This is a genomic window from Pseudomonas sp. P4_C1 (assembly GCF_056402155.1).
Map to the genome: position 1 here is coordinate 1 of NZ_JBFUHY010000001.1, position 56811 is coordinate 56811.

Here is a 56811-nt window from a genome sequence, read left to right on the forward strand (position 1 = left end):
GTGATGACCTTGCCGCTGTCCAGCGTCACGGTCACTGGACCGTTCTGTGCGGTCACCGGGGCGCCGTTCTTGTCGGTCAGCGTGGCGGTGTAGGTGATGGTGCCGTTCTCGTCCACGCTCGGCGTCGCGGTCAAGGTCACCGTGGTGGTGTCGTTGACGTCATTGACCGTGGTGCTGACCGGGGTTTTCACTGGGTTGATGGCTTCCAGGTTGCCACCCACCGCATCCTTGATGGATTCGGTGACCGTGGTCGGCCCTTGGTAGGCGTCGTTGCCCACGGTGACCGGCAAACTACCGGAACTCTGGCCTTCGGCGATGGTGATGACCTTGCCGCTGTCCAGCGTCACGGTCACTGGACCGTTCTGCGCGGTGACCGGTTGGCCTTGGGCATCGGTCAGGGTCGCGGTATAGGTGATGGTGCCGTTTTCGTCCACGCTCGGCGTCGCGCTCAGGGTCACGGTGGTGCTGTCATTGACGTCATTGACCGTGGTGGTCACTGGCGTGGTGTTTGGCGACACCTGTTCCAGGTTGCCGCCCACCGCGTCCTTGATGGATTCGGTGACCGTGGTCGGCCCTTGGTAGACGTCGTTGCCGACGCTCACCGGCAAGCTACCGGCGCTCTGGCCTTCGGCGATGGTGATGACCTTGCCGCTGTCCAGCGTGACGGTGACCGGACCGTTCTGCGCGGTCACCGGGGCGCCGTTCTTGTCGGTCAGCGTCGCGGTGTAGGTGATGGTGCCGTTCTCGTCCACGCTCGGTGTGGCGCTCAGCGTCACGGTGGTGGTGTCGATCGAGTCAGTGATGGACGTTACTGCCGGCTCTTTACTCGGCACCAGGTTCTCGAAGTTGCCGCCCGTGGTACCGGTGATGGTGGTGCTGACGGTGCTGCCGTTGGCATAAACATCATTGGCCGGGGTCGGCACGTTGACGCTGCCGGAGGTCTGGCCGGCTTCGATGGTAATGACCGAGCCGTTGCTCAAGGTCACAGTCATCGGCGTGCCGGCTGGATTGCTCAGGGTGGCGGTGTAGGTGATCTGCCCGCCTTCGGTGATGTTGCCGGTGGCCGTCAGGCTCAGCCCGGTGGTGTCCACGGAATCGGTGATGGTGGTCACGGCCGGCGTGGTGTTGGGCACCAGGTTCTCGAAGTTGCCGCCCGTGGTGCCGGTGATGGTGGTGCTGACGGTGCTGCCGTTGACATAGACGTCATTGGCCGGGGTCTCGACCACGACGCTACCGCTGGTCTTGCCCGCTTCGATGGTGATGACCGAGCCGTTGCTCAAGGTCACGGTCACCGGTGTTTGCGTCGGGTTGGTCAGGGTAGCGGTGTAGGTGATCTGGCCTCCTTCGGTGATGTTGCCGGTGGCCGTCAGGGTCAGCCCGGTGTTGTCCACGGAATCGGTGATGGTGGTCACGGCTGGCGCGGTGTTCGGCACCAGATTTTCGAAGTTGCCGCCCGTGGTACCGGTGATGGTGGTGCTGACGGTGTTGCCGTTCACATAAACGTCATTGGCCGGGGTTTCGACCACGATGCTGCCGGTGGTCTGGCCAGCTTCGATGGTGATGACCGAGCCGTTGCTCAAGGTCACGGTCACCGGTGTTTGCGTCGGGTTGGTCAGGGTAGCGGTATAGGTGATCTGCCCGCCTTCGGTGATGTTGCCGGTGGCCGTCAGGCTCAGTCCGGTGCTGTCCACGGAATCGGTGATGGTGGTCACGGCCGGCGGGGTGTTCGGCACCAGGTTTTCGAAGTTGCCGCCGGTGGTGCCGGTGATGGTGGTGCTGACGGTGCTGCCATTGACATAAACGTCATTGGCCGGGGTCTCGACCACGACGCTACCGCTGGTCTTGCCCGCTTCGATGGTGATGACCGAGCCGTTGCTCAAGGTCACGGTCATCGGCGTGCCGGCCGGGTTGCTCAGGGTGGCGGTGTAGGTGATCTGCCCGCCTTCGGTGACGGTATTGCCGGCCGTCAGGGTGACCGTGGTGGAGTCGACGGTATCGGTGACCTGGGTCACGGCCGGGGTAGTCGGCGGCGTCACGGTGATACCGCTGCCGCCGCTGGTGCCGGTGACCGTTACTTCGATCTGGGTCGCGTCGTTATAAACAGTGTCGTTCGCAGCCAATGGCACGTTGACGTTGCCGGTGGTCGCGCCCGCGGGAATCACGATCACGGCGCCGTTGGACAACGTGACAGTCAGGTCGGTCAGCGGTGCCTGGGTCAGGGTTGCGGTGTACACCAGCACGCCCCCGGCCTCGGTGATGCTCGGCGTGGCACTGAGGCTGAGGACTGATTCACTCGGGGTATTGGCGTTGGCGTTGGCGTTGGCATTGGTGGTCTGGCCACTCGGGATTTCCAGGGCCGTTTGCCCGGCAGAGTTGATACCTGCGGTCGGGAAGCCAACGGTCGGATCGACGCGTCCAGCGGTGGCGTCGAGAACCACGAAGCTGTGACCGCCACCGACGGCACCAGCAGAACCTGCCGCCGTCGGCCCCGCAGCGGTGGCTTCAAGGTCTTTGGTCGGGTCGGCACCGGCGACAATGGCTTGTTGCAGCTCTTCTACCGATGGCGCGGCTTGCGCAGTGGCGGCTGCCAGATCAGTGCCGGAGTCCGGGGCGTCAGCGCTCCACTGGGTGTCACGGCCCAGATCGAGGGTGCGGCCATCGGCGAGTTCCAGGGACACGGCACCGGAAAGGCCAGTGTCGATCTGGTCGCCGGCAAACAGTTTGTCGCCTTCAACGAGAACACGGCGGACGCCCTCTGGGGACACCACGAAAACCTGACCGACAATGCTTTTGACTATGGCAACAACACTGCTCATTGAAGACTCTCCGGGGTGTCACGTTCAGTTGACTTCCATAGACCTGATGGCGCCTGCGCCGACCAGTCTGGACGTACATTGCAAAATGGATGCACGAGTTTGACGCAAAAATACGTCAATAATTTGGCTGGAATTTTTAGCTATTAACTTTATGCCAAACTATTGACCTTCTGCAGATCATCCTAAACAATCGCCCCAGTAATGTCACATTGATATTTCAGTGGTGACCCGTCCTCGGTATGTGATCCAGTTCCGCTTTTTGAACTTTCCGACATACGGTCATTCGGCTTGCGATCTTCCGACGCAGCACGTTCTTTTGCTGTGATTCAAGACAAGAAGTTCTGGGAAATTCCTACATGCGTTTGCCTTTGTTCATGGCTATACCTTTCGCCCTCGCCGCATCTTTTGTTCAGGCGCAATCCTTGCCAGAGGCCATGCAGCAAGCGTTGGATGTCCATCCTGAGGTCCAGGCAGGCGTCAACAGCCGATTGGCTGCGGACTATCAGCTGAAGGCTGCGAAAGGTGGATACCTGCCACGGGTTGACCTGCTGGGTGGTTACGGTCGTGAAGGCACCGATAGCGTGACGACCCGCGCGGACAGTAGCGGCAACAAGCACTGGGAAACCCTGAATCGCAGTGAGTCCAGTTTGCGTCTGACCCAAATGGTTTTTGACGGTTTCGCGACGTCCAGCGAAGTGGGGCGTCAACAAGCCGCCGTCAACTCCCGCGCCTACTCGCTGCTGAGTACTTCCGAGCGTACCGGGCTGACCGTGGCCCAGGTTTATCTCGACGTGCTGACCCGTCGCGAATTCGTACGTCTGGCCGAGGACAACCTCAAGAGTCACCAACGCATTTACGACCAGATCCAGCTGCGCACCCAGCGAGGTGTCGGCAGCGGCGCCGACCTCGATCAGGCGGAGGCGCGGATGGCCCAGGCGCGCAACAACCTGATCACCGAGCAGACCAACCTGGCTGACGCCGAAACCAACTACCTCTCCGCTGTCGGCCAGATGCCCGATCAACTGGAGCGCCCGGCGAGCTTCATGGCGCTGATGCCGGCCAATCTGAATGAAGCCCGCGCGCAGATGCTGGAAAACAGCCCGATCCTGCGCTCGGCCGAATCCGATATCGCCGCCGCCGAGAAGCAGTACGACACGGCCAAGTCGACGTTCTACCCACGCTTCGATGCTGAATTGGGTCGCACCGCGGACAACGATATTGATGGTCAGAACGGCCACGACAACGAATGGCAGGCCATGCTGCGCATGCGCTTCAACCTGTATTCCGGCGGCAGCAACAAGGCCGATCTGGAATCCAAGTCCTACCTGTCGAACCAGGCGCTGGACATCCGCAACAACGCCCTGCGCCAATTGAATGAAGAGTTGGGCCTGGCCTGGAACGCCCTGAACAACGCCAACGCGCAGGTGCCGATCGCCCAGCAATACGTCGATCACAGTACCGCCGTGCGGACCGCTTACCAGCGTCAGTTCAGCCTCGGCGAGCGCACCCTGCTCGATTTGCTCGACAGTGAGAACGAACTGTTTACCTCCTCTCATCGTCTGGCGGAGATCAAGAACACTCAGTTATTTACTCAGTACCGTATCAAGGCGACCATGGGCGAATTGCTCAAAAGCCAGGGAGTGGTCGCACCATTGGCATCCGTTGTGCAGAACGACGTGAAGCCCAAGGTTCAATTGCCCGGTATGAATTGAGCGGGACCTTCGTTGTTCAATTGTTAGCCAAGAGTGCCGAGCGTGGAATCAGAAGTCAGTCGGGTTCAACTCATTCATGATCCGCGCGCGTTGCATGACGATCCGTTGCTGGATGGTCTGCTCGCTCTTTGCATGCTGCACCAAAAGCCTGCCAGCGCGGCAATGCTGACCACGGGTCTGCCGCTGCCCGAGCAACGCCTGAGTGTCGACTTGCTGCCTCGCGCGGCCGCTCGCGCGGGGCTGCAAGGTCGGGTGCTGCAACGCAAGCTGGAGGATATTCCGGCGATTGCCATGCCGGCCTTGTTGTTGCTCAAGGACGGTCGCAGTGCCGTCCTGCTTGGCTGGCAAGGCGAAGATCAGGTGCGGGTGCTGCTCAGCGAAAGCGATGGCGGCGAGTCCCTGGTCACTCGTGAGCTGCTGGTCGACGACTACACCGGCAAGGTCTTTTTCGCCCAGCCGCAGCACAAATTCGACGTCAATCACGGCACGCTGATTCCGCGTGCGCGCTCGTGGTTTCGCGACACCCTCAAGCGTTCGCGCTGGTTGTATGCCGACGCCATTGCCGCCAGTTTTCTGATCAACATCATCGCCATGGCCGCGCCGTTGTTCGTGATGAACGTCTACGATCGTGTCGTGCCGAACCAGGCCGAAGCAACGTTATGGGTGCTGGCACTCGGCATAACGGGCGCCTATCTCTTCGACCTTATCCTGAAAAGCCTGCGCAGCCTGTGCCTGGATCTGGCCGGCAAGAAAACCGACCTGATCATCTCGGCCACGCTGTTCGAGCGCATCGTCGGCATGTCCATGAAATACCGGCCGGCGCGGGTCGGCAGCTTTGCCCAGAACATCCATGAATTCCAGAGCCTGCGGGACTTCCTCGCCTCGCTGACCCTCACCAGCCTGATCGACCTGCCGTTCACCCTCCTGATTTTCATCGTCATCGCGATCCTCGGCGGGCATCTGGTGTGGATACCGGTGCTGGCATTCCCGATTGCCCTGGCCATCGGCTATGCCTTGCAGAAACCCCTGGTAGCAACCATGGAGCGGACCATGGCGCTGGGGGCCGAGCGTCAGTCGAGCCTGATCGAAACCCTGGCCGGCCTGGATGCGGTGAAGGTCAACAACGCCGAAAGCGAACGCCAGTACCAGTGGGAACAGACCATCGGCACCCTCAGTCGCCTTGAGTTGCGGGTGAAAATGCTCTCCGGCCTGGCAATGAACATCACCTTGCTGATCCAGCAACTGGCCGGGGTGATCATGATCGTCTTCGGCGTGTACCAGATCATCGACGGCCACCTGAGCATGGGCGGCCTGATTGCCTGCTACATGCTCAGTGGCCGAGCGCTCAGCCCGCTGGCGTCACTGTCCGGGTTGTTGACCCGTTATCAGCAGGCGCGGGTGACCATGACCTCGGTCGACCAGATGATGGAGCTGCCCCAGGAGCGCAATTTCGAAGAGCGTCCGCTCAGCCGCAAGGTGCTGCAAGGCGGCATTGAGTGCCGTCAGCTCAACTTCACCTACCCGCAACAGCAGAACCTGGCGCTGAAGAACATCAACCTGTCGATTCGTCCCGGCGAGAAGGTCGGCATCATTGGCCGAAGCGGTTCGGGCAAGAGCTCGCTGGCGAAATTGCTGGTGGGGCTGTATCAGCCGGATGATGGCTCGTTGTTGGTCGATGGTGTGGATATTCGCCAGATCGACGTCAGCGAGCTGCGCTACAACATCGGCTACGTGCCCCAGGACATTCAGTTGCTCGCCGGCACCTTGCGCGACAACCTGGTTTCCGGTGCGCGGTATGTCGAGGATGAACTGGTGCTGCAAGCCGCAGAACTGGCCGGCGTCCATGAGTACGCGCGCTTGCATCCGCAGGGCTATGAGCTGCAAGTGGGCGAGCGCGGGCAGAACCTTTCCGGTGGTCAACGGCAGAACGTCGCCCTGGCCCGTGCGCTGTTGCTCAATCCGCCGATCCTGCTACTCGACGAGCCGACCAGCGCCATGGACAACACCGGCGAAGAACGCCTCAAGCAGCGCCTGGCGGCGGTGATCGAAAACAAGACCATGGTGCTGGTGACGCACCGGGCATCGCTGTTGTCGCTGGTCGATCGACTGATCGTGATCGACCGCGGGCAGATACTCGCCGACGGCTCGAAAGCCGCGGTGATGGAAGCGTTGAAGAAGGGGCAGATCAGTGTTGCTTAAGTCGGGTAAGGATTCGATCCGTCGCTACTTCAAAGGCACTGCTTCGCTGCAGGGCCAGCCGCTGCCGGAGGTCAATAAGGCACTGATCGAGGATGCGCCGCGAGTGGTGCGGCTGACGATCTGGGCGATCATCGCTTTCTTTGTATTCCTGATGCTCTGGGCCAACTTCGCGGTCATCGACGAAGTGATCAAGGGCGACGGCAAGGCGATTCCATCGTCGAAAATCCAGAAAATCCAGAACCTTGAAGGCGGTATCGTTGCCGAGCTGTTCGTCAAGGAAGGCCAGATCGTCGAGGCCGGCGCACCGCTGATTCGCCTGGACGACACGCGATTTGCTTCGAACGTCGGCGAAACCGAGGCCGATCGGTTGTCGATGCTGCTGCGGGTCGAACGTCTGAGCGCCGAGGTCGAAGATCGCCCGCTGAACTTCCCCGAAGATGTACTCAAGGCCGTGCCGGGTCAGGCCAAGAACGAAGAATCGCTCTATATAAGCCGCCGCCAACAGTTGCACGACGAGATTGGCGGCTTGCAGGAGCAGTTGATCCAGCGCCAGCAGGAGCTGCGCGAATTCACGTCCAAGCAGGCACAGTATCGCCAGCAATTGGGCTTCCAGCGTCAGGAAATCAGCATGTCCGAGCCGTTGGTGGCCCAGGGCGCGGTATCGCCGGTGGAAGTCCTGCGCCTCAGGCGTGCCGAAGCGGAGACCCGTGGTCAGCTCGACGCTACCACCCTGGCCATTCCGCGTGCTGAATCGGCAATCAAGGAAGTGCAGCGCAAGGTCGATGAAACCCGTGGCAAATTCCGTAGCGAAGCCCTGACCCAACTCAACGAAGCACGCACCGATCTGAACAAGGCCCAGGCCACCGGCAAGGCCCTGGAAGACCGGGTCAGCCGGACGCTGGTCACTTCGCCGGTGCGGGGTATCGTCAACAAGTTGCTGGTCAATACCATCGGCGGGGTTATCCAGCCAGGCAGCGACATGGTGGAAATCGTGCCGCTGGACGACACCTTGCTGGTCGAGGCGAAGATCCGCCCGCAGGACATCGCGTTCCTGCATCCGGGGCAGGAAGCGACGGTGAAATTCACCGCCTATGACTACACCATCTACGGCGGGTTGAAGGCCAGGCTGGAGCAGATCGGCGCCGACACCATTACCGACGAAGACAAAAAAACCACCTACTACATCATCAAGCTGCGCACCGACCGCAGCCACTTGGGCACCGATGAAAAACCGTTGCTGATCATTCCGGGGATGGTGGCTTCCGTGGACATCATCACCGGCAAGAAGACCGTGCTGAGCTACCTGCTCAAGCCGATCATCCGCGCGCGAGCCGAGGCGCTGCACGAGCGCTAGATCTTCAGTGGCCTTTCTGGCCTCATCGCTGGCAAGCCAGCTCCCACAGGGTTCTCTGCTGGAACACAAATATGTGCCCGACACAAAAACCTGTGGGAGCGGGCTTGCCCGCGATGGCGTCAGTCAAAACACCTCAACCCTGTGAGTAAGTGACAAATTACGTCACTCAGCCATCCACTCGCCGCCTTCTCAATCGCCATAACGTTATTCGTTAACGGTATTTAAATTTAAATTCTTATATCTATAAAGTCAGTCTCCTGCGTACCTGCCGACCAATCGGCGCGCCGCACGACACGAACCAACACGGGACCTCCGTGAGTTTCTGATCGACGCGCGCGCCTCTGAGCGTGCCGTGCGTGGGAGTGATTTATGTCTGCAGCTTCAGCTTCGCCAAGCATCGCGCCACAATTCTTTGAGGTCCGCCCGTTCAGCGGAGCGGTGGGCGCCGAGATCATCGGTCTCGACCTGTCCCGTCCGATCAATGATCAGGACTTCGCGCGTATTCACCGCGCGCACCTGGATCATCACGTGGTGGTGTTCCGCGACCAGCGCATAACCCCTGAGCAACAGATCGATTTCAGTCGTCGTTTTGGCGTGTTGCAGATCCACGTGCTCAAGCAGTTCCTGCTGGCAGGGCATCCGGAAATCCTCATCGTTTCCAACATCGTCGAAAACGGCCAGAACATTGGCCTGGGCGACGCCGGCAAGTTCTGGCACTCCGATCTTTCTTATAAGGCGCTGCCGAGCCTGGGCTCGATGCTGCATGCCCGGGAGCTGCCGTCAGAAGGCGGCGACACATTGTTCGCCGACATGCACAAAGCCTGGGACAACCTGCCGCTCGCGCTGCGCAAAGCGGTGGAAGGTCGCTCGGCGGCGCACTCCTACACGGCGCGTTACAGCGAGACCAAATTCGAAGGCAGCTGGCGCCCGACCCTGACCCCGGAACAGCTCGCCCAGGTCGCCGAAGTGGTGCACCCGGTCGTGCGTACCCACCCGGAAAACGGTCGCAAGGCACTGTTCGTCAGCGAAGGGTTCACCACCCGTATCGTTGGCCTGCCGGACGACGAGAGCCAACAACTGCTGACCGAACTCTACGCTCACAGCGTGCTACCGCAAAACATCTATCGCCATCAATGGCAGCCCCAAGACCTGGTGTTCTGGGACAACCGTTCGCTGATCCACCTCGCCGCCGGATGCCCCAGCCATCTGCGCCGCAAGCTGTATCGCACCACCATCCAGGGCGACGCGCCTTTCTGATTTGTCGGAGATTTGATCATGTCCAAACGTCTTCCATTCGCTCCGCTGGCCGCGGCCATCGGCCTGGGTTTCAGCCTGATCGCCAGCAGCCTGGTGGCGCCGACCGTGGCCCACGCCGAAGGTGAAATCCGCATTGCCGAACAGTTCGGCATCGTTTACTTGCTGCTCAATGTGGTGCGCGATCAGAACCTGATCGAGAAATACGGCAAGCAGGAAGGTATCGACATCAAGGTCGACTGGACCCAGCTCTCCGGCGGCGCGGCGGTCAACGATGCGTTGCTGTCGGGTTCGATCGACATTGCCGGCGCCGGTGTCGGCCCGCTGCTGACTATCTGGGATCGCACCCACGGTAAGCAGAACGTAAAAGCCGTGGCTTCCCTGGGCAACTTCCCGTACTACCTGGTGAGCAATAATCCCAAGGTCAGAACCATCGCCGACTTCACCGAAAAGGACCGTATCGCGGTACCGGCGGTGGGCGTGTCGGTGCAGTCGCGCTTCCTGCAATACGCGGCGGCCAAACAGTGGGGTGACAAGGACTTCAATCGCCTCGACAAGTACACCATCGCCGTTCCGCACCCCGACGCGACAGCGGCGCTGGTGGCCGGCGGCACCGAGCTGAGCGGGCACTTTTCCAATCCGCCGTTCCAGGATCAGGAACTGGCCAATCCCAATGTGCACGTGGTGCTGAACACCTATGACCTGCTCGGCCCGAACTCGCCGACGGTGCTGTTCGCCACCGAGAAATTCCGCAATGAGAACCCGAAAACCTACAAGGCATTCATTGATGCGCTGATCGAAGCGGCGCAATTCGCGCAGAACGACAAGGGCGCGGCAGCCGACACTTATATCCGCGTTACCAAGGCCAAAATCGATCGCGCCGCGTTGCTGAAAATCATCGACAACCCGCAGTTCGAATTCAGCGTCACGCCGAAAAACACCTACCCGCTGGCGGAGTTCCTCTACCGCGTTGGCGCGATCAAAAACAAACCGGATTCGTGGAAGGACTACTTCTTCCAGGACGCCAAGCCGCTGCAAGGGAGCTGACCGAAATGAACGCCCCTTTGCAAGGCCACACGGTCAGCAAACCGATCGCGGCAGCCCAGGCGCTGCTGTCGGTCGATAACGTCAGCCTCGAATACCGCACGACGCAGCGGGTGGTGCGGGCGACCCATCAAGTCAGTTTCCAGATCGATCCGGCGGACCGTTTTGTTCTGCTCGGGCCATCCGGTTGTGGCAAGTCGACGTTGCTCAAGGCTGCCGCCGGCTTCATCCAGCCCGTGGAAGGCGAGATCCGTCTGCAAGGCCAGCGCGTCGATGCGCCGGGGCCGGACCGGATCGTGGTGTTCCAGGAGTTCGATCAACTGCCGCCGTGGAAAACCGTCAAGCAGAACGTGATGTTCCCGCTGCTGGCCTCGAAAACCCTCAAGCGCAAAGAGGCCGAAGAGCGGGCGTTGCATTATCTGGAGAAGGTCGGTCTGGCGGCGTTTGCCGATGCTTATCCGCATACCCTGTCGGGCGGGATGAAGGCGCGGGTTGCTATTGCCCGGGCACTGGCTATGCAGCCGAAAATCCTCCTCATGGACGAACCCTTCGCCGCCCTCGATGCCCTGACCCGACGCAAGATGCAGGAAGAATTATTGCTGCTCTGGGAGGAAGTGCGTTTCACGCTGCTGTTCGTCACGCACTCCATCGAAGAAGCGCTGGTGGTGGGCAACCGCATCCTGTTGCTGTCTCCGCATCCGGGGCGGGTGAGGGCGGAAGTCCACAGCCATCAATACGATTTGCACAGCCTCGGCGGTGTGGCGTTTCAGGAATCGGCACGGCGCATCCATCGGCTGCTGTTCGACGAAGGCCAGCCGACCCAAGCCGATCATGAGCTGGATTTCGCCGACATCCGCATCGCTTATTGAGCCAGTTGAAAGGAGGGCCCGATGAGCCATTTATCATCCCAGCGTGAAGAGTTCGAAACGGTTTTGCAGCCACTGACCAGCGTGCCGCTGGAGCGTGAATTACCCCTCGGCCAACGTCTGTGGCAGCAAGGTTGGCTACGTAAGAGCCTGATCCTGATTTTGCTCGCAGTGCTTTGGGAAGCAATTGCCCGGTATCAAAACAACGACCTGCTGCTGCCGGGTTTTGTGCAAACCGCACACGCCTTGTACGACGGCCTGCTCAGCGGTGAATTGCTGGGCAAGGTGTGGATATCTCTGGTGGTGTTGCTCAAGGGGTACCTGATCGGCATCGGCCTGGCGTTTGCCCTGACCACACTGGCGGTGTCGACGCAATTTGGTCGCGATTTGCTCAGTACCCTGACCTCGATGTTCAACCCCTTGCCGGCCATCGCCCTGTTGCCGCTGGCGCTGCTGTGGTTTGGACTGGGCCAGAACAGCCTGATTTTCGTGCTGGTGCATTCGGTACTCTGGGCGCTGGCGCTGAACACCTACGCCGGCTTCCTCGGCGTCTCGGAAACCCTGCGCATGGCCGGGCGCAACTACGGTCTCAAGGGCATGCGCTTCGTGCTGTTCATCCTGATTCCAGCGGCGCTGCCGTCGATCCTCGCCGGCCTGAAAATCGGCTGGGCGTTTGCCTGGCGGACGTTGATTGCTGCTGAGCTGGTGTTTGGCGCTACCAGCGGGAAGGGCGGGTTGGGCTGGTACATCTTTCAGAATCGCAATGAGCTGTATACCGACAAGGTGTTTGCCGGGTTGGCGGTGGTGATTCTGATTGGGTTGCTGGTGGAGAATCTGGTGTTTGATTCGTTGGAGCGGGTGACGGTTAGGCGGTGGGGGATGGTGCGTTAGGGAACGCCGAATGTTTGGACGACATATTGGTAATGAGCCCATTGAGCAAGGCGATCAGCGTTTCTATTTTTTCGTTACCCAGTAATTGAACGACGAGCCGTCACTTCTACGTATAAGCGTCACAAGCACTGGCCTGGGAGAGCGAGAAGAGCTTGAGCTGGAACTGGAACTCCAGTCACTCGGTCCAGAGCTGTCGAACGATGATGATCGCGAACTCGGAGGAGATGTTGGAAGATAGGCGCCGCCAGCGGGGCCGTTATTGGTCGCTGCGCTTGGTGGGCCGCTAGGCGGTGCACCACCTAAAAGCCTCTCGTGTACGAGGGTTGGCTCCGTTGGGGTTGAACCATTGAATAGAGTTCTCGGTTGGTCAAAAGAACTCGATCGCTGCGGTAAGTGGCCACGAGCGCTTGAGTTGGAGCCCATAGCCCAGCCACCGTCTCCGCTTCTTCCGAAGGGAGTTGTTGATCTATTACCAAGAGCGGTCAATCCGCCCAACGCCGCTCCGTCTGCGTATCCAGGTCGACTAAGACTCTCCGAGGCAACGCTGGTCATCCGCGCACCCTCGCTTATTATGTCTCCTCTTGGGCCGGGTGCCGCCGCTACAGGACCACCCGCTATCATTAACCCCGTGAATTCACCCGTTTTTTCAGGAGACATTGGACCAAAATCCGCTAATGGTCTGCCTGACCCTGTAGCTCCGGGGCCGCCAAATAGAAAATCGTAGCCGCGCGAAAAGAGTTTTCCCACCCTGCTATGTCCCGTCGGATCCGAAGCATTCACCGGATCCCCCACGCAATACATATACGCATTCAACCCACCCCGTCCAAACGGACTCCAACTGTCCGGGCTATGAAAGCGCATCAGGCAGGGGTTGTAGGCGCGGTAGCCGTTACCCAGCAAATACCATCCGATCTTTTCTTCGCGCAATTGGCCATTGAACCCCAGTCGTGTCTCGACTTTCTGCTGCGCGGACCGCTCGCCGTAGGCGGAGTAGCCGAGGGTGTGGGCCTGGCCATCGACGATTTCACCAATGATGGACTGACTGCGGTCGGTTGCCAGCAGTATTACCCGTGGCTCGCTGCGGTTGTTTGGATCAACAGGTTTGGCGTGACTCATACCGGGATCTTCGCGGAAGTGGAGCAGACCTTGAGTTTTACTCGCTTGAGCCCAACTTGATAACTATCAGAACTGATAGTGGTGTGAGTTGTTTCTATGGGCTAGCGCATGGAGGTGGTGACGGATCCACCGCTTTCGCGAGCAGGCTCGCTCCTACATTGGTTCTTTGTCGTACACAAATTTTGCGACCACCTTGGATCTCCTGTGGCGAGCCGTTGGGTGGTGGTTGGGAGTCGGTGTATCCCGTGGCGCAGACGGCGCAACGCTGACGGTGCCGCCGCCGGCTATCGCTCCATTACCGGGTCAGCATCGACGTTGCTCGGCTTGAAGGGCTAAAGTGATGCACAAACAATCTGGCTCTTCACACAATGTCGCAAGGGGAGGCAATGGAGGCGCGCAGAGAAACGCCGATGGGCGACACTCAGGGACCGCATGCCAATCCTGGTTTTGCCAGGGGCGCGCAACCGTTGATCCGCTGGGCGCGAGAGCATTGGCTGGTGCCGATTCTGGTATTGGCCGCGCTGGTGCGCTTTTACGATCTGACCGCTGCCGCGATTTGGGGCGACGAGGGTTCCAGCCTGCTGCTGGCCCGTTATTCATTACCTGACATCTGGGTACACGCCGCCTACGACGTGCACCCGCCCCTGTACTTCATGCTGCTGCACGGCTGGATCGCGATGTTTGGCGACGGCATATTGTCGATCCGTTGCCTCAGTGCCCTGCCGGGGATTGCCTCGGTCGGGCTCGGTGTGTGGCTGGTCGATCAGCTCGCCACCCGCCGTGCTGCAATCTTCGCCGGCTTCCTGCTGGCCCTGCTGCCCACGGCGGTGCGCTACAGCCAGGAAGTGCGAATGTATTCGCTGCTGGGGCTGTGGTTGCTGGGGGCAACCATTGCGCTGGTGTACTGGATCCGCAAGCCGCAGCGCCGGCGCTATCTGGTGATCTATGTCGTGCTGATGAGCGCGGCGTTTTACACCCATTACTTCACGGCCCTTTGCGTGCTCTGCCATTGGCTGTATCTGGGGATCATCCGTGTGCAGCCGGGTCATCGCCTGCGACACATCCAGCGGGGTGACTGGTGGCTGGCCAATGTGGCTATCGTGGCGCTGTATCTGCCGTGGCTACCGGGGTTTGTCGACCTGCTACGCCACCTGGACCAGTTGAAGGCCAATGGCGATGTTGGCTGGGAATTGCCCGTCAGCCTGGATTCCTTGCCGTCGATGGTCTGGTCGTTGCTGACCCAGGACGACGGAGAAACCCTGCCGCCACTGGTATTTATTGCCTTGCCGCTGACCTTGCCGGTGTTGGCGTGGGTGGCGCTGGCGCGTGATCGCAGTGTGTTCCGTGGCAGCGCGTTGCTCGCGGTCTACACCTTTGTCCCGATGCTGCTGGTGTTTGCGGTGTCGTTTTTTTCGCCGATATTCATCGAGCGCTACCTCACCGCGTATGCCCTTGGCCTGCCGCTGTTGGCGGCATTGGCAATCGACCGCTTGTACTCCGGTTCCCGGGTGCTGGCCATGACGGTGCTGGTCCTGTTTGTCGGTGTTGAACTGGTGGGCCTGAAAAATAACGCGACAGTGGACGTCCATGATCAGGTCAATGTCCTGGTGGAAGACGTCAACCTGCATTTTCAGCCGGGGGACCGGATCGTCACCAGTGACATGCTCTGGTACTTGAGTTACGTCTACTACAACCGCACCAGTACCCAGCCCCTGCTCTACACACCGCCACGGGCCGATGGCACTTCGAGCCGGCCGAACGACTATGGTTTCGGTACCTTGACGATGCCAGACGTGTACCTGGACCACTTGAGCGACCTGCCCAAGGGCACGGGACGAACCTGGCTGATCAGTACCGCCGACGTACCTGACGAGTTCGCACCGTTGCCGGCGCAATGGCATATCGCTCGTCAGATGAAGGCTGGTGGTGTTGCCGCGAGGTTGTACCTGTCTGGCAATACCGGACAATGAGTGGCGTCATCGCAACCTTCAGGGTTTCGACGACAAGTCCGCCATGCCCTTGAGCAACTCGATCGGCAGTGGAAAGACGATGGTCGAGCTCTTGTCGCCGGCAATCGAACTCAGGGTCTGCATGTAGCGCAGCTGCATGGCCCCCGGTTGGCGGCCAAGCATTTCGGCGGCCTGCATGAGTTTTTCCGAGGCCTGCAATTCGCCTTCGGCGTGGATCACCTTGGCTCGCCGTTCCCGTTCGGCTTCAGCCTGCTTGGCGATGGCGCGGATCATCGATTCGTTGAGGTCCACGTGTTTGATCTCGACGTTGGCGACCTTGATGCCCCAGGCGTCGGTCTGGGCGTCGAGTACTTGCTGGATGTCCAGGTTCAACCGTTCGCGTTCGGCCAGCAGTTCGTCCAGTTCGTGTTTACCCAGCACCGCCCGCAGCGTGGTCTGCGCCAGTTGGCTGGTGGCCATCAGAAAGTCTTCAACCTGGATGATTGCCTTTTGCGGATCGAGCACGCGGAAATACAGCACCGCGTTGACCTTGACCGACACGTTGTCGCGGGTGATCACGTCTTGCGGCGGCACGTCCAGCACTACGGTGCGCAAATCGACCCTGACCATTTGCTGGACCACCGGAATCAGCAGGATCAGACCAGGGCCCTTGACCTGCCAGAAGCGCCCGAGCTGGAACACCACGCCGCGCTCGTACTCGCGCAGGATGCGAAACGTCGACCCCGCCAGTGCGATGAGCAACAGCAGGAGCGCGACAAGACCCAATTGCAAACCCATGACTATTCTCCACCCGGCGCCGCGTCAGCCGCGGCCACTTGCAGCAGCAAACCCTTGCGCCCCACCACTCGCACCCGTTGCCCGGGCTGCAGCGGTGTCGCGCTGAGCACTTGCCATCGTTCTCCTTGCAGATGCACCCAGCCGCCATAGGCGTTGCCGAGCTGCACTGACGTGACTGGCGTTTCGCTGCCGACCAGCCCGGCATCACCGCTGACGGTGTGGCGCGGTCGGGTCTTCAGGGCGTGAAACACCAGGTAGATCAGCAACAGCGCGCTGACCAGTCCCAGGCCGATCATTAGCGGCTCGGGCACATCGGTATTGGTCAGGATCACCGCGCCGATCACGAACATCACGATGCCGCCCAGGCCGATCACACCGTAATTGGGCAGTGCCGCCTCGGCGATCAGAAACGCGAGGCCGAAGGTGATCAGCCAGATCCCGAGGGGGTTGGGCACCAGCAATACAACCGTGTCGGCGGCCCAGGTCGATCCGCTCAACGCCAACAGCAGCGCAATGGCACAACAGCGCAAGTTCACTTGACCCTCCGAGAGAGTCTTGGGGTGGCTCTGAACACAGTTTAGTTGAGCCTTGGCCGGTATGAATTTTGCTCAATTTTCGTCGACATCCGATGGGCGGATTTCCCGCCGGAACACGTCATCGGGCCTAGACTTTCAGTACCGAAAGAATTGTTAACCAGCGTCCGCCAGCGATTGTTGCGGACACCGAGGTGCATCATGCGTATGGCAAGAACCGTGCAGCGAAGTCTGGAAAAGGCTCAATGCAACTACGACATCGTCAGCCACCCACACTCGGCCAGCAGCCTCGAAACGGCACGGGTCGCAGGTATTCCTGCCGAACGGGTGGCAAAATCGGTGATCCTCGACGATCACCATGGGCATTACCTGATGGCCGTGCTGCCCGCCAGCCGTCACCTTGACCTGAGCAAAGTCCGCAGTAGCGGTGAGTGGCAGGTGTCTCGCGAAAGCAACCTGGCGCACCTGTTCGACGATTGCGAACGCGGCGCCGTACCGGCGCTGGGTGAGTCCTATGGGTTGGAGGTGGTCATCGATCCGCTGCTGACCCGGCAGAAAGACATCTATCTGGAGGCCGGCAATCACGTCAACCTGGTGCGCATGGACATGCCCGAGTTTCTGAAAATGGTGCCGCATGCCGAAGTGCGGGAGTTGAGTCATTGAGTTTTGTTTCGTCAATGCTGACGTCATCGCGAGCAGGCTCGCTCCCACAGGTTTTGTGATCGACTCAGAACCGTGTGGGAGCGAGCCTGCTCGCGATGACCGCGCAGCGGTCCCTTAATCAGTTCACAGGAGCTAGACATGGAAAGCCCAACCCACAACCTTCCATCCCTGTTCAAGCAACTCGGCCTGCCGGACGACGCCGAAAGCATCGATAAATTCATCGCCACCCATTCACCGCTCAAACCGGAGCTGCACCTTGCGGATGCATTTTTCTGGAGCCCGAGTCAGGCGGATCTTCTGCGAGAGGAGATACTCGATGACGCGGATTGGGCGGAGGTGGTGGATCAGCTGGATGTGCTGCTGAGGAAAGGGCGGGGGGTTTAGAAAACTGATAGGCGGTGGTTCACCGAGGTTGCTCTGATCACAATAATTGACCAGAATTAAGACCTTATTTGAGGTCTTAATTATGCAAAGTGTTTTGGCTGACATGGCTGTCAGCGTGTCTGAACTAAAGAAAAACCCCTCTGCCGTTTTGAATGGCGCCCATGGAGGGCCCGTCGCAGTGCTCAATCACAATCGTGTCATGGGGTATATGGTCCCTGCCGATGTGTTCGAAGCCATGATGGAACGCCTGGATGATCTGGAATTGGCGGAAATCGTGCGTTCTCGTCGTCATGAAACGCCGATTTCGGTAACGCTGGATGACTTATAAGCTCGAATTTCTGCCGTCTGCACGCAAGGAATGGGACAAGCTGGGGCACACGTTGCGTGAACAATTCAAAAAGAAGTTGGCAGAGCGGCTTGAACTGCCTCGAGTCCCTTGCGACTCACTCCATGGCATGCCCGACTGCTACAAAATCAAGTTGAAGTCATCGGGATATCGACTCGTCTACGAGGTGATAGATGAGCGCGTTGTCGTTTCTGTCGTTGCAGTAGGAAAGCGCGAGCGCAGTGAAGTGTATGAGCGCGCCAGGAAACGTTGATCGCTCTCGACAGGTCTCTATTACGTATTTGTTTCAAAACTTGACGGAAAATCCTCTCCAATGCATATTGATAGTTAGCAAACTAACAGTGTGTGTTTTCCCTCGTGCCGAATAACCTCGACGTTCTCCAGATGAACATCAGCAGTGCCATGGTGGTGGCCGCCAGGCATTGGCGCAAAATCTGCCAGACTACGCTGGTCAACTACGGAATCTCCGAAGCCTGCGCCGTTCCGCTGTTGATGATCGGGCGTCTGGGCGAGGGTGTGCGCCAGGTGACGGTGGCCCAGGCAGCAGGGATGGAGAGCCCGTCGCTGGTACGCCTGCTCGATCAACTGTGCCATGCCGGTTACGTCTGCCGCACCGAAGATGCACAGGATCGCCGCGCCAAATGCCTGAGCCTGACCGAAACCGGTCGGGAACTGGTGCAGGCGGTCGAAGTGGAGCTGGTGCGCTTGCGCCACGAAGTACTTGAAGGCATTGACCAGGGTGATCTGGAAGCTACGCTGCGGGTGCTGAGAGCTTTTGAAGCGGCCACACCGCCATCGGTGGCCAACTCTTGAACGGATTCTTCTCGGGCATGCCCCCGGCGCGGGACTGGTTCTACGGAGTCCGCACCTTCGCCGCATCGATGATCGCACTGTACATCGCCTTGCTTATGCAAATGCCGCGTCCGTACTGGGCGATGGCCACGGTGTACATCGTTTCCAGCCCGTTTCTCGGGCCTACCAGTTCCAAGGCGTTGTACCGGGCGGTCGGCACCTTTATCGGCGCTGCGGCGGCGGTTCTGTTCGTGCCGATGTTTGTGCAGAGCCCTTATGTGCTGGTGGTGGTGATTGCACTGTGGACCGGCACACTGCTGTTTCTGTCCCTGCATTTGCGCACGGCCAACAACTACGCCTTGATGCTCGCCGGTTACACCTTGCCGTTGATCGCCCTGCCGGTGGTGAACAACCCGCTGGGGGTGTGGGACGTGGCCGAAGCGCGGACCGAAGAAATCTTTCTCGGTATCGCCGTGGCGGCGGTGGTCGGTGCCATGTTCTGGCCCCGGCGTCTGGCGCCGGTGTTCAACGATTCGGTGAGCAAATGGTTTACCGATGCATCGACCTACAGCCTGCGTTTTCTCAGCCGTAACGTGCAACCTGAAGAAGTCAGCGCGTTGCGCGCATCGATGGTCGCCACGTTCAACTCCCTGGAGTTGATGATTGGTCAGTTGCCCCACGAAGGCTCGCGTCCGCAGACGGTGCGTAACACCAAGGAATTGCGCGGACGGATGATTCACCTGCTGCCTGTGATCGATGCCCTCGACGATGCGCTTTACGCCCTGGAACGACGCACTCCCGAGCTTGTGGACAAGTTCGCGCCGTTGCTGGCCGCCACCACCGAATGGCTCGAACACAAGGATGCCGATCTCGACCGCTGGCAGGCCCTGAAAGATCTACTTGAGGCCCTGCAACCTGCTCCCGAAGTGCTGGATGACCGCAAGCAACTGCTGTTCTCCAACGCCATTTACCGTCTCGGCGAATGGATCGATCTGTGGCAGGACTGCCGCAGCCTGCAATACGCCATCCAGTGCGAAAGCCAGGACAACTGGCGCGCGGTGTATCGGCACTGGCGGCTGGGACGGCTGACGCCGTTTCTGGATCGTGGCCTGATGTTCTATTCCGCTGCTTCCACCGTCACTGCGATAATCGTCGCTTCAGTGTTGTGGATTCTGCTCGGCTGGACCGATGGCGGCAGCGCCGTGATCCTGGCGGCGGTAGCGTGCAGCTTCTTTGCCTCGATGGACGACCCGGCGCCGCAGATTTACCGGTTCTTTTTCTGGACAGCGATGTCGGTGGTGTTCGCCAGCCTTTATCTGTTTCTGGTGCTGCCCAACCTGCATGACTTTCCGATGCTGGTGCTGGCGTTTGCCGTACCGTTCATTTGCGTCGGCACCCTGACGGTCAAGCCGCAGTTTTACCTGGGCATGCTGCTGACCCTGGTCAACACTTCGTCCTTCATCAGCATTCAGGGCGCTTACGACGCGGACTTCCTCAGTTTCGCCAACTCCAACCTGGCCGGTCCCATGGGGCTGCTGTTCGCGTTCATCTGGACCCTCATTGCCCGGCCGTTCGGGGCCGAACTTGCAGCCAAGCGCCTGACCCGTTTCAGCTGGCGTGACATTGTCGGCCTCTCCGAGCCGGCCACGTTGTCCGAGCATCGGCTTCTGGGCATACGGATGCTCGATCGGCTGATGCAGCATCTGCCGCGTCTGGCCATGACCGGCCAGGACTCTGGCGTGGCGCTGCGGGAAGTGCGAGTGGCGCTGAATCTGTTGGACCTGCTCGCTTATACGCCGCGGGTCCTCGGTGTGCCGCAGGTGCTGCTGCGCCAGGTGGTGGCCGAGGTTGGCGAGTACTTCAAGGCCTGTCTCAAGGCCGGTGAGCGCTTGCCGGCACCGAGCCCGTTGCTGATGACCCTCGACCGCACCCGTCGCGCCCTCAGCGGTGCCGGCGATGATGAAACCCGTCGGCATCTGCTGCACGCCCTGAGCGGCTTGCGTCTGGCACTGTTGCCCGGCGTCGAATTCGTCGGTGCCGCCGAGCCCGAAGAACCGCTTCCCCATGGCATTGATGGAGCGCCTTTATGATCGGTGACCTGGATCTGAGCGGGGTGTTCCTGCCCACGCTGCTGGTGCTGATGGGCATTACGTATGTGTTGTACCTGTTGGTGCACGGAGTGCTGACGCGCCTGCACTTTTACCGTCTGGTCTGGCACCGGGCATTGTTCAACGTGGCCCTCTACGCCTTGCTGCTTGGCGCTGTGGACTCACTCAGTCGATACCTGATGACATGAAAAAACCGTTTCTAACCCTGGGTCGCGTGGTGTTGACCCTGTTGATCGTGAGTTTCGCCGTTGTCGTGGTCTGGCGCATGGTGATGTATTACATGTTCGCGCCCTGGACTCGCGACGGGCACATCCGTGCCGACATCGTGCAAATCGCCCCGGACGTGTCCGGGCTGATCCAGCAAGTGGAGGTGCGCGACAACCAGTTGATCAAACGCGGCCAGGTGTTGTTCAGCATCGATCCGGACCGCTTCAAGCTGGCGCTGCGCCAGGCGAAAGCGGCCGTTGCCGACCGTGAAGAAACCCTGGCCCAGGCCCAGCGCGAGGCCAAGCGTAACAAGGGCCTGGGCAATCTGGTGCCGGGTGAACAACTGGAAGAAAGCCAGTCGAAAGTGGCCCGCGCCCAAGTGGCTTTGATGGAGGCCCAGGTGGCGGTGGACAGTGCACAACTCAACCTCGACCGCTCGGTGATCCGCAGCCCGGTGGACGGCTACGTCAACGACCGCGCGCCACGGGCCCAGGAGTTCGTCAGCGCCGGGCGTCCGGTGTTGTCGGTGGTCGACAGCAACTCATTCCATATCGATGGCTATTTCGAAGAAACCAAACTGAACGGCATCCATATCGGCCAAAGCGTCGACATACGGGTGATCGGCGACAATGCGCGCCTGCGCGGGCACGTGGAGAGCATCGTCGCCGGTATCGAAGACCGCGACCGCACCAGCGGCAACAACCTGCTGCCCAACGTCAACCCGGCGTTCAGCTGGGTGCGGCTGGCCCAGCGGATTCCAGTACGCATCGCCTTCGATGACGTGCCGGAAGATTTCCGCATGATCGCCGGGCGCACCGCCACGGTATCGATCATCGATGATCAAAAGCGGGAGCTGGCGCAATGAGCAAGGCCTCGGGTTTGGCGGTCGCCGGGTTAGGCTTGCTGCTGTCGGCGTGTCAGATGGTCGGGCCGGATTATCATTTGCCCGAAGAGGCGGCTGTCCATCGTCCAGACTTCCAGGGCGATCTGGCGGTGGATGGTAAAACGGTGGTGTCCGCGCCGGTGCCGGCCGATTGGTGGCGTTTGTATCAGGACCCGCGACTCGATCAGTTGGTGCAACAGGCCATGGCCTCCAACACTGATTTGCGCGTGGCGGCGGCCAGCTTGTCGCGGTCTCGCGCTCAGGTCGATGAGGCGCAAGCGGCGGGCGGCTGGAGTGGCGGCGTGCAGATGGGCGCCCAGCGCTTGCAGGAGTCCGGCCAGGCGTTCCTGATCCCGGAAAAAGTGCCGGTGGCCAACATTGGCGATATCGGCATCAGCGCGTCGTACCAGTTCGACCTGTTCGGCACCTTGCAACGCGGCATCGAAGCGGCCAAGGCCAACGCCGATGCAACTCAGGCAGCCGCCGATACGGCACGCATCACCGTGGTGGCCGACGTGGTTCGGGCTTACACCCAGGTGTGCGCGGCCAATGAAGAGCGGGAAATTGCCCAGCACTCCCTCGACCTGCAAGCCCAGAGCACGACGCTGATCCAGCGCCTGCGCGATGCCGGGCGTGGCGACGAAACCCAGGTCACTCGCTCGCAAACCCAATTCAAATCCCTGCGCGCGGACATGCCGCGTTATGAGGCGGCGCGTCAGGCCGGGCTCTACCGCTTGTCGATGTTGCTGGCCAAACCTGTGGATCAATTGCCGGCCGGCACCGCCACTTGCGACGAGCTGCCAAAAATCGCGCAGTTGATCCCGGTGGGCGATGGCGCCGCGTTGCTCAAGCGTCGCCCGGATGTGCGGCAGGCCGAGCGGCGGCTGGCGGCCGCGACGGCCGGTATTGGCGTCGCCACGGGTGAGCTGTACCCGAATATCAGCATCGGCGCGACCATCGGTACCGTCGGTATCCTGGACGATCTCGGCGACCCGTCCACCAACCGCTGGGGCTTCGGTCCGTCGCTGACCTGGAAGGTGCCGACCAACGGCGCCCGGGCGCGTATCCGCGAGGCCGAGGCGGTGACCCAGGCGACGCTGGCGCATTTCGATGGGGTGGTGCTCAACGCCATTCGTGAAACCCAGACCGGCCTCGCCCAATACACCGCGTTATTGCAACGTCGCGATGCCTTGGCGGACGCCGAGCAATCGGCAAAACTGGCGGCCGACCAGACCCACCGCTTCTTCCAGGCCGGGCGCGCCTCGTTCCTGGCCGACCTGCAAGCCACCCGCACCTACATCGACGTCACGGCGCAACTGGCGGCCGCGAACACCCAGGTTGCCGCAAGCCAGATCGATTTGTTCCTCGCCTTGGGCGGCGGTTGGGAAAGCGGACGAACGCAAGCGTCGAACTCCGGCAAACCCTGAGGCCATTGCTATGCTTTGAAGTGTTGGACGGGCGTCTGTGCAAAGCGCCCTTTCTTCGCACAAGGCACGCGCAGGTCAGGGGGAAACCAAGAATGAAAAACCCTTATGCTCTCGGCTTCTGGTGCGCCATCGTGGCATTAGTGCTGCTGTCGGCCACCTATTTCTACGGCATCATGCTGGCCCACCAGATCGACAAGGCTCTGGCGTTCCTCGACAGTGCCGTCGCGCTGATTGCGGTGATGTCCATTGCGGTGGTGGCCTGGGCCTCGGTCCAGAATCAACGCATCAAGAAAAGACAACTCGAACAAGGCAAGACCCTGGTCCTGATCTGGGACACCAAGGTGGCGTTGCGTCGTGTCGAAACGGTGTTCGACCGTTATTTCTGGGGCAGTTACTGGCAGCCGGGGCGCACGTTTCAGGAAGTCATGGGCGAATTGACCGGCACGCCGCTGGAAAAAAGCCTCGAGAGCCTGAAAAAACAATGCCTGGCGCTGGACCGGCAAGTGGCTGACGACGGTCGGCACTGGCTCAGCAATGCCCGGGAACTGGCCGATGTCGCCACGGCCATGGCCCGCGAACGTTATCAACTGGACGTCTGCGACCCGCGTGCGGAAGTGACGGGCGGGGCGGTGATCAACCGCGACTTCGAAGTGCTGGTGTACACCTGGACTGCGCGGCTCAAAAGCTTTGATCATCAGCTGGATGAGATCGAGGTCCAATACTCTTGAGTTGATATCGGCTGTTCGATCGCCATCGCGAGCAGGCTCGCTGCTACATTGGAATGCATTCCCCTTGTAGGAGCGAGCCTGCTCGCGATGGCAATTGCATTGACTGCGAATATCTCCAACCGCGTGAACACCCCCCAAGACACTCTTTCACCTTTAATCATTGGGCCGCTCGTCGCGCCCGGTGCTAATCTCCATTCCACTTTCAGCACAGTCGAGCCGCAACCTGTCATGGGTTCAGGGAAGACGACCTCACTTTCAACAACGGACATCGAACGGGTCATACATGAATAAATCAGCAGGCGTGCTACTGGGAATCGTTGTCGCAATCGGTGCCGTCAGCGCAGGCGGAGCCTGGTTCACCGGCACCAAAATCGAAGGTGTGTTGAACACCTCGATTGCCAATGCCAACAAGGAATTGCAGGCAGCCATGGTCGGTTCCAACGGCACAGCGTCTCTGGAACTGGTGTCGCTGGAGCGTCATGTATTCAGCAGCACCGCGCACTACCGTCTCAAGGGCGAAGGCGAAATGTTCGGCGAAGCGCCGGTCGAGTTGCTGTTTGTCGATCACATCGAACACGGCCCGTTGCCGTTCTCGCGGCTGATGTCACTGAAGTGGTTGCCAGTCTTGGCGACCAATCACTACGAACTGGAAAAGACCCCGTCCACCGAGAAGTGGTTTGCCGCCGCCAAGGACAAATCCCCACTGACCGGCGTGGTCAACATCGGCTATGACAACGCTACCAATGGCACCTTCGAGTTGCAGCCGCTGGAAATGGCCCTGGATGACAAGTCGAGCATGAAGTTTTCCGGCTTGAGCATGGACGTCGATGCCAGCGCCCAGGCGCAGAAGGTCAAGGCCAGTGGCTACATGGACAGTCTGAAAGTGACCACCGTGTCCGAAGACCAGGCACCGGTGCAGGTTGAATTGAACGGCCTGACCCTGGCCAGCAACCTGACAAAAAGTACCTACGGTTTCTACACCGGCGAAAACGTCCTTGAACTGGCCAGCGGCAAATCGACTTTTGGCGTCAAGCAGTCGGTGCTGGACTTCAAGAAATTCGAGATGAAGAACCTGACCGAAGAAAAGGGCAGCAGCGCCTCCGGGCGTGCCGATTACAAGGTCAGCGAAGTGTCCTTGAATGGCAAGACCATCGGTTCCGGTGCGCTGACCATGAGCCTGAAGAACCTCGACATTCCGGCCAGCCTGTCGTTGATGCAGGTTTACCAGAGCAAACTGCAGCCGTATGAGCGGGCGGCAGCCGAAGCGACGGCGGCCGGTCTGCCGGCACCGGAGCTGAAACTGACCGAAGCTGAAGAAGCACTGCTCAAGTCCAGCCTGGAAAAACTGCTGGCGGCCGGTCCGCAAGTGGCCCTGGAAAACCTGTCGTTCAACACCGCCAACGGTGAGAGCCGCGCCAACATGGTGCTCGACCTGACCAAGCCACAAGCCATCGACCTGCCGACCGATCAGTTGGTCAGGCAGCTGATTGCGCTGCTGGACTTCAAGTTGCAAGTGTCCAAACCCATGTTGGTCGATGTGCTCACCGTGCAATCGCAAATCGACGGCCAGACCGATGCCAAGCTGATTGCCGACCAGGCCACTGCCACCGCAGACATGTTCAGCAGCATGGCGGTCGGCAGCCAACTGGCAAAACTGGACGGCAACAATATCGTCACCAACTTGCATTACGCCAACAATCAGGTGGACTTCAACGGCCAGAAAATGACCGTCGAAGAGTTTGCCGGTTTTGTGATGAGCAAGTTCCAGGGTACTGGCGCCACCGAATAACGGCGACCTTGTAACCCGGTAACGTCCTAATGCCAGTCAGTTAAGCCCCGGACATTGTGGGAGCGAGCTTGCTCGCGATAGCGGACCGTCAGGCACCCCTTGTGTGACTGTCCAACCGTCATCGCGAGCAAGCTCGCTCCCACAAGATTTGCGGTGTTCAAACGCTTAACTGACTGGCATTACGGCAGCGCCCGGTCTCTGCATCGCGCAGGCGCCGGGCGTTTTGCTGTCCGCCCCCTAGGGAATGTCACGGATCAGTCGCCATGCCTCTTCCCATGGCAACGTTTGTTTCATCCGCTCGGCGAGCATCGCCATGGCCCGGTCCATCTCGCAGGCGACCGCCGCCGACACCACGCCGTTTTTTCCGAACAGGCCTATGAAAGGCGGATCGTAAGGGTCACCCTTGAACTCGACTTCATCCCAGGCCTCGGCGTGCCCGAGGTAGTCGTAGGTTTTACCGAAATGCCAGGTCCAGAAAAACGGCACGTCGAGGTAATGCTCGTCACCGCCTAGCATATTGGCCGCAGCGATCCGCGCCTGCTGTTGGGCCAGTCGCCAGTGTTCGATGCGCAGGTATTGGTTGTTCAGCGGGAACGTGGCGATATCGCCAGCCGCCCAGAGACCGTCGGCCACGCGCATTGTGCCGTCGACACGCAGCGAGTGATCCTGCTCTTTCGCCAGCCCGGTGAAGGCCGCAGTGGCTGGCGTGACGCCAATGCCGACCAGCACCAGATCGGCCGGCAAACGTTGGCCGTTGTCCAGGCGCACGGCTTCGACCTTGTCCGTCCCTTCGATCTGTGCCGCATTGCCCCGGGTATGAAACACGACGCCATTGGCTTCATGCCGTGCGCGAATGGCCTTGCCGACCGTGTCACCGAACTGCTTGGCAAACGGCACTTCGTGGCGGGCCAGCACGGTCACGTTCAGGCCAAGCTGGCGCAGGGACGAGGCGGACTCCATGGCAATGAAACTGTCGCCGATGATCACCACCCGCTGGCCGGCGCTGGCGCTGTCCAGAATCTGCTGCGCATGGGCTTTGGAGCGTAAGACGAACACTTGCGGCAGGTCGGCGCCGGGCAGCGTCAGCGGGTTGGGTACGCCGCCGGTGGCCAGCAGCGCGGCGTCGTATGTCAGTGATTGGCCATCAGTCAGCCGCAGCGTCCTGTTTGGCGCATCCAGGCTTGCCACTTCGCCTTGCAGGCGCTCGATACGCTGCTCGCGGTAAAAGTCCTCGTCACGCAGCGGCGGGACTTCGTGCAACGGCATCTCCCCGGCGATCACGTATTTGCTCAGCGCGGTGCGGTCGTATCCGGCGTCGGCTTCGCGGTCGATCAACAGCAACCGGCCGCCGAAACCTTTCTCGCGCAACGCCGCTGCCGCTGCCGTACCTGCCGCGCCAGCGCCGATAATAATGAAGGTTCGTGGATCGTCGGCCGGTGGCGTGTGGGCGTCCGACAACGGCTGGTCGCCGACCCAGATGTCGCCGTCGCGGATTTCGAGGGGGTAGCGCTTGAGGCTGTCCAGGGCTGGCGGTTCACACAGCCCGCCATCCTCGATCCGAAACTGCGCCTTGTGCCACGGACAGGTCAGGCGCCCGTTGCATACCGCACCGTCAGCCAGCGGGGCTCCGGCATGAGGGCATTCGGCCTGATAAGCGCGCAGTTGCTCACCGGCCCGCAACAGCAGAATCTTGCTGTCCTGGACCTGCACTTCCAGACCCCGGTCTTCGGGCACATTGGCGACACGCGCAACGCGATGCAGAGTCATGATTGCTCTCCAGACAGACGTTTCACTTATGAGTCTGGTGCCTATCGCGAGGTTCAGCCAATTCCCCCTGCCAAGGTGCGAACGGTCCGGCTATAGTTTGCACGCCGACGACGGCCCAACACGCACAAGGTGCTCCGGTATGCCCCGATTGACCTCAATGAACCCTTGGCTCGCGGCCGTAGCCGTCGCCCTTTGCGTGCAGTTCCCGGCGCAGGCCCAGGAGCGCTTCACCCTGAACATTCCGGGCGTCTCCGATGACCGTCTGTTCACATTGGCCGCCGCCAGCGATGCCGCAGGCTGCGGCGGACACAACATTTCCCCGGCGTTGAACTGGAACACCGGACCGGCAGCCACCCAAAGTTACGCCATCGTCATGCACGACCCGGACGGCCAGAAGGGCCAGGGCGCCGATCACTGGGTGCATTACGGCATCAAGGCCGGCACTCACCAGATCCCGGCGGGCGCCGGGACCAAACCCGGCCTCGAAGGCTTCGGCGGTACCAACAGCAAAAACACCACCGGCTACATCGGCCCCTGCCCACCCGTTGGCGACAGCGCGCATCACTACATCATCCAGATCTACGCCCTGGACCTGGCCCCGGACGCCTTGCCCGCCGGCCTGACCCGTGTGCAGTTGCTGGAAAAAATCAAAGGCCACGTCCTGAGAAACAGCAGTGTGGTGCGGCGCTATCACCGCTAAAGGCTGATCGCTCAGCAGATTTGCAGAACACTGAAGTGCGCAGCATTCCGGGGATTTGGCATCCACCCCCGAAAGCGCGCACTATCAGGCTATAGCCGATGCGTTGGAGGATGCCGTGGCAAAAAAAATCGACCGCATCGCCCAAATGCTCAACTGCCCGCAAAAGGGAGAAGAACTGCGGCGAGCGATTACCGAGAGTCGCAAGGATTTTCTGCTGAATCAGCCGGAAGAGGATCTTGTTGAAGACGACGACCTTGAAGAGGAGCTCTTCGAGGACGACGAGGACGATGATGAGTACGACGAGTTTGACTGGACGACAGAATGAAAAAAACCGCTTCGGCGGTTTTTTTGTGGGCCAGGACAGCACCGGTCGGAGACTCGTTGACCCTCGTGCAAGGAATGGAACACTATAAGGTACTTTTTTTCGTACCTTTGGGGCCGTCATGGAACAGCTACTTGCAAGCCGTTCGGTCAGCATCACCGAGCTCAAGCGCAGCCCGAGCACTGTCATTGAGCAAGCGGGTTCCGAGCCTGTTGCCGTGCTCAACCACAATCGCCCAGCCGCCTATCTTTTACCGCACGCGGCCTATCAACAGCTGCTGGATCGGCTACACGCTGCCGAACTTCGTGAAGCCATTGCAGCCAGCCGCAACGATCCGCGTCCGGCCATCGCTGCCGATACCGTGTTTGCCGAGCTTGAAGCGCTGATTGATGAGGTAGCAGCCGAGCAAAACCGTCCATGAGGCAATTGCTTTTCTCTGCATTGGCACGGGACGATCTGCTGCAAGTCGCTCGTTTTATCGCCCGGGACAACCCTGAACGGGCTCGGACGTTTGTGGGTGAGCTACGTAGGCAGTGCACACGGTTGATTGAACAACCGAATCTGGGTGTTTCAAGAGACGATTGCGCGAAGGGATTACGAATGCTTGCCCATGGTCGATATCTGGTTTTCTACTGTTTGATGGACGACGGGATCAAGGTCGAACGCGTGCTGCATAGCGCGAGAGACATTGGCCGGCTGTTTGAAAAAAACAGCATTGATCATTAGGCGCCAAGCCTTCAAACGCCCACAAAAAAAGCCCCAGACCCATAAGGCCTGAGGCTTTCTCGTTACAACGTATGGTGCACCAGGCGGGATTCGAACCCACGACCCCTGCCTTCGGAGGGCAGTACTCTATCCAGCTGAGCTACTGGTGCAGCGGGCGCCATGATACTCATATGCGCTGCGGGCGTCCATGCTGCTGAATCGCCTGCGTTTTTTTAAAGCTGTAATGCGCGTTTGCTACGTTGATCAGAAAAAATAGGCAAAAGCGTCGTTTTCGTTCTTTTTTTCGAACAGGCTATTGTCCTTTACCCCCTTTGATCCTAGGATTCGTTTGAGATTTCAAACGCTCATCTCTGGGTGCTGAACCGCGCGATTTGAATCAGTGCGCTATTTATGTGCTTCAGCCCGGTGAATGATTTCCCTGACGGCAGCCTATCGAGGCGCCTTTCAACAATCATAATTTGCTCCGCATTCATTGCGGTGCTGTTAAGGAAAGCCGACATGCAGCTTAAAGACACCCAGTTGTTCCGCCAGCAAGCCTTCATCGATGGCGCGTGGGTTGATGCGGACAATGGTCAGACGATCAAGGTCAACAACCCGGCAACGGGCGAAATTCTGGGCACCGTGCCGAAAATGGGCGCTGCCGAAACCCGCCGTGCGATCGAAGCTGCTGACAAAGCGCTGCCGGCCTGGCGTGCACTGACCGCCAAGGAACGTGCGACCAAGCTGCGTCGCTGGTTTGAGTTGATCATCGAGAACCAGGACGACCTGGCTCGCCTGATGACCCTGGAACAAGGCAAGCCATTGGCCGAAGCCAAGGGCGAAATCGTTTACGCCGCTTCCTTCATCGAATGGTTCGCCGAAGAAGCCAAGCGCATCTACGGTGACGTGATTCCGGGCCACCAGCCAGACAAGCGCCTGATCGTGATCAAGCAGCCAATCGGCGTGACCGCTGCCATCACCCCGTGGAACTTCCCGGCTGCAATGATCACCCGTAAAGCCGGCCCGGCCCTGGCCGCCGGTTGCACCATGGTGCTCAAGCCTGCTTCGCAAACTCCTTTTTCTGCTTTCGCCCTGGCTGAACTGGCTCAGCGTGCCGGTATCCCGGCTGGCGTGTTCAGCGTTGTTTCCGGTAGCGCCGGCGACATCGGCAGCGAGCTGACCAGCAACCCGATCGTGCGCAAGCTGTCCTTCACCGGTTCGACCGAAATCGGTCGTCAACTGATGTCGGAATGCGCCAAGGACATCAAGAAAGTCTCCCTGGAACTGGGCGGCAACGCTCCGTTCATCGTGTTCGACGACGCGGACCTGGATAAGGCCGTCGAAGGCGCGATCATTTCCAAATATCGCAACAACGGTCAGACCTGCGTCTGCGCCAACCGCCTGTACATTCAGGATTCGGTCTACGACGCGTTCGCCGAGAAGCTGAAAGTGGCTGTGGCAAAGCTCAAGATCGGTAACGGTCTGGAAGCAGGCACCACCACTGGCCCGCTGATCGACGAAAAAGCCGTGGCCAAGGTGCAAGAGCACATTGCCGACGCCGTTTCCAAAGGCGCCACCGTGCTGTCCGGCGGCAAGTCGATGGAAGGCAACTTCTTTGAGCCGACCATCCTGACCAACGTGCCGAATAACGCTGCCGTGGCCAAGGAAGAAACCTTCGGTCCATTGGCTCCACTGTTCCGCTTCAAAGACGAAGCCGATGTGATCGCGATGTCCAACGACACCGAGTTCGGTCTGGCCTCGTACTTCTATGCTCGCGACCTGGGTCGTGTGTTCCGTGTGGCTGAAGCCCTGGAATACGGCATGGTCGGCGTCAACACCGGGTTGATCTCCAACGAAGTCGCGCCGTTCGGCGGCATCAAGGCCTCGGGCCTGGGCCGTGAAGGCTCCAAGTACGGCATCGAAGATTACCTGGAAATCAAATACCTCTGCCTGGGCATCTAAGCCAGTAAGAGCATTGCTTCAAGCGCAAAGGGCACGAGAGCGCTGTCCCTTTGCGCCGCTTCAAACCGGAATATTCTCGGTGACCGGGAACGCCGTGGCAGTCGATCATCGCATGCTGCCGCCGTTGCTCCCTGTCGCTTTATCCTTGAACCACGCCGCCCGATGAGCGGTGAATGAGGACTGTATGAGCAAGACTAACGCTGATTTGATGGCCCGCCGTACCGCTGCTGTTCCACGTGGTGTTGGCCAGATTCACCCGATCTTCGCCGATTCCGCGAAGAACGCGACCGTGACCGACGTCGAAGGTCGTGAGTTCATCGACTTCGCCGGCGGTATCGCCGTACTGAACACCGGCCACCTGCACCCGAAAGTCATCGCCGCCGTGACCGAGCAGTTGAACAAGCTGACCCACACCTGTTTCCAGGTTCTGGCCTACGAGCCGTACGTGGAAGTGTGCGAAAAAATCAACGCCAAGGTGCCGGGTGATTTCGACAAGAAAACCCTGCTGGTGACCACCGGCTCCGAAGCCGTGGAAAACTCCATCAAGATCGCCCGTGCCGCCACTGGCCGTGCCGGCGTGATCGCGTTCACCGGTGCTTACCACGGTCGCACCATGATGACCCTGGGCCTGACCGGTAAAGTCGTGCCTTACTCGGCCGGCATGGGCCTGATGCCAGGCGGCATCTTCCGCGCGCTGTACCCGAATGAACTGCACGGTGTGAGCATCGACGACTCGATCGCTTCCATCGAACGCATCTTCAAGAACGACGCCGAGCCGAAAGACATCGCCGCGATCATCATCGAACCGGTTCAGGGCGAAGGCGGTTTCTACGTCGCTCCTAAAGAGTTCATGAAACGTCTGCGTGCCCTGTGCGACCAGCACGGCATCCTGCTGATCGCTGACGAAGTACAGACTGGCGCTGGCCGTACCGGCACCTTCTTCGCCATGGAACAGATGGGCGTTGCTGCCGACCTGACCACCTTCGCCAAATCCATCGCTGGCGGCTTCCCGCTGGCCGGTGTTTGCGGCAAGGCCGAATACATGGACGCCATCGCTCCAGGCGGCCTGGGCGGCACCTACGCCGGTAGCCCGATCGCTTGCGCCGCGGCCCTGGCCGTGATGGAAGTGTTCGAGGAAGAGCACCTGCTGGACCGTTGCAAGGCTGTTGGCGAGCGTCTGGTAACCGGTCTGAAGGCCATCCAGGCCAAGTACCCGGTGATCGGTGAAGTCCGTGCCCTGGGCGCGATGATCGCTGTCGAGCTGTTCGAAAACGGCGACAGCCACAAGCCGAACGCCGCAGCCGTGGCGTCCGTTGTGGCCAAGGCTCGCGACAAGGGTCTGATCCTGCTGTCCTGCGGCACCTACGGCAACGTTCTGCGCGTCCTGGTACCGCTGACCTCGCCGGACGAGCAACTGGACAAAGGCCTGGCGATCATCGAAGAGTGCTTCTCCGAGCTCTGATCACTCAGTGTGACCTGATCCACAAAAAACCCGCTTCGGCGGGTTTTTTCATTCCCCTTGAAACGCATCCCGCGCATTAGCGCTGTATCGAATGGCCAGCTTTGGCTAAGGTTCCTGCATTGCCAGGGAGAGCTGTATGACAACTGTCATTTTACCCGCGGTTCCGAGAGTCCTGATTGCCGAGGCCGACCCCTGGTCCCGGGATTTGCTCAAGGAAGTGTTGTTGAACGTACGCTGCGATGCGCGGCTGGATCTGTGCGCCGATGGTCAGCAGGCCTTGGAGTTGCTGGCGGACAACCCCTATGACCTGGTGATAGCCGACTGGGAGTTGCCGGGCGTCGATGGCCTGAATGTCCTGCGCAACGTCCGTCAGCGCAAACGCAATCCGCCCATGCCGTTCATTCTGATGAGCAGTCGCAACGACAGTGCCAGCGTGCGCGAGGCCTTGCCGTTGGCGCCGGCCGCGTACCTGACCAAGCCCCTGAACATGGAAAGCCTGACCCAGCGGTTGCAGGCGTTGCTGCTGAACGCTGGCGAAGAAGTCTCATGCGAAGTGCCGTCGCTGGCGCCGGGGATGACATTGGCGGTGTATTTGGAGCGTCGACGGGAATTGGCCGACGGCGCGCCATTGATGACCGACGTGCAAGTGGCGGTCAAACGCAGCCTCAACCCCAATGGCCTCGATCTGACGGTGCTGGAAGACGAAATCCGCACCGATCCGCAGGTCACGGCCGTGCTGATCGCCGCTGCCAACAGCGCGGCCCAGCACCACGGCGCCGCTGTGCAAACCCTGTCCCAGGCACTGCATCGCCTTGGCACCGGGCAGAGCATGAACCTGATTCTCGGGCTGGCGCTCAAGCGCAGTGCCCGGCTCAGCGATCCGCAATTGGCCGACTATGCCGAGCGTTACTGGGATCTGTCCCTGCACACCGCCGAATACGCGCGAACCCTGGCGCGCTTGCTAGATCTGGATCAGGAGCGCTGCTATTGCGCCGGCATGTTGCATCGTCTCGGCGATCTGGCGTTGCTGCGCTGTTTGCAGGAATGGAAACAGGCCGGTGGCGAACTGGACGAGCAGGAGGAAGTGGGCGAAGCGCTGGTTGAGTTTGGCGCGGCCTATGGTTCGGCCCTGCGCACGCGCTGGCGTCTGCCGCTGGAGTTGCGGGAGCTGATTGCGGCGGCCTACCAGCTCGGTGGCGGGGTTTACTCCCGCGAAGCGCTGGTGATGAACATGGCAGCGCAGCTGGCGCGCCTGACCGAGCATGAGGGTATCGAGATGCTGGCGAAGAGCCGGACGGCGCGGTTGCTCAAGATCGGTTTGCCGGAGTTGATGCGTTTGCGCAGGAAGTAAGTACACCACCAACCCCTGTGGGAGCGAGCTTGCTCGCGATAGCGGACTGTCTGCCAACATTGATGTTGAATGAGCCGCCGCCATCGCGAGCAAGCTCGCTCCCACAGGGTTCCAGGGTGAACCTGTCAGGCCGTGACAATCCGGTTCTTGCCGTCGCGCTTGGCCTGGTACATCGCGGCGTCCGCCCGGGAAAACAGGTTTTCCACGTTTTCGTCCGCGGCGGTCAGGCTGGTCAGGCCCTGGCTGACGGTGATGCCGAACGTCCGGCCTTCATGGGTGAAACGCAATCGCTGAATCTGCTGTTGCAAGCGCTCAGCCACTTGCAGGGCCATCTGCGGCGTGCAGCCGGGAAACACCGCAGCAAACTCCTCACCGCCAATGCGCCCGAAAAGGTCGTCACGGCGCAACGCTGCGCGGCCGCTTTCGGCAATGCGTTGCAGCACGTTGTCGCCTTCCTGGTGACCGTAGGTGTCGTTGATGATTTTGAAGTCATCGATGTCCAGCATCAGAAACGACAGCGGCTCGCCCTTGTTTCGGGCGTGTTCGAACTCGCGTTGAGCGCATTCGAAGAAATGCCGGCGATTGCTGCTCTGGGTCAGGGCGTCGGTGGTGGCCAGGCGATGCAGCTCGGTTTCCATCTGCTTCTTGTCGGTGATGTCTTCGGCGATGCCGAAGATGATCACCGGTTGCCCCGGCTCGGCCTGGCGGTTGATGTAGCATTTGTCGCTGAGCCAGCGCATCTGGCCGTCGGCGGCAGTGATTCGATACTCGCGGTCTTCCACGGCGCCTTTGTCCAGCACTTCGGCCAGGCTGCGTTCGGCATAGTCCAGGTCGTCAGGATAGATGTTGTCGCGCCATTGATTGCAGTCGGCCAGCAGTCGATCGGCTGAACGGCCAAAGATCCGTTCATAGGCGGGGCTGACGTAAAGCACCTGGCGGGTTTCCCAATCGAATGCCCACAGCACCGCGTTGACGCTCGCCAGCAAGGTGTTGAGCAACTGTTCGCGTTCGCTCAGACGTGCGACTTCGCCTTGGGCGTGCATCAGCGCCATCAGGGTCTGCGCGGCCTCGGGCCAATGTGACGGAGATGAGTCTTGCAGGTTTTTTTGGGCCATCGACACAAATCTCAAAGGGCATGCCGCGTGTTCAATGGCGGCCAACACCAAGCCCGCCGGGGGATGGCGAAGTGTCTTTGAGATTGGGCTTTTTAGATGAAGTTCCCGCCTTTTGTGGCGAAGGAGAGGTCTCCCGCCGGGCGGTACTGATGACGCGATTTTGCGGTCAGACCACAAACCCATGTGGGAGCGAACCTGCTCGCTCCCACAGGTTTTGTGGTTCAGACGGCGGCAGGACGCAAGGAGTAGGTCTTCAACTGATCGGCGAAGTCGCGCAGCGATTGAATCCCGCTGGCTTCGGCTTCGTGTACCCAGTCCTTGATGGCCGCCAGCATGTCGTGGCCATTTGAGCTGGTCTTGACCCAGATCTGCTGCAGGGCCAGGCGTTTCTCGTAAATTACCTTCAGCGCCTGACTGTGCTCGAGCATGTTCTGGATGCGTACATGGTGTTTGTCATCCAGCAGGCTGGTCTCCCGCGAAAGCAGGCGTTTGGCCCGGTGGAACTGGTGACGTACCGAGTGATCGACCTTTTCCAGCTCTTGCTTGACCAGCGGGCCGATCACCAGTTTTCGGTACTGGGCCATGATCTGGAAGCGGTTGTTGAGGATCGCCATGGCGGTGTCCATGTCCAGGTTGCCCTTGCCTTCGACGCGATGGGCGATCGGCGCGACCCGTTGAACCTTGGCCAGGCGCAGGAAGCTGAAGACTTGAATCCACGCCCAGCCCAGGTCGAATTCCCACTTCTTCACCGACAGTTTTGCCGAGTTAGGGTAGGTGTGATGGTTGTTATGCAGTTCTTCGCCGCCAATCAGGATGCCCCACGGCACCAGGTTGGTCGCCGCATCGCGGCATTCGAAGTTGCGGTAGCCGATGGCATGACCCAGGCCATTGACCACGCCGGCGGCCCATACCGGGATCCACATCATCTGGATGGCCCAGATGGTGATGCCGATGGTGCCGAACAGCAGCAGGTCGATAACGCCCATGATCGCGATGCCCAGCAGCGGATAGCGGCTGTAGAGGTTGCGCTCGATCCAGTCTTCGGGGCAGTTCTTGCCGTAGATGCGCAGGGTCTCGGGGTTTTCCGCTTCGGCGCGGTACAACTCGGCGCCTTTGCGCAGCACCGTGGACAAACCCTTGATGACCGGGCTGTGCGGGTCATCGACGGTTTCGCATTTGGCGTGATGCTTGCGGTGGATGGCGGTCCACTCGCGGGTGTTCTGCGCCGTGGTCAGCCACAGCCAGAAACGGAAGAAATGCTTAAGGCCCCCATTCAGCTCCAGGGAGCGATGGGCCGAGTAACGATGCAGATAGACCGTGACGGCGATGATCGTGACGTGGGTCATCAGCAGGGTGACTGCTACCAGAGACCAGGGCGACAAGCCAAGAAAACCTTCGTACCACATAGGCTATAGGGCCCTCGATAAAGAAAAAACAGCCGTTGCATTATCACTAAGCCCACACAGAAAACCAGTCGCCCTTTCAGATAAGAGTGGCTGGATGTGTCTTTAAACTATAATCCCCACCTTTTTGTAGGGACATGGATCGCCGGATGTCTGCCACCTATCGCGATGCCTTGCGCACAGCGCTGCTCTATCTGTTGCTTTCTGTGGTTTGGCTGCAGATCAGTGGCTATTTATTAAACAGTTTCTTCGATAGCTCTGCCGAGCGACTGCGATGGCAACTGATCAACGGTTATGTTTGGGGGCTGTTCAGCGCCGGGTTGATCTTCATTGCCCGGGCGCGGCTGCTGCGGTGTCTGGGGATCGACGCCACATTGCACGAACGCAATACCAATCGCGAGCGCCTGCGCCAGGCGGCTGCTGTTTTCGACTGTACCCGCGAAGGCGTGCTGGTCACCGATCGGGAAGGCGTGATCGTCCATGTGAACCGGGCGTTCATGGAAATCACCGGTTATGGTTGTGAGGACGTGCTCGGGCAGCGCCCCAATATGTTCAAGTCCGGACGTCATCCATCTGACTTCTATCAGGTGATGTTCGCCGCGCTTGAACGCACAGGGGAGTGGAGTGGGGAAATCTGGAACCGGCGCAAAAGCGGCGAAATTTACCCACAATGGCAGACGATCCGCCTGATCCACGACGACTACGGCCGGCCGAGCCAATATGTGGCTGTGTTTTCCGATATCAGTGCAATCAAGAACTCCGAACACGAGTTGATGCACCTGGCGCACCACGATCCGCTGACCGACCTGCCGAACCGCCTGCTGTTCACCGACCGCACCGAACAGGCCCTGGCCTCGGCGCAGGTCCACAAGCGTGGCTGCGCGCTGCTGATGATCGATCTCGATCACTTCAAGATGGTCAACGACAGCCTTGGGCACACCATCGGCGATCAGTTGCTCAAGGCGGTGGCCGAGCGCCTTGGCGCCATGTTCGGCCCGGGCATCACCCTGGCGCGGCTGGGTGGGGATGAGTTCGCCGTACTCGCCGAAAGTTGTCCGCAATTGGTTCAGGCCGCTGCGTTGGCCCAGCGGATCATCGACGGCCTCAAAGCACCATTCTCTATCGATGACCATCAGTTGTTCATCAACACCAGCATCGGCATCAGCCTGTTCCCCAGCGATGCCTTGAGTGTTGAGCAACTGCTGCGTAATGCCGACTCTGCGCTATTCAAGGCCAAGAGCACGGGGCGCAATGATTATGCCCTGTATACAGAAGAGCTGACGGCCCACGCCCAGCAACGGGTCGAGATCGCCTTTGAATTGCGCCGCGCCCTGGACCGGGAAGAGCTGCGGGTTTATTACCAGCCGGTTCATGACCTCAGGAGCAGTCGCCTGATTGGCGTCGAGGCGCTGGTGCGTTGGCAGCACCCGCAGCGGGGATTGGTGTCGCCGGCGGAATTCATTCCGGTCGCCGAGCGAACCGGTCTGATTGCTGAAATCGATGCCTGGGTCATGGCGCAGGCGTGCCGGCAGATGTGCCGGTGGCAGCAGGAGGGGGTGGTGCTGTCTTTCATTGCGGTCAACGTTTCTTCGCGCCTGTTCGCCCGTCGTGAGCTGTATCGGCAGGTGGCGCAGGTCCTGCGCGAAACCGGGCTGGAGCCGGCGTTTCTGGAGCTGGAAGTGACCGAAAGCGCGGTGATGGAGGACCCGGAAGTCGCGCTGGAGCAAATGCATCGCCTGCGCGAGTTGGGGGTGCGCCTGGCCATCGACGACTTCGGCACGGGGTATTCATCGCTGCTGCGGCTCAAGCGTCTGCCGGTGCAGAAGCTGAAAATCGACCAGGGCTTCGTCGCCGGATTACCGTGGGATGAGGATGATGCGGCAATCTCGCGGGTGATCATTGCCCTGGCGCAAAGCATGGGCATGCAGGTGCATGCCGAAGGGATCGAGCAGGTCGAACAGGCGGCTTTCCTTCTCGAACAGGGATGCGATCTGGGGCAAGGCTATTGGTTCGGACGGCCGGTGCCAGCGGCGCAGCTCGATTGGATGCATGCGCCGGTGATCGGATAGGCGCAATCCCTGTGGGAGCGAGCTTGCTCGCGATAGCGGAGTAACAGTCGAGACTTCTAGAGACTGACACGCCCTCATCGCGAGCAAGCCCGCTCCCACAGGTTTTTTGGAGTGCCTGAAAGAGGGTGATTCACCTCAAGCCCTTGTCCCTTCAAGTAATCTCTTCTGGTTATATAAACATTCTTAAATAGTCTTTTTAAGAATATCTACACCTCTCTAGTATTGCTCTCACGCCGCAAGCAGTGCCGACACTGCGAGGCAACCTCTCAGTTGAAGGAGCAGCAATATGAGCGCATCCCTGCGAAGCGTCGACGGTCAAGACGAAGCCACCATCCTGCGTGAAATCCAGAGTGCCCTGCGCGACCTGCGCTTTGGCGCCGTGGAAATCACCGTGCACAACGCCCAGGTGGTGCAGATCGAACGCAAAGAAAAATTCCGTTTGCAGCAGCCGGGCAATAAGCCGGGCTGAGGCGAAACAGGCACCGCGATTTCCGATATCCCATAAGAAAAAGCCAACACACCAAGAATTCCAGGAGCTTTCACCATGTCGTCGATTCGCCACTTCGCTTTGGCCGCCCTGGCCAGCGCCCTTTTTGCCGGTTCCGCGGTAGCCAAGGATTACGAGCTGCTCAACGTGTCGTACGACCCGACCCGCGAGCTGTACCAGGACTACAACGCCGAATTCATCAAGTTCTGGCAGAAGGATCATGCCGGCGACACGGTGAAAGTCCAGCAATCCCACGGCGGTTCGGGCAAACAAGGCCGGGCGGTGATCGATGGCCTGCGTGCCGACGTCGTGACGCTGGCCCTGGCCGGTGACATCGACGAAATCGCCAAGCTCGGCAAGACCCTGCCGGCGGACTGGCAAAAGCGCCTGCCGGACGCGAGCACGCCTTACACCTCGACCATCGTGTTCCTGGTGCGCAAGGGCAACCCTAAAGGCATCAAGGATTGGGGCGACCTGGTCAAGAATGACGTCTCGGTGATCACGCCGAACCCGAAAACCTCCGGCGGTGCGCGCTGGAACTTCCTCGCGGCCTGGGCCTATGGCCTCAAAGCCAACGGCGGTGATGAAACCAAGGCCAAGGAATACGTGCAAACCCTGTTCAAGCACGTGCCAGTGCTGGATACCGGCGCTCGCGGTTCGACCATTACCTTCGTCAACAACGGTCAGGGCGACGTGTTGCTGGCCTGGGAAAACGAAGCCTTCCTGGCCCTGAAAGAAGAGGGCGGCGCCGACAAGTTCGACATCGTCGTGCCATCGCTGTCGATTCTCGCCGAGCCACCGGTGGCGGTAGTCGACAAGAACGCCGAGAAAAAGGGCAACGAGCAGATCGCCGAAGCCTACCTCAAGCACCTGTACAGCCCGGCCGGCCAGGAAATCGCGGCGAAGAACTTCTATCGTCCACGTGACAAGGACGTGGCCGCCAAGTACGCCCAGCAGTTCCCGAAACTGGAACTGGTGAGCATCGACAAGGACTTCGGCGGCTGGAAAGCCGCACAGCCGAAATTCTTCAATGACGGCGGGGTGTTCGACCAGATCTATCAGGCGCAGTAATATTAAATAGCCATCAATGAGCCTCGAATTTCGATTCGAGGCTTTGTGCGTTCTCAACCAAGGACTTTTATGTCGCGTCGTATCTCCCCCGTCATACCCGGCTTCGGGCTGACGCTGGGCTACACCTTGGTGTACCTCAGCCTGATTGTGCTCATACCACTGGCGGCGATGTTCGTGCATGCCGCTCAACTCACCTGGGATCAGTTCTGGGCAATCATCTCGGCGCCACGGGTGCTGGCGGCGCTGAAGCTCAGCTTCGGCACCGCCCTGTGTGCCGCGATCATCAACGGCATCATCGGCACGCTGCTGGCCTGGGTATTAGTGCGCTATACCTTCCCGGGGCGCAAAGTCATCGACGCCATGATCGACCTGCCGTTCGCATTGCCCACGGCAGTGGCCGGTATTGCACTGACGGCGCTGTACACCCCTACCGGCCTGGTCGGTCAGTTTGCAGCGGATCTGGGATTCAAGATCGCCTACACCCCCCTGGGCATCACCCTTGCCCTCACTTTTGTGACACTTCCATTCGTAGTACGTACCGTACAGCCAGTATTGGCGGATATCCCCCGTGAAGTGGAAGAAGCGGCGGCGTGCCTGGGGGCAAAACCCTTGCAGGTTTTCCGTCATATCCTGCTGCCGGCACTGCTTCCGGCATGGCTTACCGGTTTCGCTCTGGCCTTTGCCCGCGGGGTCGGCGAGTACGGTTCGGTGATTTTCATTGCCGGCAACATGCCGATGAAAACCGAGATTCTGCCGTTGCTGATCATGGTCAAGCTCGACCAATACGATTACACCGGCGCTACCTCCATTGGTGTACTGATGCTGGTGGTTTCCTTCGTCCTGTTGCTGCTGATCAACTTGTTGCAGCGGCGCATCGAAACCCCATAAGGAGGCGCACCCATGTCCCAATCGTCTATTGCTGCCGCTTCCTCGAACGCTGCCCGCCGTGGCAGCGCGACTTCGCGGCGAATCCTGATCGGCCTTGGCTGGCTGATTTTTGCCCTGTTCCTGTTGCTGCCGCTGTTCATCGTGGTGTCCCAGGGCCTGAAGCTTGGCCTCGGTGCGTTTTTCACCGCGATCTTTGAGCCGGATGCGCTGTCGGCGCTGAAACTCACGGTCATCGCCGTGCTGATTTCGGTGCCGCTGAACCTGGTATTTGGCGTCAGTGCCGCCTGGTGCGTGAGCAAGTACTCGTTCCGCGGCAAGAGCATGCTGGTGACCCTGATCGACCTGCCGTTCTCGGTATCGCCGGTGATTGCCGGCCTGGTCTATGTGCTGATGTTCGGCGCCCAGGGCCTGTTTGGGCCGTGGCTTTCGGACCACGACATCCAGATCGTCTTCGCCCTGCCGGGCATCGTACTGGCGACGATCTTCGTTACCGTGCCGTTCGTGGCACGGGAGCTGATCCCGCTGATGCAGGAGCAAGGCACTCAGGAAGAGGAGGCTGCGCGCCTGCTCGGGGCCAACGGCTGGCAGATGTTCTGGCACGTCACTGTGCCCAACATCAAATGGGGCCTGATCTACGGCGTGGTGTTGTGCACCGCGCGGGCCATGGGTGAGTTCGGTGCGGTATCGGTGGTTTCCGGGCACATTCGCGGGGTGACCAACACCCTGCCGCTGCACGTCGAGATCCTCTACAACGAATACAACCACGTGGCCGCGTTCGCCGTGGCGAGCCTGTTGCTGATCCTGGCGCTCTTCATCCTGCTGCTCAAGCAGTGGAGCGAAAACCGTATTAACCGCCTGCGCGCCAGCGCCGCGGAGGAATAATTCATGTCGATCGAAGTGCGTAACGTCAGCAAGAACTTCCATGCCTTCAAGGCGCTGGACAACATCAGCCTGGACATCCAGAGCGGCGAACTCGTCGCACTGCTCGGTCCGTCGGGCTGCGGCAAGACCACGCTGCTGCGGATCATCGCAGGCCTGGAAACCCCGGATCAGGGCAACATCGTGTTCCACGGTGAAGACGTTTCCGGCCATGATGTGCGAGATCGCAACGTCGGTTTCGTGTTCCAGCACTACGCCTTGTTCCGCCACATGACGGTGTTCGACAACGTCGCGTTCGGCCTGCGCATGAAGCCGAAAAACCAGCGCCCGAGCGAAAGCCAGATCGCAACCAAAGTCCACGAACTGCTGAACATGGTGCAACTGGACTGGTTGTCGGACCGCTATCCGGAGCAACTCTCCGGCGGTCAGCGCCAGCGTATTGCCTTGGCCCGAGCGCTGGCTGTGGAACCGAAAGTGCTGTTGCTCGACGAACCCTTCGGCGCCCTTGACGCCAAGGTCCGTAAAGAGCTGCGCCGCTGGTTGGCGCGTCTGCACGAAGACATCAACCTGACCTCGGTGTTCGTGACCCACGACCAGGAAGAAGCGATGGAAGTCGCCGACCGTATCGTGGTGATGAACAAGGGTGTGATCGAACAGATCGGCTCACCGGGCGACGTCTACGAAAACCCGGCCAGCGATTTCGTCTATCACTTCCTCGGTGATTCGAACCGTCTGCACCTGGGCGAAGACAAACATGTGCTGTTCCGCCCGCACGAGGTGTCGCTGTCGCGCCATGAACTGGAAGATCACCACGCAGCGGAAGTGCGGGACATTCGTCCGTTGGGCGCGACGACGCGGGTGACGTTGAAGGTCGAAGGGCAGAGCGATCTGATCGAAGCCGAAGTGGTCAAGGATCACGACAGCCTGGTTGGATTGGCGAAGGGCGAGACGCTGTTCTTCAAGCCGAAGGTCTGGCAGAAGGTCGCCAACATTTAAAGCAAAAGCATCGCGGGCAAGTCGGATCGCCGCACCGCCGCTCCCACAGGTTTCTGGGGTGTTCACAAGTTTTGTGTTCAACACCGATCCACTGTGGGAGCGAGCTTGCTCGCGATGGCGTCTTACGCCGCAGCGTTTTTCTGACGCAGACGCACCCCACCCGCCCGCGCCTCGATCTGCTCTTTCAGGTCATGCCGCATCCCCAGCAAAAACGCCAGCTCCGCCACCACAAACAGCGGCCCGACAATCAATCCGGTCACGTCATCGACAAATGCCGGTTTGCGCCCTTCGTAGTGGTGACCGACAAACTGGATGACCCAACCGATCATGAACATCGCCACACCGCTGCCCAGCCAGACCAGCGTGCCTTGCTGTGCCAACGCATGACCTGCCCACACCGACAGACCAAGCAATACCGTCATCAACACGCCCAGGCGCAACTCCAGGCGCAGGTAAAACCACGCCGAGGCCAGTGAAACCAGCACCGCCGGCGATACCCAGGCACCACCCAGCGACCACTCAGGCCGGGACAACAGCACCGCGACGGCCACCACGATCAGCGGAATGCCGATAAAGTGCGATGCGATGTTGCGTGGGTCACGGTGGTAGGCGGCGTATTGACTGAGGTGGTCGACGAGGCTTTTCATTGTTGTTCTCCTGTGGGGTGATTGATCATGCCCCGGGGCCACTTCCCGCTCTGTCAGCCAGGCGACAATCTCTAGGAGTTTTCATGGATATGCAGGTCTGGCGTCCACGCCTGATGAGCGGTCAGTGGTTCAGCCATTTGCCTGATTCCCTACAGGATAGTCTGCTGTCGGTGGCCAGGGTGCGGCGCCTGTCGCCGGGCCAGCGGCTGTTCAAGCGTGGCGATCCGCCCTGCGGCCTGTACGCGGTGCTTGAAGGCGCGGTGCGCGTCGGTGCCGTCAGTGAGCAGGGCAAGGAAGCATTGCTGAGCCTGGTGGAGCCGCCGCACTGGTTCGGAGAAATCTGCCTGTTCGATGGCCAGCCACGCACCCACGATGCCTACGGCGTGGGCCAGTGCACGCTGCTGCACATCCCCCAGAACACCTTGCTGGCGCTGCTCGATGAGCATCCGCAGCACTGGCGGCAACTGGCATTGCTGATGAGCCAGAAATTGCGCATGACCTTCATCAACCTTGAACAACTGAGCCTGTTGCCGGCCCCTGCACGGCTGGCGCACCGCTTGCTGATGATCGCCGAAGGCTACGGCGAGACCACCCCTCCACGCCGCGTCTTGCAGCTACCCCAGGAGCAGCTGGCCGCCATGTTGTCGCTGTCGCGCCAGACCACCAACCAGATTCTCAAGGAGTTGCAGGGGCAGGGGATCATCGGGCTGAGTTACGGCGAAATTGAAATCCTCGATGCTGCCCGATTGCGGGAACTGGCTACAATCTGAAACTCGACGCATATCCCTTGTGGGAGCGAGCTTGCTCGCGATGACGGTGTGTCAGTCTCCAGGTATGTCGACTGACAGTCCGCTATCGCGAGCAAGCTCGCTCCCACAGGGAATCTGGGTGAATCAGAGATTTGTGGTCACCGAAAAAACTGTGGGAGCGGGCTTGCTCCGGGCGACGTTCCGGCGATGGGGCCAGATCAGCCAACTCACTTTCCGGATCAATCAGCGCAACCCATCCCGAAACTGCCCAGGCGTCATCCCCGTCCAGCGCTTGAATGCGCGGCTGAAGCTGCTGGTGTCGGCAAACCCGAGCAGGTAACTGATCTCGCTCAACGAACATTGCGGGTCACGCAAGTGCAGCAGCGCGAGGTTTTCACGGCTTTCGTTGAGCAGCGTATCGAATCGGCAGCCTTCATCCGCCAGGTGCCGTTGCAGGCTGCGCAGGCTCAGGTGCAGGGCCTTGGCTATGTGTTCAGCGCTGGGTTCGCCTTCGGGCAGTTGTTCTTCAATCGCATCGCGGACCTTGCGCTCCCAAGTCAGCGGCTTGAGTTGCGCCAGGGTGCGCTTGAGCACGGTTTCGTTGTGTTCGGCCAGCTCCGGGTTGGCGTCGTCCAGGTGGCTGTCGAAGTCGACGAGGGCGAATTCCAGTCGGTCCTCGTCGGCGCCGAAGTGCACGGGTGAGCGAAAGACTTTATGCCATTGGTGTGCGTCCACTGGCTCCGGGCGGCGCAGGTAGGTGGCCAGCGGCGCGTAGTCGCGGCCCAGGCGATTGCGGCAAGTGCGCACGTAAATCGCCATGAACGCGTCGATGGCTTCGAAGGCCGGGGCCGGATTGCCAGCGGGGATTTTCAGGCGGAAACAGTAGCGATCTTCGGTACGGGTCAGTTCCAGTTCCAGGGCATCGCTGACCACCTGGTGATAGCGCACGATGCGCTCGAACACTTCCCGCAGGCTGCCGCTGGCCACCAGCGCATAACCCAGCGCATGGAAAGTGGTCGGGCTGACGAAACGCGAAACCCGCAAACCAATCGCCGGGTCGCCGCTGACCTGCACCGCCAATTGCCACAGGTGTGTGGTGCCCGACAGCGGGTAGCGCGCGTTCGGGTCGTCCATCAAATTTGGGTCGAGGCCAGCTTGCTGGCACAGGGCGGTGCTATCGATGCCCAGGGCATCGAGTTGCTTGCGCAGGGCGCGGGTCCAGCTGGCGAGAGAGGTCGGTTCAGTCATGCTGATTGGCGCTTCCGGTCAACAGGTTGGCGTTCTCGGCTACCGCGTTGCGAAGGATCGCAAGGCAGGATGCAACCATCAATAATCAGAGGATGGAAGCATGGACCGTACTTCTGCAAGCCCCCAACGACTGAATGCAGCCCAACGATCAGCCCATATCCGTGAAGTGGTGCTGGCCAGAGGCGTCGAGCTGCGCGAGCAATACCCGATTCTCAAGCATCAGGACGCCCTCGGTGCAGGCATTCTGACCTTCGCCATCGCCGGTATGATCGGTTCGGCGGCGCTCTATATGACCGGGCATATGGCTTGGTGGGCGTGCCTGTTGCTCAACGCATTTTTCGCCTCGTTGACCCATGAGCTGGAACACGACCTGATTCACAGCATGTACTTTCGCAAGCAGAAGGTGCCGCACAACCTGATGATGGGGCTGGTGTGGCTGGCGCGGCCGAGCACCATCAACCCATGGATTCGCCGCCACCTGCACCTCAACCACCACAAAGTCTCCGGCTCCGAAGCCGACATGGAAGAACGCGCCATCACCAATGGCGAGCCATGGGGATTCGCACGGTTTCTGATGATTGGCGACAACATCATGTCGTCGTTAATCCGCATGCTGCGGGCCAAGACCTTGGCCATGAAGTTCAGCATCATTTACCGCACGCTGAAGGTCTACGCACCGCTGGCGCTGATGCATTGGGGTGCGTGGTACGTGTTTCTCGGCTTCCACGCAGCGAACGGCGTTGCGCATCTGATGGGCGCACCGATCGAGTGGTCCGCGACCACGTTGTCGGTGATGCAGGTGATCGACATCGCGGCAGTCGTGATCATCGGTCCGAACGTGTTGCGCACGTTCTGCCTGCACTTCATCAGCTCGAACATGCACTACTACGGTGACGTGGAGCCGGGCAATGTAATGCAGCAAACCCAGGTCCTGAATGCCCCGTGGCTGTGGCCGTTGCAGGCGTTCTGCTTCAACTTCGGCAGCAGCCACGGCATCCATCACTTTGTGGTGAAGGAACCGTTCTACATCCGCCAGTTGACCGTACCGGTGGGGCACAAGGTGATGCGTGAGATGGGCGTGCGGTTCAATGATTTCGGTACGTTTGCGCGGGCGAACCGGTTTGAGCGCAGGGAAGAAGTGGTCGGGGAGAAGGTGCGTACAGCCCAGGCTTAAGGGTTGTCTGCTAAGGCCTCGTCGCGAGCAAGCTCGCTCCCACATTGGTTTTGTGAGCGCCAAAAAAACCTGTGGGAGCGAGCTTGCTCGCGATAGCGGTGGTTCAGGCTGAATCAATCCGGCTGAAACGGCGACTCACTCAAGATCACCCCGGTCTCATCCACATACCGCTGCCAATGCTCGATCAAGGCACCAAGCTTCTGCGGTTGGCTCGACGCCAGGTCATGAATCTCCCCCGGATCATTGCCCAGGTCATACAGTTGCCAGGTCGCCGGCCCGACCGGTCCCGGGATGTACACCGCCTTCCATTGCCCCTGTCGAATCGCCCGCCGACCGAATAATTCCCACCCGGTCACGGTGTGCTCGTCATGCACTTGCGCCGTCTCGCCCGACAGAAACCCCAGCCACGATTTGCCGCGGATTTCCGCTACGGGTTTGCCATGCCATTGCTTGCCCGGATGGCGCACACCGGCGAGGTCGAGAATGGTCGGCGTGATGTCCATCACCGTGCCGAAACCGTGGCTGATCTGTCCCTTGAGCGGCAGCTGCGGGTAGTGCACCAGCGCCGGAACGCGGATCCCGCCTTCGGTGGTGAAGGCTTTGAACAACCGCGACGGCGCGGTGGCAACCTGCGCCCAGTTCGGCCCGTACCAGACGTAGGAATTGGCCCGGCCGATGTTGTCCAGGCTGTTGTCGTAATGCTGATTGAGATAGGTCAGCAACTGCGGGCCGAATTTCGGGAAAGCCTCCAGCAATGCCCCTTCGGCGCCGTTATCGGACATGAACAGGATGAAGGTGTTGTCCAGTTGCCCTTGTTGGCGCAGGTAGTCGACGACGCGGCCGATGTTCCAGTCCATGCGCTCGACCATCGCCGCATAAACCTCCATGGCCCGCGCGGAGATCTGTCGTTGTTCGTCGCTCAAGGCATCCCATTGTGCGCTCAGCTGGATCAACGGATGCGGCTCGACATCGGCCTCGATCAGCCCCAGCTTTTTGAGTTTTTCCAGGCGTTCGATTCGCAGGACTTCAGGGCCGGCGTCATAGCGCCCGCGGTATTTTTCCACTACCTCGGCCGGCGCCTGCAAAGGCCAGTGCGGTGCGGAAAACGGCAGGTAAGCGAAGAACGGCCGGGTCTGGTCGCGCTCCTTGAGGTATTGCAGCAGCTTGTCGCCAAAGGTATCGGAGGAATAGAAATCCTTCGGTAGTTCATCGATGAATTGGTCGTCTTCGATGTACAGCGCCGGGGTGGATTTCAGCAACCGTGGCGTCGTTTCATCGTAGGTCGGCTCGAACCCGTAGTGGTTGGCGGCGCCGGGCAACAGCGAAAACGAACGCTCGAAACCCCGGGCGTGAGGCGCCAGTTCTGCGGTCAGGCCCAGGTGCCATTTACCGCTCATCAACGTCTGGTAACCGGCCTCGCGCAGCAGCTCGGGCAGGGCGACCACGCGGTCGTTCAAATGCCCTTCATAGCCGGGTTTGCCGATCAGGTCCGGGGTCAATGCTTCGGCCATGGTGCCGATGCCGGCGATGTGGTGGTCGGTGCCGGTGAGCAGCATCGATCGGGTCGGCGAGCAGGTCGGTGCGGTGTGAAAGTCGGTGAGGCGCAAGCCATTGTTGGCCAGTGCATCAAGGTTCGGCGTGTTGATTTCGCCACCGAAGGCGCCGAGGTCGGAAAAGCCCAGGTCATCGGCCAGGATCACTAAAAAATTGGGACGTTGCGGCATCAAGCATTTCCTTTTTCAGTAGGCAATGAAGGACAGCGGCAGATCGCGGACCTGCACCGGCACGGGGGGCTGGTAGTGATCGTCGCTGGTGAGTTCGTGAAGCAGTTCTTCGCGCAGTTGGTGGAAGTCGAAACTGCTGCGCTGGCGCGGATGGGGCAGGGCAATCTCGACCACTTGCTTGATCCGCCCCGGACGCGGCTCCATCACCACCACGCGGTCGGCGAGGAAGATCGCTTCCTCGACGTCGTGGGTGACCAGCACTGTGGTGATTTTTGCCCGCGAGCGGATCGCCAGCAGTTCGTCCTGCATCTGTTGGCGGGTCAGCGCATCGAGGGCGCCAAAGGGCTCGTCCAGCAGCAGAATCCGTGGGCTGGCCACCAGGCCGCGAGCGATGGCCACGCGCTGCGCCATGCCGCCGGAGAGCTGGTGCGGATAGGCGCGGGCGAAGTCGCCGAGGCCCACCAGTTCGATGAAATCATGGATGCGCTTGTGCTTTTGCGCAGCGCTCAGTGGCTCGTTGACCAGGCCCAGGCCGATGTTGTCGGTCACGCTCAGCCACGGGAACAAGCGGTGCTCCTGAAAGACGATGCCGCGCTCGCTGCCGATGCCGGTGACGGCTTTTCCGTCCACGCTGATCTGCCCCCGAAATTGCGTATCGAGGCCCACCAGCAGCCGCAGCAAAGTGGACTTACCGCAACCGCTGGAGCCGACGATGGCGACGAACTCACCCTCGGCGATGTCCAGGTTGAATTCGCGAATGGCCTCAAGTGTGAAGCCGTCGACGTCGAAGGTTTTGCCCACGTGATTGAAGCTGACAATCGGTGCGTTCATGCGTGTCTCCAGCGGGTGGCGCGGATTTCCAGGCGTTGGCCAATGAGGTTGAGCAGGGCGCCGGTCAGGCCCACCAGCAGCATGCCGGCCATGATCAGGTCCATGCGCAGCAGTTGTTGGGCACCGATCATCTGGCTGCCAATGCCGCCGTTGGACGGCATGAAATATTCGGCGCCGATGGTGCCGAGCCAGGCGTAGATCAGGCTCAGCCTGAGCCCGGCGAAAATCCCCGGTGCGGCGCCCGGCAGCACCAGACGGCGCAGACGCTGGGGCAGGTTCAGGCGCAACACCTGCGCGGCCTCGTTCAGTTGCGGCGACAGGTGGGCGACGCTGCGTTGGGTGGCGATGAACAGCGGGAAAAAAGCGGCCAGGGCAACGAACGCCCACTTGGCCAATTCCCCCAGACCGAACCACGCGGTGAGCAGCGGCACCCAAGCGAAAATGGCGATCTGGCGGATGGCGGCAAGGGTCGGACCGAGCACGCGTTCACTGGTCCGCGACAATCCCAGCAGCAACCCCAAGGCAAACCCGAGCCCACCGCCGAGCAGCAATCCGCCAAGGGTCCGGCCCAGGCTCAGGGCCATGCCGCCAATCAGCGTGCCGTCGAGCAGGCCATTCCAGGTGGTGTGCAGGACGGCCAGCGGACTGACCAGAATGTTCGGGTCAATCCACTGCTGATCCGAGGCCAGTTGCCACAACGCCAGAAGCGCCAGTGGCAGCAGCCACGGCTGCAATCGCTGCCAACCTTGATAACGCGGCCCGCGGCGGATTTCGGCGGTGGCCGGGTGCGGCCAGTGCACCAGTTTCCTGTCCAGCAGACCGATGCCGCGATCCATCGCCACGCCGATCAAGCCGATCACCACGATGCACACGAAGACGATGTCGAGCATGAACAGCTGTCGCGCCCAGACCATCAGGTAACCGATGCCTTCGCTGGACGCGAGCAGTTCGACAGCCAGCAGCGAGGTCCAGCCGGCAGCCAGCGCGAGGCGTACACCGGCCATGAATGCCGGCAGTGCGGCAGGCAGCACCAGGCGTCGGATCAACAGATGCCTGGGCAAGCGCAACACGGCGGCGGCCTCGCGCAGCTTTGGTTGTGCATCGCGCACGCCGACCAGTGTATGCAGGGTCACCGGCACCACGATGGCCTTGATCAGCACCACCAGTTTCAGCACCTCACCGATGCCGAAAAACACCATGAACAATGGAATCCAGGCCAGGGTCGGGACTTGCGCCAATCCGGCGAAGGTCGGAAAGACCAGGCGCTCCAGTCGATGACTGAAACCCAGTGCCGCACCCAAAACGGCACCTGCGCTGACCCCGGCCAGCAAGCCCCAGAACAAGCGTTGCAGGCTGATCCACAAATGGCTCCACAACTCGCCTTGGGACAATTCAACGGCGCTGTTCCAGACCAGGGTCGGCGCTGGCAGGATCTGCTCGCTCATCCAGTGATTACGGCTGGCGAGCCACCAGAGCGTGAACAGGGTGACCGGCAACAACCAAGGCAACAGTCGACGATTCAGACTGGGCCAGAGGCGCTGGTTTTCCAGTGGTGGCGCGGCCAGCGGCAGGCTGAGAAGGGAAACACGGGCCATGAACGACCTCCGTTGTCGGGTTGCAATACAGGCATGCTTTTTTGTAGGAGTGAGCCTGCTCGCGATAGCGGTGTGTCAGGCAAAGATGTCTCGATTGACCTTCCGCTATTCGCGAGCAGGCTCGCTCCTACAAGGGTTCAGGCGTATGCAAAATTGATCTATAAAATTCAAAACCAATACTATTGAGAGATAAGAGAGGCCATTTATGGCCTCCCTAAGCTTCCGCATCCAATGCATTCGAAGAATATTTTTGATGCCGCTTGGGCATATCGGCGGAGAGCCCCGGATGCGTTGATATAGATCTAAATGGTCTAAAAATGTGAATTTATAGTATTTAAATGTTGACTCTACTTCAGCCTACTTTCGGTTCCTCAACGCCCGTTGCCCAAGGAGCCGCACCCATGAACCTTCCCTTCAAACGTGTCATCAGCCTGTTCGCCGCACCGGCCCTGGCGGGTCTGCTGGCCTTCACAGCCAACGCTAGCGAACTCAAGGAAATCCGCATCGCCGTGCCGGACCTGAGTGCCGGTACCCAGCACAGCGGTGGCGGAGTAGTGGATGTGCTGCGCGATCAACAGATCTTCGAAAAGGCCTTTGCCGATCAGGGCATCAAGATTCAGTGGAGTTTCTTCAAGGGCGCTGGCCCGGTGATCAACGAGGCGTTCGCCAACGGTCAGGTTGACCTGGCTTACCTTGGCGATTTGGCGGCCATCATCGGCAAGTCCAATGGACTGGATACGCGGTTGCTCAGCGCCTCGGCGCGCGGGGTGAAGCATTACCTTGGCGTGGTGCCGGGTTCAGGGATCAAGACCCTGCAGGACCTCAAGGGCAAACGCGTGGCGATTTTTCGTGGTACCGCCAGCCAGTTGTCCTTCGATGCGGCGCTGGCCAGTCAGGGTTTGAGCGAGAAGGACGTGAAAGTCATCAACCTCGACTTCAACGCGGCGGTCGCGGCGCTGGCGGCGAAGCAAATCGATGCCTCGTGGGGTGGTTCCGGGCTCACGGCGTTGCAGGCCAAGGGGCTGGCCGAGTTGCCGCTGAACACCAAGGACCTGGGCGGCGCCGGCAGTGTGCAGGCGGTGCTGGTGGGGACCGGGAAGTTTGTCGACGAGCATCCCGAGGCGGTCGCTACATTGCTCAAGGCACAACAGCAAGCCGTGACGTGGCTGACCCAGGACAGCAACAAGGACGCTTATATTCAGTTGGTGTCGGGGCTGGCGAGTTATCCGGCGGTGATCCTCACGCAGGATCTGAAGGATCAGAAACTGAGTGAGGTTTTCCCCTCGACGCTTGACCCGGTGTTCCTCGGCAAATTGCAGGATGCGGTGGATCTGGCTTCGCAGCAGAAGCTGATTCGCAAGTCGTTCAAGGTGAGCGATTGGGTGGCGCCGGAGTTGGCCGCGGCCAAGCTTTGAATCTTCAGTGAGCTCACTGGCCCCATCGCGAGCAAGCTCGCTCCCACATTAGATTTGAGTCGTACACAAACTGTGTGTCCGACAGAGATCCCCTGTGGGAGCGAGCTTGCTCGCGATGGGGCCATCAAACCGCGACGCTGATCTGCTGCCTGTCCACCGCCACCAACGTCTCGATCATCGCCCGCGCCGCCGGTGACAACCGGAACCCCGTGCGACTGACGATCCCGCACCGCGCATTCATGCTCTCGATGTTCTGCGGCAAGTTGCGCCAATGCAGTAGCGCCAGCGAACCCTGGGCAATGTCCTCGATAAACGCCTCCTCGGTGCCGACGCCAATCGCATTCGATTGCAGCACCACTTTCACCAGCGCCGGGAAATGCTCGGTCTCGATGGTCGGTGAAAAATCCACCCGCCCACTGAGGTTCGCCAGCAGTTTGCGAATGCCCGGCGGGATCATCGTGGTCGCCAGCGGGTAATCGAACATGTCGTTGGTCGACAGGCTCTCCTTGGCCAGCAGCGGGTGCCCGGGCCGGCAGAAAAACACACCGCGCTTGGGCGTCAGGGCCTGGGTCTGGAAGTTCGGGTCGGACTCGAAATGGCGGATGTCGGCGATGAAGAATTCGATCTCTTCACGACTCAGGGCACGGCTGAGTTTTTCCCAGTTATCCACCTCGAAGCAGGTGCGCACTTTCGGGTGCGCGTTGATGAATTGCGCCACCGCATCCGGCACCAGTTTCACCGCCGGTGCCGGACCGCAACCGAAGCGCAGTTCACCGGCATCGAGCTTGGTCATCTGCGTCACTTCGGCATTCAAGAGGGCCGCGCCTTGCACCAGGCAGCGGGCATGTTGCAGCACCACCAGGCCTTCGGGGGTGGGGCGCAAATCCTTGTTGCCACGGTCCACCAGGACGCAGCCGAACTCGTGTTCGAGCCCCTGAATGCTGCGGCTGAAGGCAGGCTGGGTAATGCCCATGGCCTCGGCCGCGCGCACGAAACTGCGGTGTTCGTCGAGGGCGATGAAGTAGCGCAACTGGCGAAGATCCATATGCTTTTCCGGCATCCTAAAAATAGCTCGAAGGCATTTGCGACGAAGGTTGACTGAGGTTTTAAATGCAACCTCTTATTCCGTCAACGAAGCATGTGTATATCTATTAGATCTAAATTGAATATAGATAGAGCAGTGTTTCGCGGCCGGTTCAATCGCAAGCAGTCTGATGAGGGTCTACCCATGAGCAATGCCGCTTTCGCAGTGCAACCCGCTGTTCACGCGCTTGAAATCCACCCGGTGGCCGGTCGCATCGGTGCCGAAATTCGTGGCGTACAGCTTTCGGGCGAGCTGGATGCCGCCACCGTCGAAGCCATTCAGCAGGCGCTGCTGCAATACAAAGTGATCTTCTTCCGCGAGCAGACCCGGCTCGACGATCAGCGCCAGGAGGCGTTCGCCCACTTGCTCGGCGAACCGGTGGCGCACCCGACCGTACCGGTGCGCGAGGGCACGCGCTTTCTGCTGGAACTGGACGGTGCCGAGGGTCAGCGAGCCAGCTCCTGGCACACCGACGTGACCTTCGTCGAGGCCTACCCGAAAGCTTCGATCTTGCGCTCGGTAGTGGCCCCGGCTTTCGGCGGCGACACCCTGTGGGCCAACACCGCCACCGCCTACGACGGGTTGTCGGCAGAGCTGCGTGAACTGGCCGACAAACTGGTCGCCGTGCACAGCAACGAATACGACTACGCCGGCAACAGGCCTGACGTCTCGGCCGAGAAGCTGGAGCGCTATCGCAAGATCTTCACCTCGACCGTCTACGAGACCGAACACCCGGTGGTCCGCGTGCACCCGATCAGCGGTGAGAAGAGCCTGTTGCTGGGGCATTTCGTCAAACGCATCAAGGGCTATTCCCAAGCCGATTCGGCACACCTGTTCGGGCTGCTGCAAAGCCATGTGATCCGCCAGGAAAACATCGTGCGCTGGCGCTGGAAGGCTGGCGATGTGGCGATCTGGGATAACCGCTCCACCCAGCATTACGCAGTGGATGACTACGGGACCCAGGATCGCGTGGTGCGGCGGGTGACGCTCAAGGGTGAAGTGCCGGTGGGTGTGAATGGGCAGCGTAGCCAGACGGTGAAAGGGCCGGATATCGACGGCGTCTGAGCTGACGCTATCGCGAGCAAGCTCGCTCCCACAAGGGATCTTCGGAGTTCACGGGACCAGTGTGGGAGCGAGCTTGCTCGCGATGGCGGCCTGGCAAGCAACAAAGAACTTTTTTTGATCGGGAACCCCGCCTTATGAGTCCGTTGTACCTCGCCCCAACGTCGTCACCCCAACGGCTCAAACGCCTGCCTCTGGCCCTGCTGCTGGCAGGAAGCGCCGGTTGGACCCAAGGCTATGCGGCCGACAGCACCACCCCTGAAACCACCCCCGCAAAAACCGCCACGGCCGACAATGCACAACTGGAAACCGTAACCGTAACCACCCGCCGCCGCGAAGAAAGTTCGCAGGATGTGCCGACACCCATGAGCGTAGTCAGCGGCCAGACCCTGGAAACCCAGCGGATCTATCGCATCCAGGATTTGCAGCAACTGGTGCCCAGTGTCAACGTCGCCTACATGCATGCGCGCCAGTCCAGCGTGTCGATCCGTGGCCTGGGCAACAACCCGGCCAGCGATGGCCTGGAGGGCAGTGTCGGGCTGTACATCGACAATGTTTATCTCGGCCGGCCGGGCATGGCCGTGTTCGACCTGATGGACATCGAGCAGCTCGAAGTGCTGCGCGGTCCGCAAGGCACTTTGTTCGGCAAGAACACCACGGCGGGCGTGATCAACATCAGCACCCGTGCGCCGACTTTTACCCCGGAACGCAGCATCGAATCTTCGGTGGGCGAGGACGGATACTTCCAGACCAAGGGCACGATTTCCGGACCGCTGAATGACGAACTGGCCGGACGCTTTTCTGCGTATCGCACCCGCAGCGACGGCGATATCAAGAACGAGTTCGACGGCCACGATTTGAACGGCGGCTCCCGCGATGGCTTCCGTGGCCAGTTGCTGTTCAAGCCGAACGAAGTATTCAGCCTGCGCTGGATCGGCGACTACAACGAAGAAGATTCCAGCGCCGGCACCCGCGTGTTGTTCAGCACCGGGCCGACCATCAATGGCGTCAACCTTTACCAGCGCCGGGCCAATGCGGTGGGCGCTACATTGGTCGACGGCACGCACCGCAAGGTCAACCTGAACGATGACCAGCACGTCACCGTGCACCAGGGCGGCACGTCGGTCGAGGCGAACTGGACGCTGCCGAGCGACTTTACCCTGACGTCCATCAGCTCCTGGCGCTGGTGGAATTTTACCCCGCGCAATGATGACGGCCTGAACGTATCCGTCTTCCACAACGCCGGCGTTTCGGTGGAGGATAAGCAGTATTCCCAAGAGTTTCGCCTGGCGTCACCTGCCGGTGGATTCTTCGATTACGTGCTCGGCGCCTACTACTTCGGTTCCGACCTGGACAACAAATCCTTCACCTTTTACGGCCCGCAAGCGGACATCTGGAACGGCACGCCCAACGGTGCGCTGAACAACATCGACAGCGTCGGCAACGGTCATATCGAAACCAACAGCTTCGCGCTGTTCGCCCAAGGCACCTGGCACCTGACTGAACGCCTGGATTTCACCGCCGGGTTGCGCGGCACCTATGAAGAGAAAAACGCCAGGGTGACCCGTGATGCCCCGGCCGGTGGTGCCGCTGTCACCGGTGCGGCGGCCGCGGCACGACGCGCTCGTGCGGGGGCCTTCGATTCCGGCGAACTGAACCAGTACAGCTCGAGTCCCTCGGGCCTGTTGAACCTCAGCTACCGCATCACCGACGACCTGCTCACCTACGCCACGTTGTCCCACGGCGAAAAATCCGGCGGGGTCAATCTGGCTGTCGGCACGGCGATGGTGGCCGGCGCCGATTCGCTGCTGATCGGCACCGAGCGCGCCAACAACGCCGAGCTCGGTTTCAAGAGCACGCTGTGGGACCGTCGCCTGCAACTGAATGCCAATGTGTTCTGGACTCAGGTCAACGGCTATCAAACCAACGCCTTCGACGACGTGAACCGCGTGCAGTTCCTGACCAACGCCGGCTCGGTGCGCTCCCGTGGCGTGGAGTTCGAAAGCACCCTGCTTGCGTTGCGCGGCCTGACGCTGAACATCAACGGCTCGTACAACGACGTCAGCTACCTCTCGTACAAGGATGCACCCTGCCCACCGGAAGTCAGCCTGGCGCCGGGCGCTCCGGCATCCTGCGACCTCAGCGGGCATCAAGTGGTGGGCGCTTCGAAATGGATCGGCAACGCCAACGGCGAATACAAGTGGAACCTGAGCAACGGCTTCGAAGAGTACGTCACCGCCAGCTAT

51 protein-coding genes and 1 tRNA gene (1 of these 52 only partly in view) are annotated in these 56811 nt (G+C 60.3%); 38 read left to right on the top strand and 14 right to left on the bottom strand.

What is annotated here, in order from left to right; translation table 11 throughout:
- Positions 1 to 2816, bottom strand: a 2816-nt coding sequence (locus AC1DU9_RS00005) for a retention module-containing protein (protein WP_477809595.1), incomplete at its 3' end; no start/stop codon positions are given.
- Between the two features lie 356 nt (positions 2817 to 3172).
- Between AC1DU9_RS00005 and AC1DU9_RS00010 the strand changes: the two genes are divergently transcribed.
- The 7 genes from AC1DU9_RS00010 (at position 3173) to AC1DU9_RS00040 (ending at position 12136) form a co-directional block, all read left to right on the top strand.
- The gene (locus tag AC1DU9_RS00010; RefSeq protein WP_223463950.1) at positions 3173 to 4528 is read left to right on the top strand and encodes a TolC family outer membrane protein; all 1356 of its coding nucleotides are present in this window, start codon (positions 3173 to 3175) and stop codon (positions 4526 to 4528) included.
- 42 nt (positions 4529 to 4570) lie between these two features.
- Positions 4571 to 6727, top strand: coding sequence for a type I secretion system permease/ATPase (locus AC1DU9_RS00015; RefSeq protein WP_223463945.1), 2157 nt, complete (start codon positions 4571 to 4573; stop codon positions 6725 to 6727).
- Positions 6717 to 8081 carry an HlyD family type I secretion periplasmic adaptor subunit gene (locus AC1DU9_RS00020; RefSeq protein WP_477809596.1) on the top strand — a complete coding sequence of 455 codons (1365 nt, stop codon included), beginning with the start codon at positions 6717 to 6719 and terminating at the stop codon, positions 8079 to 8081. Before AC1DU9_RS00015 ends, AC1DU9_RS00020 begins: the two co-directional genes overlap by 11 nt.
- 369 nt (positions 8082 to 8450) lie before the next feature.
- A complete protein-coding gene (locus AC1DU9_RS00025; protein WP_223463940.1) occupies positions 8451 to 9338 on the top strand; it encodes a TauD/TfdA dioxygenase family protein in 888 nt (295 codons plus the stop codon).
- An 18-nt stretch (positions 9339 to 9356) separates the two neighbouring features.
- Positions 9357 to 10382 (top strand): ABC transporter substrate-binding protein, encoded by a 1026-nt coding sequence (locus AC1DU9_RS00030; protein ID WP_223463939.1) that lies wholly within the window; start codon positions 9357 to 9359, stop codon positions 10380 to 10382.
- A 5-nt stretch (positions 10383 to 10387) separates the two neighbouring features.
- Positions 10388 to 11248 carry an ABC transporter ATP-binding protein gene (locus AC1DU9_RS00035; RefSeq protein WP_223463938.1) on the top strand — a complete coding sequence of 287 codons (861 nt, stop codon included), beginning with the start codon at positions 10388 to 10390 and terminating at the stop codon, positions 11246 to 11248.
- A 21-nt stretch (positions 11249 to 11269) separates the two neighbouring features.
- The gene (locus AC1DU9_RS00040; protein ID WP_457265714.1) at positions 11270 to 12136 is read left to right on the top strand and encodes an ABC transporter permease; all 867 of its coding nucleotides are present in this window, start codon (positions 11270 to 11272) and stop codon (positions 12134 to 12136) included.
- 63 nt (positions 12137 to 12199) lie between these two features.
- On the opposite strand, the gene AC1DU9_RS00045 is transcribed toward AC1DU9_RS00040, so the two are convergent.
- Entirely contained in the window at positions 12200 to 13081 is an 882-nt protein-coding gene (locus tag AC1DU9_RS00045; RefSeq protein WP_223463275.1) for an RHS repeat-associated core domain-containing protein, read from the bottom strand.
- On the opposite strand from AC1DU9_RS00045, the gene AC1DU9_RS00050 reads away from it, so the two are divergent.
- Positions 12986 to 13312, top strand: a complete 327-nt coding sequence (locus tag AC1DU9_RS00050; RefSeq protein ID WP_223463276.1) for a hypothetical protein — start codon at positions 12986 to 12988, stop codon at positions 13310 to 13312. The two genes, AC1DU9_RS00045 and AC1DU9_RS00050, sit on opposite strands and share 96 nt — an antisense overlap.
- Positions 13313 to 13638: 326 nt before the next feature.
- Positions 13639 to 15222 (top strand): glycosyltransferase family 39 protein, encoded by a 1584-nt coding sequence (locus AC1DU9_RS00055; RefSeq protein WP_223463241.1) that lies wholly within the window; start codon positions 13639 to 13641, stop codon positions 15220 to 15222.
- An 18-nt stretch (positions 15223 to 15240) separates the two neighbouring features.
- Here the strand turns inward: AC1DU9_RS00055 and AC1DU9_RS00060 are convergent, their stop codons facing one another.
- Both AC1DU9_RS00060 and AC1DU9_RS00065 read right to left on the bottom strand, forming a co-directional pair.
- Entirely contained in the window at positions 15241 to 15999 is a 759-nt protein-coding gene (locus AC1DU9_RS00060; RefSeq protein ID WP_108219769.1) for a slipin family protein, read from the bottom strand.
- A 2-nt stretch (positions 16000 to 16001) separates the two neighbouring features.
- Positions 16002 to 16535, bottom strand: coding sequence for an NfeD family protein (locus AC1DU9_RS00065; protein WP_223463242.1), 534 nt, complete (start codon positions 16533 to 16535; stop codon positions 16002 to 16004).
- A 198-nt stretch (positions 16536 to 16733) separates the two neighbouring features.
- On the opposite strand from AC1DU9_RS00065, the gene AC1DU9_RS00070 reads away from it, so the two are divergent.
- The 11 genes from AC1DU9_RS00070 (at position 16734) to AC1DU9_RS00120 (ending at position 25859) form a co-directional block, all read left to right on the top strand.
- Positions 16734 to 17195, top strand: coding sequence for an aminoacyl-tRNA deacylase (locus AC1DU9_RS00070; RefSeq protein ID WP_108219767.1), 462 nt, complete (start codon positions 16734 to 16736; stop codon positions 17193 to 17195).
- A gap of 138 nt (positions 17196 to 17333) precedes the next feature.
- On the top strand, positions 17334 to 17579 hold the full coding sequence (locus tag AC1DU9_RS00075; RefSeq protein ID WP_150726392.1) for a DUF2789 domain-containing protein: 246 nt from the start codon (positions 17334 to 17336) through the stop codon (positions 17577 to 17579).
- A gap of 82 nt (positions 17580 to 17661) precedes the next feature.
- Positions 17662 to 17907: a type II toxin-antitoxin system prevent-host-death family antitoxin gene (locus tag AC1DU9_RS00080; RefSeq protein WP_150726393.1), complete on the top strand. Its 246-nt coding sequence runs from the start codon at positions 17662 to 17664 to the stop codon at positions 17905 to 17907.
- Positions 17897 to 18178 (top strand): type II toxin-antitoxin system RelE family toxin, encoded by a 282-nt coding sequence (locus AC1DU9_RS00085; protein ID WP_223463243.1) that lies wholly within the window; start codon positions 17897 to 17899, stop codon positions 18176 to 18178. The genes AC1DU9_RS00080 and AC1DU9_RS00085 overlap by 11 nt, the downstream gene beginning before the upstream one ends.
- Before the next feature lie 131 nt (positions 18179 to 18309).
- Positions 18310 to 18738, top strand: coding sequence for a MarR family winged helix-turn-helix transcriptional regulator (locus tag AC1DU9_RS00090; RefSeq protein ID WP_223463244.1), 429 nt, complete (start codon positions 18310 to 18312; stop codon positions 18736 to 18738).
- Positions 18735 to 20807, top strand: a complete 2073-nt coding sequence (locus AC1DU9_RS00095) for an FUSC family protein (RefSeq protein ID WP_223463245.1) — start codon at positions 18735 to 18737, stop codon at positions 20805 to 20807. Before AC1DU9_RS00090 ends, AC1DU9_RS00095 begins: the two co-directional genes overlap by 4 nt.
- On the top strand, positions 20804 to 21013 hold the full coding sequence (locus tag AC1DU9_RS00100) for a DUF1656 domain-containing protein (protein WP_007987399.1): 210 nt from the start codon (positions 20804 to 20806) through the stop codon (positions 21011 to 21013). Before AC1DU9_RS00095 ends, AC1DU9_RS00100 begins: the two co-directional genes overlap by 4 nt.
- Positions 21010 to 21897 (top strand): efflux RND transporter periplasmic adaptor subunit, encoded by an 888-nt coding sequence (locus tag AC1DU9_RS00105; RefSeq protein WP_457265713.1) that lies wholly within the window; start codon positions 21010 to 21012, stop codon positions 21895 to 21897. Before AC1DU9_RS00100 ends, AC1DU9_RS00105 begins: the two co-directional genes overlap by 4 nt.
- Positions 21894 to 23342, top strand: coding sequence for an efflux transporter outer membrane subunit (locus AC1DU9_RS00110; protein ID WP_223463246.1), 1449 nt, complete (start codon positions 21894 to 21896; stop codon positions 23340 to 23342). The genes AC1DU9_RS00105 and AC1DU9_RS00110 overlap by 4 nt, the downstream gene beginning before the upstream one ends.
- A 92-nt stretch (positions 23343 to 23434) precedes the next feature.
- Positions 23435 to 24070, top strand: coding sequence for an NADH:ubiquinone oxidoreductase subunit N (locus AC1DU9_RS00115; protein WP_116264423.1), 636 nt, complete (start codon positions 23435 to 23437; stop codon positions 24068 to 24070).
- 283 nt (positions 24071 to 24353) lie between these two features.
- Positions 24354 to 25859, top strand: a complete 1506-nt coding sequence (locus AC1DU9_RS00120) for a YdgA family protein (RefSeq protein ID WP_223463247.1) — start codon at positions 24354 to 24356, stop codon at positions 25857 to 25859.
- Positions 25860 to 26096: 237 nt separating this feature from the next.
- Here the strand turns inward: AC1DU9_RS00120 and AC1DU9_RS00125 are convergent, their stop codons facing one another.
- The gene (locus tag AC1DU9_RS00125; RefSeq protein ID WP_223463248.1) at positions 26097 to 27626 is read right to left on the bottom strand and encodes an FAD-dependent oxidoreductase; all 1530 of its coding nucleotides are present in this window, start codon (positions 27624 to 27626) and stop codon (positions 26097 to 26099) included.
- A gap of 139 nt (positions 27627 to 27765) precedes the next feature.
- Between AC1DU9_RS00125 and AC1DU9_RS00130 the strand changes: the two genes are divergently transcribed.
- The 4 genes from AC1DU9_RS00130 (at position 27766) to AC1DU9_RS00145 (ending at position 29374) form a co-directional block, all read left to right on the top strand.
- Positions 27766 to 28326, top strand: coding sequence for a YbhB/YbcL family Raf kinase inhibitor-like protein (locus AC1DU9_RS00130; RefSeq protein WP_223463249.1), 561 nt, complete (start codon positions 27766 to 27768; stop codon positions 28324 to 28326).
- A gap of 55 nt (positions 28327 to 28381) precedes the next feature.
- Positions 28382 to 28651: a hypothetical protein gene (locus tag AC1DU9_RS00135; protein WP_223463250.1), complete on the top strand. Its 270-nt coding sequence runs from the start codon at positions 28382 to 28384 to the stop codon at positions 28649 to 28651.
- Positions 28652 to 28769: 118 nt separating this feature from the next.
- Entirely contained in the window at positions 28770 to 29069 is a 300-nt protein-coding gene (locus AC1DU9_RS00140) for a type II toxin-antitoxin system Phd/YefM family antitoxin (RefSeq protein WP_477809597.1), read from the top strand.
- Positions 29066 to 29374 (top strand): type II toxin-antitoxin system RelE/ParE family toxin, encoded by a 309-nt coding sequence (locus tag AC1DU9_RS00145; protein ID WP_223463252.1) that lies wholly within the window; start codon positions 29066 to 29068, stop codon positions 29372 to 29374. Before AC1DU9_RS00140 ends, AC1DU9_RS00145 begins: the two co-directional genes overlap by 4 nt.
- A gap of 72 nt (positions 29375 to 29446) precedes the next feature.
- Here AC1DU9_RS00145 and AC1DU9_RS00150 read toward each other — a convergent pair.
- Positions 29447 to 29523 (bottom strand) — tRNA-Arg (locus AC1DU9_RS00150).
- 349 nt (positions 29524 to 29872) lie between these two features.
- Here AC1DU9_RS00150 and gabD point away from each other — a divergent pair.
- The 3 genes from gabD to AC1DU9_RS00165 all read left to right on the top strand — a co-directional run bounded on the left by gabD (position 29873) and on the right by AC1DU9_RS00165 (position 34128).
- Positions 29873 to 31315, top strand: coding sequence for an NADP-dependent succinate-semialdehyde dehydrogenase (gene gabD, locus AC1DU9_RS00155; protein ID WP_218429539.1), 1443 nt, complete (start codon positions 29873 to 29875; stop codon positions 31313 to 31315).
- Positions 31316 to 31499: 184 nt separating this feature from the next.
- Positions 31500 to 32777 (top strand): 4-aminobutyrate--2-oxoglutarate transaminase, encoded by a 1278-nt coding sequence (gabT, locus tag AC1DU9_RS00160; RefSeq protein WP_223463254.1) that lies wholly within the window; start codon positions 31500 to 31502, stop codon positions 32775 to 32777.
- Between the two features lie 136 nt (positions 32778 to 32913).
- Positions 32914 to 34128 (top strand): response regulator, encoded by a 1215-nt coding sequence (locus AC1DU9_RS00165; protein WP_223463255.1) that lies wholly within the window; start codon positions 32914 to 32916, stop codon positions 34126 to 34128.
- Positions 34129 to 34253: 125 nt separating this feature from the next.
- Here AC1DU9_RS00165 and AC1DU9_RS00170 read toward each other — a convergent pair whose 3' ends face one another.
- A complete protein-coding gene (locus tag AC1DU9_RS00170) occupies positions 34254 to 35243 on the bottom strand; it encodes a GGDEF domain-containing protein (protein WP_223463256.1) in 990 nt (329 codons plus the stop codon).
- Positions 35244 to 35464: 221 nt separating this feature from the next.
- The gene (gene desA, locus AC1DU9_RS00175) at positions 35465 to 36649 is read right to left on the bottom strand and encodes a delta-9 fatty acid desaturase DesA (protein WP_223550135.1); all 1185 of its coding nucleotides are present in this window, start codon (positions 36647 to 36649) and stop codon (positions 35465 to 35467) included.
- Between the two features lie 146 nt (positions 36650 to 36795).
- Here desA and dibA point away from each other — a divergent pair, with 146 nt between their 5' ends.
- The 6 genes from dibA (at position 36796) to AC1DU9_RS00205 (ending at position 43036) form a co-directional block, all read left to right on the top strand.
- Positions 36796 to 38715 (top strand): phosphodiesterase DibA, encoded by a 1920-nt coding sequence (gene dibA, locus AC1DU9_RS00180; protein WP_477809598.1) that lies wholly within the window; start codon positions 36796 to 36798, stop codon positions 38713 to 38715.
- Between the two features lie 286 nt (positions 38716 to 39001).
- Complete coding sequence (gene oscA, locus AC1DU9_RS00185; protein ID WP_007975618.1) at positions 39002 to 39184, top strand: sulfur starvation response protein OscA; 183 nt, start codon at positions 39002 to 39004, stop codon at positions 39182 to 39184.
- 75 nt (positions 39185 to 39259) lie between these two features.
- Positions 39260 to 40273 (top strand): sulfate ABC transporter substrate-binding protein, encoded by a 1014-nt coding sequence (locus AC1DU9_RS00190; protein WP_108219747.1) that lies wholly within the window; start codon positions 39260 to 39262, stop codon positions 40271 to 40273.
- Between the two features lie 69 nt (positions 40274 to 40342).
- Positions 40343 to 41161, top strand: coding sequence for a sulfate ABC transporter permease subunit CysT (gene cysT, locus AC1DU9_RS00195; protein WP_007972956.1), 819 nt, complete (start codon positions 40343 to 40345; stop codon positions 41159 to 41161).
- Positions 41162 to 41173: 12 nt separating this feature from the next.
- Entirely contained in the window at positions 41174 to 42043 is an 870-nt protein-coding gene (cysW, locus tag AC1DU9_RS00200) for a sulfate ABC transporter permease subunit CysW (protein ID WP_150726413.1), read from the top strand.
- A gap of 3 nt (positions 42044 to 42046) precedes the next feature.
- Positions 42047 to 43036 carry a sulfate/molybdate ABC transporter ATP-binding protein gene (locus AC1DU9_RS00205; protein WP_046040728.1) on the top strand — a complete coding sequence of 330 codons (990 nt, stop codon included), beginning with the start codon at positions 42047 to 42049 and terminating at the stop codon, positions 43034 to 43036.
- Between the two features lie 122 nt (positions 43037 to 43158).
- Here the strand turns inward: AC1DU9_RS00205 and AC1DU9_RS00210 are convergent, their stop codons facing one another.
- Entirely contained in the window at positions 43159 to 43683 is a 525-nt protein-coding gene (locus tag AC1DU9_RS00210) for an Mpo1 family 2-hydroxy fatty acid dioxygenase (protein WP_477809599.1), read from the bottom strand.
- An 83-nt stretch (positions 43684 to 43766) separates the two neighbouring features.
- Here AC1DU9_RS00210 and AC1DU9_RS00215 point away from each other — a divergent pair, with 83 nt between their 5' ends.
- A complete protein-coding gene (locus tag AC1DU9_RS00215; RefSeq protein ID WP_223463261.1) occupies positions 43767 to 44453 on the top strand; it encodes a Crp/Fnr family transcriptional regulator in 687 nt (228 codons plus the stop codon).
- A gap of 222 nt (positions 44454 to 44675) precedes the next feature.
- Here AC1DU9_RS00215 and AC1DU9_RS00220 read toward each other — a convergent pair whose 3' ends face one another.
- Positions 44676 to 45680 (bottom strand): AraC family transcriptional regulator, encoded by a 1005-nt coding sequence (locus AC1DU9_RS00220; RefSeq protein ID WP_223463262.1) that lies wholly within the window; start codon positions 45678 to 45680, stop codon positions 44676 to 44678.
- Between the two features lie 100 nt (positions 45681 to 45780).
- Between AC1DU9_RS00220 and AC1DU9_RS00225 the strand changes: the two genes are divergently transcribed.
- Positions 45781 to 46854, top strand: a complete 1074-nt coding sequence (locus tag AC1DU9_RS00225) for a fatty acid desaturase (RefSeq protein WP_477809600.1) — start codon at positions 45781 to 45783, stop codon at positions 46852 to 46854.
- 113 nt (positions 46855 to 46967) lie between these two features.
- On the opposite strand, the gene AC1DU9_RS00230 is transcribed toward AC1DU9_RS00225, so the two are convergent.
- Genes AC1DU9_RS00230 through AC1DU9_RS00240 form a run of 3 tightly spaced genes read right to left on the bottom strand, consistent with a single transcriptional unit; the run spans position 46968 to position 51004 of the window.
- Positions 46968 to 48578, bottom strand: a complete 1611-nt coding sequence (locus AC1DU9_RS00230; protein ID WP_477809601.1) for an arylsulfatase — start codon at positions 48576 to 48578, stop codon at positions 46968 to 46970.
- A gap of 15 nt (positions 48579 to 48593) precedes the next feature.
- Positions 48594 to 49409, bottom strand: coding sequence for an ABC transporter ATP-binding protein (locus AC1DU9_RS00235; RefSeq protein ID WP_477809602.1), 816 nt, complete (start codon positions 49407 to 49409; stop codon positions 48594 to 48596).
- On the bottom strand, positions 49406 to 51004 hold the full coding sequence (locus AC1DU9_RS00240; protein WP_477809603.1) for an ABC transporter permease: 1599 nt from the start codon (positions 51002 to 51004) through the stop codon (positions 49406 to 49408). Before AC1DU9_RS00240 ends, AC1DU9_RS00235 begins: the two co-directional genes overlap by 4 nt.
- 401 nt (positions 51005 to 51405) lie before the next feature.
- Between AC1DU9_RS00240 and AC1DU9_RS00245 the strand changes: the two genes are divergently transcribed.
- A complete protein-coding gene (locus tag AC1DU9_RS00245) occupies positions 51406 to 52419 on the top strand; it encodes an ABC transporter substrate-binding protein (RefSeq protein ID WP_223463267.1) in 1014 nt (337 codons plus the stop codon).
- Positions 52420 to 52543: 124 nt separating this feature from the next.
- Here the strand turns inward: AC1DU9_RS00245 and AC1DU9_RS00250 are convergent, their stop codons facing one another.
- The gene (locus AC1DU9_RS00250) at positions 52544 to 53464 is read right to left on the bottom strand and encodes a LysR family transcriptional regulator (RefSeq protein ID WP_477809604.1); all 921 of its coding nucleotides are present in this window, start codon (positions 53462 to 53464) and stop codon (positions 52544 to 52546) included.
- 183 nt (positions 53465 to 53647) lie between these two features.
- On the opposite strand from AC1DU9_RS00250, the gene AC1DU9_RS00255 reads away from it, so the two are divergent.
- Positions 53648 to 54568 carry a TauD/TfdA dioxygenase family protein gene (locus tag AC1DU9_RS00255; RefSeq protein WP_223463269.1) on the top strand — a complete coding sequence of 307 codons (921 nt, stop codon included), beginning with the start codon at positions 53648 to 53650 and terminating at the stop codon, positions 54566 to 54568.
- Between the two features lie 134 nt (positions 54569 to 54702).
- A protein-coding gene (locus AC1DU9_RS00260; protein WP_477809605.1) for a TonB-dependent receptor crosses the window boundary here: on the top strand, positions 54703 to 56811 show its 5' portion. The gene runs 252 nt beyond the window's last position; only the first 2109 of its 2361 coding nucleotides appear in the window; the start codon lies at positions 54703 to 54705; its stop codon lies beyond the right edge, outside the window.

Bases quoted from the DNA above. Each gene is read 5' to 3' on its own strand.
- AC1DU9_RS00230 (WP_477809601.1), bottom strand. From the start codon at position 48,578: ATGCCGCAACGTCCCAATTTTTTAGTGATCCTGGCCGATGACCTGGGC.
- AC1DU9_RS00145 (WP_223463252.1), top strand. From the start codon at position 29,066: ATGAGGCAATTGCTTTTCTCTGCATTGGCACGGGACGATCTGCTGCAA.
- AC1DU9_RS00075 (WP_150726392.1), top strand. From the start codon at position 17,334: ATGGAAAGCCCAACCCACAACCTTCCATCCCTGTTCAAGCAACTCGGC.
- AC1DU9_RS00190 (WP_108219747.1), top strand. From the start codon at position 39,260: ATGTCGTCGATTCGCCACTTCGCTTTGGCCGCCCTGGCCAGCGCCCTT.
- AC1DU9_RS00025 (WP_223463940.1), top strand. From the start codon at position 8,451: ATGTCTGCAGCTTCAGCTTCGCCAAGCATCGCGCCACAATTCTTTGAG.
- AC1DU9_RS00035 (WP_223463938.1), top strand. From the start codon at position 10,388: ATGAACGCCCCTTTGCAAGGCCACACGGTCAGCAAACCGATCGCGGCA.
- dibA (WP_477809598.1), top strand. From the start codon at position 36,796: ATGTCTGCCACCTATCGCGATGCCTTGCGCACAGCGCTGCTCTATCTG.
- AC1DU9_RS00130 (WP_223463249.1), top strand. From the start codon at position 27,766: ATGCCCCGATTGACCTCAATGAACCCTTGGCTCGCGGCCGTAGCCGTC.
- AC1DU9_RS00040 (WP_457265714.1), top strand. From the start codon at position 11,270: ATGAGCCATTTATCATCCCAGCGTGAAGAGTTCGAAACGGTTTTGCAG.
- AC1DU9_RS00070 (WP_108219767.1), top strand. From the start codon at position 16,734: ATGCGTATGGCAAGAACCGTGCAGCGAAGTCTGGAAAAGGCTCAATGC.
- AC1DU9_RS00165 (WP_223463255.1), top strand. From the start codon at position 32,914: ATGACAACTGTCATTTTACCCGCGGTTCCGAGAGTCCTGATTGCCGAG.
- AC1DU9_RS00240 (WP_477809603.1), bottom strand. From the start codon at position 51,004: ATGGCCCGTGTTTCCCTTCTCAGCCTGCCGCTGGCCGCGCCACCACTG.
- oscA (WP_007975618.1), top strand. From the start codon at position 39,002: ATGAGCGCATCCCTGCGAAGCGTCGACGGTCAAGACGAAGCCACCATC.
- AC1DU9_RS00245 (WP_223463267.1), top strand. From the start codon at position 51,406: ATGAACCTTCCCTTCAAACGTGTCATCAGCCTGTTCGCCGCACCGGCC.
- AC1DU9_RS00080 (WP_150726393.1), top strand. From the start codon at position 17,662: ATGCAAAGTGTTTTGGCTGACATGGCTGTCAGCGTGTCTGAACTAAAG.
- cysT (WP_007972956.1), top strand. From the start codon at position 40,343: ATGTCGCGTCGTATCTCCCCCGTCATACCCGGCTTCGGGCTGACGCTG.
- AC1DU9_RS00090 (WP_223463244.1), top strand. From the start codon at position 18,310: ATGAACATCAGCAGTGCCATGGTGGTGGCCGCCAGGCATTGGCGCAAA.
- gabD (WP_218429539.1), top strand. From the start codon at position 29,873: ATGCAGCTTAAAGACACCCAGTTGTTCCGCCAGCAAGCCTTCATCGAT.
- AC1DU9_RS00220 (WP_223463262.1), bottom strand. From the start codon at position 45,680: ATGACTGAACCGACCTCTCTCGCCAGCTGGACCCGCGCCCTGCGCAAG.
- AC1DU9_RS00225 (WP_477809600.1), top strand. From the start codon at position 45,781: ATGGACCGTACTTCTGCAAGCCCCCAACGACTGAATGCAGCCCAACGA.
- AC1DU9_RS00125 (WP_223463248.1), bottom strand. From the start codon at position 27,626: ATGACTCTGCATCGCGTTGCGCGTGTCGCCAATGTGCCCGAAGACCGG.
- AC1DU9_RS00110 (WP_223463246.1), top strand. From the start codon at position 21,894: ATGAGCAAGGCCTCGGGTTTGGCGGTCGCCGGGTTAGGCTTGCTGCTG.
- AC1DU9_RS00115 (WP_116264423.1), top strand. From the start codon at position 23,435: ATGAAAAACCCTTATGCTCTCGGCTTCTGGTGCGCCATCGTGGCATTA.
- AC1DU9_RS00255 (WP_223463269.1), top strand. From the start codon at position 53,648: ATGAGCAATGCCGCTTTCGCAGTGCAACCCGCTGTTCACGCGCTTGAA.
- AC1DU9_RS00050 (WP_223463276.1), top strand. From the start codon at position 12,986: ATGAAAGCGCATCAGGCAGGGGTTGTAGGCGCGGTAGCCGTTACCCAG.
- AC1DU9_RS00100 (WP_007987399.1), top strand. From the start codon at position 20,804: ATGATCGGTGACCTGGATCTGAGCGGGGTGTTCCTGCCCACGCTGCTG.
- AC1DU9_RS00210 (WP_477809599.1), bottom strand. From the start codon at position 43,683: ATGAAAAGCCTCGTCGACCACCTCAGTCAATACGCCGCCTACCACCGT.
- AC1DU9_RS00010 (WP_223463950.1), top strand. From the start codon at position 3,173: ATGCGTTTGCCTTTGTTCATGGCTATACCTTTCGCCCTCGCCGCATCT.
- AC1DU9_RS00215 (WP_223463261.1), top strand. From the start codon at position 43,767: ATGGATATGCAGGTCTGGCGTCCACGCCTGATGAGCGGTCAGTGGTTC.
- cysW (WP_150726413.1), top strand. From the start codon at position 41,174: ATGTCCCAATCGTCTATTGCTGCCGCTTCCTCGAACGCTGCCCGCCGT.
- AC1DU9_RS00055 (WP_223463241.1), top strand. From the start codon at position 13,639: ATGGAGGCGCGCAGAGAAACGCCGATGGGCGACACTCAGGGACCGCAT.
- AC1DU9_RS00235 (WP_477809602.1), bottom strand. From the start codon at position 49,409: ATGAACGCACCGATTGTCAGCTTCAATCACGTGGGCAAAACCTTCGAC.
- gabT (WP_223463254.1), top strand. From the start codon at position 31,500: ATGAGCAAGACTAACGCTGATTTGATGGCCCGCCGTACCGCTGCTGTT.
- AC1DU9_RS00140 (WP_477809597.1), top strand. From the start codon at position 28,770: ATGGAACAGCTACTTGCAAGCCGTTCGGTCAGCATCACCGAGCTCAAG.
- AC1DU9_RS00085 (WP_223463243.1), top strand. From the start codon at position 17,897: ATGACTTATAAGCTCGAATTTCTGCCGTCTGCACGCAAGGAATGGGAC.
- AC1DU9_RS00030 (WP_223463939.1), top strand. From the start codon at position 9,357: ATGTCCAAACGTCTTCCATTCGCTCCGCTGGCCGCGGCCATCGGCCTG.
- AC1DU9_RS00250 (WP_477809604.1), bottom strand. From the start codon at position 53,464: ATGGATCTTCGCCAGTTGCGCTACTTCATCGCCCTCGACGAACACCGC.
- AC1DU9_RS00205 (WP_046040728.1), top strand. From the start codon at position 42,047: ATGTCGATCGAAGTGCGTAACGTCAGCAAGAACTTCCATGCCTTCAAG.
- AC1DU9_RS00060 (WP_108219769.1), bottom strand. From the start codon at position 15,999: ATGGGTTTGCAATTGGGTCTTGTCGCGCTCCTGCTGTTGCTCATCGCA.
- AC1DU9_RS00120 (WP_223463247.1), top strand. From the start codon at position 24,354: ATGAATAAATCAGCAGGCGTGCTACTGGGAATCGTTGTCGCAATCGGT.
- AC1DU9_RS00170 (WP_223463256.1), bottom strand. From the start codon at position 35,243: ATGGCCCAAAAAAACCTGCAAGACTCATCTCCGTCACATTGGCCCGAG.
- desA (WP_223550135.1), bottom strand. From the start codon at position 36,649: ATGTGGTACGAAGGTTTTCTTGGCTTGTCGCCCTGGTCTCTGGTAGCA.
- AC1DU9_RS00105 (WP_457265713.1), top strand. From the start codon at position 21,010: ATGAAAAAACCGTTTCTAACCCTGGGTCGCGTGGTGTTGACCCTGTTG.